38 protein-coding genes (1 of these 38 cut by a window edge) are annotated in these 56,708 nt (G+C 46.0%); 6 read left to right on the top strand and 32 right to left on the bottom strand.

The genetic code is table 11. The features are described 5' to 3' along the window. The 7 genes from BK120_RS22740 to BK120_RS22710 all read right to left on the bottom strand — a co-directional run. Positions 1-3,351 (bottom strand): beta strand repeat-containing protein (locus BK120_RS22740; RefSeq protein WP_076269786.1); only part of this gene is annotated, 3,351 nt, incomplete at its 3' end. Between the two features lie 372 nt (positions 3,352-3,723). Next, complete coding sequence (locus BK120_RS22735) at positions 3,724-6,843, bottom strand: ATP-binding protein (RefSeq protein WP_076269785.1); 3,120 nt, start codon at positions 6,841-6,843, stop codon at positions 3,724-3,726. A gap of 32 nt (positions 6,844-6,875) precedes the next feature. Continuing rightward, entirely contained in the window at positions 6,876-8,015 is a 1,140-nt protein-coding gene (locus BK120_RS22730; protein WP_076269784.1) for a response regulator, read from the bottom strand. Positions 8,016-8,082: 67 nt separating this feature from the next. After that, positions 8,083-11,946, bottom strand: coding sequence for a cadherin-like beta sandwich domain-containing protein (locus tag BK120_RS22725; RefSeq protein WP_076269783.1), 3,864 nt, complete (start codon positions 11,944-11,946; stop codon positions 8,083-8,085). 39 nt (positions 11,947-11,985) lie between these two features. Continuing rightward, on the bottom strand, positions 11,986-16,626 hold the full coding sequence (locus BK120_RS22720) for a Kelch repeat-containing protein (protein ID WP_076269782.1): 4,641 nt from the start codon (positions 16,624-16,626) through the stop codon (positions 11,986-11,988). A 238-nt stretch (positions 16,627-16,864) separates the two neighbouring features. Next, positions 16,865-17,683 (bottom strand): PPK2 family polyphosphate kinase, encoded by an 819-nt coding sequence (locus tag BK120_RS22715; protein ID WP_076269781.1) that lies wholly within the window; start codon positions 17,681-17,683, stop codon positions 16,865-16,867. Positions 17,684-17,705: 22 nt separating this feature from the next. Continuing rightward, entirely contained in the window at positions 17,706-18,392 is a 687-nt protein-coding gene (locus BK120_RS22710; RefSeq protein ID WP_076269780.1) for a M50 family metallopeptidase, read from the bottom strand. A gap of 118 nt (positions 18,393-18,510) precedes the next feature. Between BK120_RS22710 and BK120_RS22705 the strand changes: the two genes are divergently transcribed. Continuing rightward, positions 18,511-19,326, top strand: coding sequence for an alpha/beta fold hydrolase (locus BK120_RS22705; RefSeq protein WP_076269779.1), 816 nt, complete (start codon positions 18,511-18,513; stop codon positions 19,324-19,326). Between the two features lie 37 nt (positions 19,327-19,363). On the opposite strand, the gene BK120_RS22700 is transcribed toward BK120_RS22705, so the two are convergent. The 10 genes from BK120_RS22700 to BK120_RS22655 form a co-directional block, all read right to left on the bottom strand. Further along, positions 19,364-20,005, bottom strand: a complete 642-nt coding sequence (locus BK120_RS22700; protein WP_076269778.1) for a hypothetical protein — start codon at positions 20,003-20,005, stop codon at positions 19,364-19,366. 192 nt (positions 20,006-20,197) lie between these two features. After that, on the bottom strand, positions 20,198-20,728 hold the full coding sequence (locus BK120_RS22695; protein WP_076269777.1) for a type 1 glutamine amidotransferase domain-containing protein: 531 nt from the start codon (positions 20,726-20,728) through the stop codon (positions 20,198-20,200). 69 nt (positions 20,729-20,797) lie between these two features. After that, the gene (locus BK120_RS22690) at positions 20,798-21,661 is read right to left on the bottom strand and encodes an STM4011 family radical SAM protein (protein ID WP_076269776.1); all 864 of its coding nucleotides are present in this window, start codon (positions 21,659-21,661) and stop codon (positions 20,798-20,800) included. Continuing rightward, positions 21,658-22,956 (bottom strand): STM4012 family radical SAM protein, encoded by a 1,299-nt coding sequence (locus BK120_RS22685; RefSeq protein WP_083682339.1) that lies wholly within the window; start codon positions 22,954-22,956, stop codon positions 21,658-21,660. Before BK120_RS22685 ends, BK120_RS22690 begins: the two co-directional genes overlap by 4 nt. Positions 22,957-23,030: 74 nt before the next feature. Then, positions 23,031-23,816: an STM4013/SEN3800 family hydrolase gene (locus tag BK120_RS22680; RefSeq protein WP_076269774.1), complete on the bottom strand. Its 786-nt coding sequence runs from the start codon at positions 23,814-23,816 to the stop codon at positions 23,031-23,033. Between the two features lie 6 nt (positions 23,817-23,822). Then, the gene (locus BK120_RS22675) at positions 23,823-25,049 is read right to left on the bottom strand and encodes an STM4014 family protein (protein WP_076269773.1); all 1,227 of its coding nucleotides are present in this window, start codon (positions 25,047-25,049) and stop codon (positions 23,823-23,825) included. Beyond that, positions 25,049-25,888 (bottom strand): STM4015 family protein, encoded by an 840-nt coding sequence (locus tag BK120_RS22670; RefSeq protein ID WP_179089872.1) that lies wholly within the window; start codon positions 25,886-25,888, stop codon positions 25,049-25,051. Before BK120_RS22670 ends, BK120_RS22675 begins: the two co-directional genes overlap by 1 nt. 146 nt (positions 25,889-26,034) lie before the next feature. After that, on the bottom strand, positions 26,035-26,886 hold the full coding sequence (locus BK120_RS22665; RefSeq protein ID WP_076269771.1) for an SDR family oxidoreductase: 852 nt from the start codon (positions 26,884-26,886) through the stop codon (positions 26,035-26,037). A gap of 139 nt (positions 26,887-27,025) precedes the next feature. Continuing rightward, the gene (locus tag BK120_RS22660) at positions 27,026-28,795 is read right to left on the bottom strand and encodes an ABC transporter ATP-binding protein (protein WP_256710985.1); all 1,770 of its coding nucleotides are present in this window, start codon (positions 28,793-28,795) and stop codon (positions 27,026-27,028) included. Continuing rightward, positions 28,785-29,594: a MerR family transcriptional regulator gene (locus BK120_RS22655; RefSeq protein WP_076269770.1), complete on the bottom strand. Its 810-nt coding sequence runs from the start codon at positions 29,592-29,594 to the stop codon at positions 28,785-28,787. Before BK120_RS22655 ends, BK120_RS22660 begins: the two co-directional genes overlap by 11 nt. A gap of 348 nt (positions 29,595-29,942) precedes the next feature. Between BK120_RS22655 and BK120_RS22650 the strand changes: the two genes are divergently transcribed. Then, positions 29,943-30,239, top strand: coding sequence for a hypothetical protein (locus tag BK120_RS22650; protein ID WP_076269769.1), 297 nt, complete (start codon positions 29,943-29,945; stop codon positions 30,237-30,239). 186 nt (positions 30,240-30,425) lie between these two features. On the opposite strand, the gene BK120_RS22645 is transcribed toward BK120_RS22650, so the two are convergent. Continuing rightward, positions 30,426-32,618 (bottom strand): alpha-galactosidase, encoded by a 2,193-nt coding sequence (locus tag BK120_RS22645; protein ID WP_076269768.1) that lies wholly within the window; start codon positions 32,616-32,618, stop codon positions 30,426-30,428. Between the two features lie 36 nt (positions 32,619-32,654). After that, a complete protein-coding gene (locus tag BK120_RS22640) occupies positions 32,655-33,692 on the bottom strand; it encodes a LacI family DNA-binding transcriptional regulator (RefSeq protein WP_076269767.1) in 1,038 nt (345 codons plus the stop codon). 206 nt (positions 33,693-33,898) lie between these two features. Here BK120_RS22640 and BK120_RS22635 point away from each other — a divergent pair, with 206 nt between their 5' ends. Continuing rightward, positions 33,899-34,402: a GNAT family N-acetyltransferase gene (locus BK120_RS22635; protein WP_076269766.1), complete on the top strand. Its 504-nt coding sequence runs from the start codon at positions 33,899-33,901 to the stop codon at positions 34,400-34,402. 97 nt (positions 34,403-34,499) lie between these two features. Here the strand turns inward: BK120_RS22635 and BK120_RS22630 are convergent, their stop codons facing one another. The 13 genes from BK120_RS22630 to BK120_RS22570 form a co-directional block, all read right to left on the bottom strand. After that, complete coding sequence (locus BK120_RS22630; protein WP_076269765.1) at positions 34,500-35,369, bottom strand: ABC transporter permease subunit; 870 nt, start codon at positions 35,367-35,369, stop codon at positions 34,500-34,502. After that, the gene (locus BK120_RS22625) at positions 35,366-36,319 is read right to left on the bottom strand and encodes an ABC transporter ATP-binding protein (protein ID WP_076269764.1); all 954 of its coding nucleotides are present in this window, start codon (positions 36,317-36,319) and stop codon (positions 35,366-35,368) included. The genes BK120_RS22630 and BK120_RS22625 overlap by 4 nt, the downstream gene beginning before the upstream one ends. Beyond that, entirely contained in the window at positions 36,316-37,491 is a 1,176-nt protein-coding gene (locus BK120_RS22620; RefSeq protein ID WP_076269763.1) for a hypothetical protein, read from the bottom strand. Before BK120_RS22620 ends, BK120_RS22625 begins: the two co-directional genes overlap by 4 nt. A 65-nt stretch (positions 37,492-37,556) precedes the next feature. Then, positions 37,557-38,084, bottom strand: a complete 528-nt coding sequence (locus BK120_RS22615; RefSeq protein ID WP_076269762.1) for a sigma-70 family RNA polymerase sigma factor — start codon at positions 38,082-38,084, stop codon at positions 37,557-37,559. Positions 38,085-38,284: 200 nt separating this feature from the next. Beyond that, the gene (locus BK120_RS22610; RefSeq protein ID WP_076269761.1) at positions 38,285-40,774 is read right to left on the bottom strand and encodes an EAL domain-containing protein; all 2,490 of its coding nucleotides are present in this window, start codon (positions 40,772-40,774) and stop codon (positions 38,285-38,287) included. 307 nt (positions 40,775-41,081) lie between these two features. Beyond that, on the bottom strand, positions 41,082-41,612 hold the full coding sequence (locus BK120_RS22605) for a hypothetical protein (RefSeq protein WP_076269760.1): 531 nt from the start codon (positions 41,610-41,612) through the stop codon (positions 41,082-41,084). Positions 41,613-41,745: 133 nt separating this feature from the next. Continuing rightward, on the bottom strand, positions 41,746-42,861 hold the full coding sequence (locus BK120_RS22600) for a CobW family GTP-binding protein (protein ID WP_076269759.1): 1,116 nt from the start codon (positions 42,859-42,861) through the stop codon (positions 41,746-41,748). 552 nt (positions 42,862-43,413) lie between these two features. Continuing rightward, positions 43,414-46,851, bottom strand: coding sequence for an S-layer homology domain-containing protein (locus BK120_RS22595; protein WP_076269758.1), 3,438 nt, complete (start codon positions 46,849-46,851; stop codon positions 43,414-43,416). A 324-nt stretch (positions 46,852-47,175) separates the two neighbouring features. Next, positions 47,176-48,057: a carbohydrate ABC transporter permease gene (locus tag BK120_RS22590; RefSeq protein ID WP_083682329.1), complete on the bottom strand. Its 882-nt coding sequence runs from the start codon at positions 48,055-48,057 to the stop codon at positions 47,176-47,178. Positions 48,058-48,075: 18 nt separating this feature from the next. Beyond that, a complete protein-coding gene (locus tag BK120_RS22585; protein ID WP_076269757.1) occupies positions 48,076-48,948 on the bottom strand; it encodes a carbohydrate ABC transporter permease in 873 nt (290 codons plus the stop codon). A gap of 348 nt (positions 48,949-49,296) precedes the next feature. Next, on the bottom strand, positions 49,297-50,625 hold the full coding sequence (locus tag BK120_RS22580) for an extracellular solute-binding protein (protein ID WP_076269756.1): 1,329 nt from the start codon (positions 50,623-50,625) through the stop codon (positions 49,297-49,299). A 97-nt stretch (positions 50,626-50,722) separates the two neighbouring features. Continuing rightward, positions 50,723-52,261 carry a helix-turn-helix domain-containing protein gene (locus BK120_RS22575; protein WP_076269755.1) on the bottom strand — a complete coding sequence of 513 codons (1,539 nt, stop codon included), beginning with the start codon at positions 52,259-52,261 and terminating at the stop codon, positions 50,723-50,725. After that, positions 52,261-54,033 carry a cache domain-containing sensor histidine kinase gene (locus BK120_RS22570; RefSeq protein ID WP_076269754.1) on the bottom strand — a complete coding sequence of 591 codons (1,773 nt, stop codon included), beginning with the start codon at positions 54,031-54,033 and terminating at the stop codon, positions 52,261-52,263. The genes BK120_RS22575 and BK120_RS22570 overlap by 1 nt, the downstream gene beginning before the upstream one ends. Positions 54,034-54,189: 156 nt before the next feature. Here BK120_RS22570 and BK120_RS22565 point away from each other — a divergent pair, with 156 nt between their 5' ends. The 3 genes in view from BK120_RS22565 to BK120_RS22555 are tightly spaced (at most 22 nt apart) and all read left to right on the top strand, a layout consistent with a single transcriptional unit that may run on beyond the window. Then, positions 54,190-54,849 (top strand): helix-turn-helix transcriptional regulator, encoded by a 660-nt coding sequence (locus BK120_RS22565; protein WP_076269800.1) that lies wholly within the window; start codon positions 54,190-54,192, stop codon positions 54,847-54,849. Next, the gene (locus BK120_RS22560; protein WP_076269753.1) at positions 54,846-55,985 is read left to right on the top strand and encodes an alanine racemase; all 1,140 of its coding nucleotides are present in this window, start codon (positions 54,846-54,848) and stop codon (positions 55,983-55,985) included. Before BK120_RS22565 ends, BK120_RS22560 begins: the two co-directional genes overlap by 4 nt. 22 nt (positions 55,986-56,007) lie before the next feature. Continuing rightward, positions 56,008-56,708: the 5' portion of an N-acyl-D-amino-acid deacylase family protein gene (locus BK120_RS22555; protein ID WP_076269752.1), read on the top strand. Its footprint extends 904 nt past the window's final position; 701 of the gene's 1,605 nt are visible here — the first part of the coding sequence; the start codon lies at positions 56,008-56,010; its stop codon lies off the right edge, out of view.

Raw genomic sequence — 56,708 nt, 5'->3', positions numbered from 1 at the left:
TGCTGTTGTTGCATTGGTCGCAATCACGCCTGTTGTCGCTGTTGTCCATGTGTTTGCTCCTGTCGGCGATTGCTCAATTTTCAAGCTGGTCGCTCCCGTTGCTGCGCTCCATGTAAATGTCGCCGATGTTCCGGTCTTGCTCGTACTAGCAAAGTCTATCAACGCAACTGAATTAGTAGTCACATTCACTACATTCGAGTTGCCAGCATTTGCTCCGCCAGTTACAACAAGACGGAAGTCATATCCCGCTGCAGCCGACAAACCTGTTACCGTTGCTGTTGTTGCATTGGTCGCAATCACGCCTGTTGTCGCTGTTGTCCATGTATTTGTGCCAGTTGGCGATTGCTCAATCTTCAAGCCGGTTGCGCCCGTTGCTGCGCTCCATGTAAATGTCGCCGATGTTCCGGTCTTGCTCGTATTTGTAAAGTCTGCCAAAGGTACATTCATAGGAATTACTGTCAACGTTGCACTATTTGAGGTTGCCGCAGGCGTAGTACTACCCGAAGCGACTACGCGATATTGGTATCCGCTCATTCCCTCTGTTGCACTTTTTATAACTAAAGTTGCTGTTGTTGCTCCAGTGTAATCGGTATTATCACTAATATTTGTAAATCCCGCACCCATGTTCACCTGCCATTGATACGAACTCGCATTAGATGCAGCAACCGTGAAGGTAGCGTTGTCACCCTCATTGATTGTTGCATTGCTTGGATTGCTTGTAATCGAAGGAGCTGGCGTTGACACAGGATCACCAATTTGAACGTTATTAATTGAAATCCACATTTCTGAATCTTGAGGAATTATTCGAATTTCATCAATATTGTCAAATGAAAAGTTTAATCCATTTGAGTGATCGAACGTAAATATCCATGGATCAACACTAATCGTTAGATTGACCCAGTCTCCAACCTGAACACCATCATTAAAAGCACCAATTTTAACATCTTTATTGCCCGAATCGATTAAAGCAATCGATTCTAAAGAGAAGTTTTGAGACGAATTGCGACTCTTAATCGTCCATATACTTTGGGATTCATTATCTTCATAGCCAGCAGATAGTCCACTTGCACCAATTGTACCCGGATAAGGAGTTTCATAAGTTAGAACTAAATCTTTATTTGGGTTTACAGCAGCCTTTGCCGAAAAATCTAGCGAAAAGCCCGGTATATCATCTGATCCGCCCTGCCCATCTGACACAACGGTTGCGTTGCCAGCAATACCAGCATTCGATTTAAACATAATAGTCGAAGCAATCGATGGTGCTTTTATCGTTAACGTTGCACTAGTTGAGATTGCCGAAGGCGCTGTGCTGCCCGTAGCGATGACTCGATACTGGTATCCATTCATTCCCACTGTCGCACCCGTTATAGTTAACGTTGACGCAGTTGCTCCACTATACGTTGAACTATTAACAATATTTGAAAATCCAGCACCCGTATTTACCTGCCATTGATAAGAGTTCGTATTAGACGCAGCAACCGTGAAGGTAGCGTTCCCGCCTTCATTAATCGTTGCATTGCTAGGATTCCCAACAATTAAAGGTGGTGAAGGAACTACGGCAGCAGCCTCTATAGTCGTAAAATTATATCCAAGTGAAAGAAACCGACTGCCGTCATAAACCACATTTGTAAGAAAAGCTGCTACATTAGTTGCTTCTGAAGTCCAGCTTGCTCCATCCGGAGAAGATACAATTTTCCCTCCAATACCTGAAACCATAAACTGTCCAGCACCGTATGCGATCCCTGTTAAGAGACCAGTAGCTGTACTATCTTGACTAGTCCAGTTCGAGCTGGCGCCATCTGACGAGGTAAATATTTTGCCACTGGCTCCTACAGCAACAAATAGATTATTTGCATAAACAACGTTTCTAAAAATGAAGGATGAACCTGTTAAAGAGGAAGCAGTCCAATTCAATCCGTCTGTTGAATATGCCATTCTGGACCCTTGACCTACAGCAACATATGTTCCATTCCCATAAGCAACAGAGTAAAGAACAGTCGAGATGGCCGGACCTGCAGTAATTGCAGCTGGTGTCCACGCCGTTCCGTCACTAGATGTTAAAATCGTTCCGCTGTTTCCTACAGCAATAAACCAATTATTTACAAATTGGACTCCTTGTAAGTTGCTTGTCGTATTAGAGGCTGCCAAATTCCAATTGGTTGCATTACTTGATACATAGATCGTACCGCCCGAACCAACTGCTACATAAGTGCCGTTGCCGTATGCAATACTTGAAAATCCATTTGCAGTAGGCGTTATCCGGCTTGTCCAATTCACTCGATCAGTGGAAGTAAAAATGGTGCCGCCAATCGTAGCCGAATTGTTATAGCCTACAGCAACATAAAGACCATTGTTATAGACCGTATCTGTGATGTTTGGTGTTACCGTTGTCCATTCGATACCATCAAGCGAATACATGATAGAGCCGCTATTGCCTGCAGCGACAAATTTTCCATTGCCAAATGTAATAGCCTGCATCGTGTTTCCATAGTTTGTTGTCCGTTCAGTCCAGCTCACCCCATCCGTAGAAGTGAAGGCTGTATTCGCATTGCTATACAAAACATACAAGCCATTGCCATATGCACCTGCAAAAGCCTGCCAAGCTAAAGGAGTACTTGTCCAGGTAACGGCATCTGAAGATCTGTAGCTTGCAAGTATCGGACTGGAATCAAAAGCGTAAAAATGATTATTTAAAAATCCTATAAAGTTTATTGAACTATAATATGAACTGTTAAGCTGCTGTCCACCGCCCCATGTTGATGGATTTCCAGTGGCCGAATAATAAATTTTACCGTTTGCATCGCCCAAGACATACTTACTGTTTCCATAGGAGATATTGTACAAATCGTTGGAAATTCCAGATGCAATGGATGTCCACGACTGTCCATCACTTGATTTCAAAATAATGCCGGATGCTCCAACTGCCCAAAATGAACCATTTAAAAATTTCACAGAAAATAACTGATTCGACGTGTTGGATGCTGCTGCATTCCATGTAACAGCATCAGCAGAATATAAAATCGTACCTCCTGCACCAGCTGCAACATAGACGTTGTTTCCATAATCCACTTCATTTAAGTTTTGAGTGCTATTCGTACTTCTTGTTGTCCACTTTGCAGCATCCGAAGATGTAGCAATCAGACCGTTACTTCCTACTGCAACATAAACGCCATTGCCATAGCCCATTCCTAAAAACTGGTTGCTCGTATTATTGATAGGATTATTTAATGTATTCCAGCTCGATCCAGCTCCATATGTTGTTGATGAGAACCAAACGATTTGAGAAAAAACGACGAGAAAGCTAAGAATAACGAGTAAAGGAGCGCGAAAAAAACGAATACGCTTATACATAAATTCAACTCCAAATTAGATTTTTATAATATGTGCCTTTTGATATAGCTCCGACTCAACTAAAAAAATGTCTAACAATCTCCTTTCTAGAAAATGAACTGAAATTCCGACTCGTTTCTATGAAATGCTATCCAGTTGAAATGTCCTCCCAACCTTCCTTTCACCAAAAAATGTCAGTGTTATAACTAATTTGATATTCGACAATATAGAATAAAATCCTCTTTTTTTCGACATAAAATGTCGTTTTATTTCATACAAAATCAATCAATAATCTGATGTTTTCTCCAAGCATTTTTTTTCAAGAAAAAAAAGCACTTAGGTTCAAACTCTTACTCACCTAAGCGCCTCTCTCTTCATCGATTCAATCAAACCTTATGAAGTCTTGCTCATATCTATTTGTATCTGCGGAACCTCAAAGGTCACCGTCGTTCCTTCTCCTGCTTCGCTTGAAATACCAAGACCATTTCCGTACAAAGAGAGCAGTCTGCGATGAATATTGGTTAAGCCAACGCCTGACAACTGCCGTTGCCCAAGCAATAGCGTACTGAGATCACTTTGCTTGATGCCAACTCCATTATCCGAAACTGAAATAATTAGCTTCTCCTCTGCCTCATAAATACGTAATACGATCTTGCCCCCAGCAGCCTTTTGCATGACGCCATGCCTAACTGCATTTTCTACAATCGGCTGAATGCTGAGCGGCGGAATAAATCCTCGCAGCTGTTTATCCACCTCATAGACAACATTCAATCGTTTGCCAAACCGCGCTTGCTCTAATTTGACATAAGACTGAACAAGCTCAAGCTCCTTCTCCAAGCTGACGATCTGCTGACGATTCTGGAAATCGAAGCTGCTGCGTAAATATCGGCTTAAATTCAATAACAATTCTGTAGCCTTATCTGGGTCATCAGGACATATCGAAATAATCGTATTGAGTGCATTGTACAAAAAATGAGGTTTAATTTGTGCCTGCAGAAAAGCCAGTTCCGATCGAATAGCCGCTTGAACAGACTGTCTAAGCTCAAGCAAAGTTCGTACGCGAGCACGCAGTACAATACCGTCAACAGGTTTTGTTAAAAAATCATTGATTCCAGCACTAAAGCCCGTTTGAATATCGCCTGCCAATTTTCTTGCGGTCAGCATAAGTACAGGCAGTTCAGACAACGAGTATCGTTCCCTGATCCTACGGCAAAGCTCTAGCCCCGACATAGCTGGCATCATCCAGTCTGTTATCACGAGATCAATCCGTCGCTCGCTGGACAGTACCTCCAGCGCTTCAGCCCCGCTGTCAACCGCAATGACCGTATAATTTTCCATAGACAATACATTTATTAATACTTGCAGGTTTACGGGATCATCATCTACTACTAACACAGTGAATGAATGTGTATCTTCTATCACTTCATTCCCATTCATCGCTGCTTGAAATGTTTTATTGAGCGCTAATGCTGGTTGAATCGCTGCTCTGCCGCTTTTACCAGCAGCAACCTCAGAAATAGCAGACAGCGCAGCTGAAGGAAGTGTAAATGAAAACGTTGAACCTATACCTATCTGTGAATTTGCTTCGATATACCCGCCATTCAGTTCCACGAGTCTCTTCGTAATGTTCAACCCGATACCGGTGCCACTATAGCCCGATTGTAGATCTACAGTGGAAACGCTATTAAACGCCTTGAAAATATCGTCTAAACGATCTGCCGCGATGCCGATTCCAGTATCTGTAACGCTGATTTTCACCCATGAATCCACGACTTCCGCATAGATTCGAATTTCACCCTGATGTGTAAATTTCACCGCATTGCCAAGCAAATTAAATAAAATTTGACGCAGTCGCTCCTCATCAGTATCGAGCAGCGGCATCTGCTGCGGCCAATCCTGCGTCAGGCTTACCCCTTTTTTATCGGCTAAATGCCCAATGACCTCGACTACGGATTGGGCTGCTGCTGATAAATCAACAGCTTGCCGATTCAGTGTAAGCTGTCCATTTCGCAAGGTGGAAAAATCTAAAATATCATGAATCAGATAATTCAATCTTCTACCTGTCGATACAATCATAGAGAGCTGTCTAGCCTGATCGGTGTTTGGCGTCCCCGCTACACCCTCAAGCAAGGATTCTGCGATATTTACAATACCATGCAGCGGCGTTCGAAGCTCATGCGACGTATTCGCCATAAATTCATCCTTTAATTCGTCCAAGGTCAACAGCTTGCGAGAGAGCTCTTCCACCTCATTAAAGGTGTGAGAGAAACGTCGAGCTAGCATGATTACTTGAACAATGACCAAGATAAGCAGCTCAAACGAAATGAAAAAATGATTTTCCAATAGACCAAATACTTGCATGACACTGACGATTATAAATACCAAAATGGTTATCGCACTCAAAAGCAAAAAATAGGCGTCCCGCGATCGGCGCATAACACCTTTGACAAGGGTGTAAAGCACAACTCCAAAAGTAAATACTGAAAGGCCTATTCCCTTCAAAAACCACTGTGAATAAAGCATCGTCGGCAGCATGAATGCTGCAATAATGACGATAATCGTTGCAATATTGCTTGCCCGCCACACAAGCTTGTTAACAGCTCTTGGTACCGACACGTTCACATATTGCAATAAAAAATAATAACCGAATGCTGAAGAAATGTTCTGCAGCTTCATGATCCAATCGTAGCTAAGCTGAGGCATGACCAGTGCAATCAGCTTCTCGCCATGAGTACATACATAGAGCAGCAGAGCTAAGCAAAATAAAGCCAAATAAAGCAACGAGCGCTCTTTTCTGCGCATGTAGAACAAAAGAAGGAAAAACATAGAAAACAATGCAAACCCGCTGATGTTCATAAATTCACCAAACAACGCGATGTCGCGGCTCTTGCGAATATCAGCCTCATAGCCAAACCAAATTGGATAGATGATGCCGCCCGAAGCATAGTTGAAATTGGATACTTGTACGATAATTTCAACATAGGATCTATCTACGGATACAAATCCAACATAAGGGATATTCGATGCGATATCTTCTTTATCTGAGACACCAGGTACTCCGCTTGCTCCCACTTCCTGTCCATTTATAAATATCCGGTTAGCCATGCGGATATTTGTCGTTCGTATTCCGTAATGCGTTTCTGCTGTGTTGTTTAACTCCACTCTCAGCCTGTAAGTACCGAATCCCGCTCCCTGCGGGTTGCCGTCCTCCGCTATATAGCTGTTCCACTCCGCTGGCACAGGAAAGAGGCCTGTTAGTTCAGGCCCCTTATAAGGAGAAATAGCTGGATCTGCGAATTGCTCTGGCAGCAGCAGCTGTCCACGATAAAATTCCCATTGACCATTCAGCGCGACAAGTCCTTCTGATTCGAAATTCCATTCCTGTAAATCCAGCATGCCAGCGCTTGAATGAGGTGCACTCTTCTCAATGGATTGATTATAAAAAAACTCGTTTACCGGAAAAGCTACAACGATAAGGAAAAATACAACTATCGTCCACCATTGCTTTCTCATCCCATCGTTGCCTCCTTGCCTAAATTCACGTCTTACTGGGATAATTGATGATATAAATCCGTCGTTTGCCTCTCAGGAATGACTCCTAGCTCCTGCAATAATAATTGCGCATAGGTTTCGTAGCAGCGGTTAAGCAATTCCGTATCCCCTATCTGAGCATAACCTGCAAGAAGCAATCTGCAAATTTCATCTGAGTATGGGAAGCTGATCTGAGCAGTCGTCAGTCTCTGGATAGCCGACTGAGCACGGCCTTCCTCCAGTTCGTATCTTGCCATACTGCTAACCAGCCGAAAATAACGATGCTGCAAATTTATTCTTTTGGTCTCTGCCCACGCATAATTATGATCCTCCAAATAATCGCCTTTATAAAGAGAAATCGCATGCTCATACCGACTCCAATTATCCTGAAACTGATAAGGGAGCTCAGCTACTGTCTCCTCAAACTCAGCTACATCGGTACGAATGGCAGCATACGGGAGTCGGTAGCTCTCACCTTGATACTCTACCGTGAAAGAAACTCCCCACTCACGCAGAAGCCATCTAATGCGTGAAACGGAATGATGAAGATAGGTAACCGCCTTGTCCAGCTCATATTCTCGCCAAAGCGTTTCAATAAGCCGCTCTCTCGTAACCCAAGCCCCCTCCAAATGAAGGAAATAAGCAAAGAGCTCCTGCGCCTTTTTCGTTCGCCACTTCACCTTGCCGTTTAAAGCAGCCCCGCCTACAAGCTCAAGCCGTTTAAAGCATCGCACTGAAAGCTCATTTCGTTCTGCTAGAGCTTCGAAGCTTTGTGCTTGATTGTTCAAAAGCTTCGCATATTCCTCAATACGATCTATCGTTTTTCCAATTCTCGCAGAATCGACCGGCTTCAATAAATAATCCAGCGCATGCAGCTCAAATGCTTCAACAGCATACGCTGAATAGGCGGTTACATAAACGATTCGTATTGCAGGGTACAACTCCTGTATACGTTCAGCTGCTTCAAGGCCGTTCATCTCGGGCATGCCGATATCAAGAAACGCGATATCGGCATAACTGCGAGCAAGGTGGTCAAGTCCCTCCATAGCAGAGGTATACTTGCCCACAACTTGAACCCGGCCATCTGCCCTCAGCAATCGTTCCAGATGTATCAATGCCGGCTCCTCATCATCCACTAATATTACCTTAAGCATTGATCCATGCCCTCCTCCTTCCATTGTTATTTCTCAGTGAGCCTTCTGCTATCGGTATGACCTAGTATTATTTCGTTTTTACGACTCGAACTTGTCCATCTGGCAGCTTCTGCACATATCTAGAAGCCGCTTCAATATCTAACATAGCCCAGTGTTTTGGCGCGACATCCGGCCAGCTAGAGCTGACAGTTTCCTGCGGCACTGGACGGTTGAAGATTGCGTTGAGTACACGAACCGCTTCTCCGCGAAGCAGCAAGCCATTCGGACGGAAGGTATGATCCGGATATCCCTTCATAAACCCTGCCACTGCAACTGCAGCAACTTCATTTGATGCCCAGTGTCCTGTTAAGTCTGTAAAATCCACCTTGGCAGTACCGCTTAGGGACAGCTTGTTCCAACGAGCCGCGATAACCGCTATCTCTGAACGAGAGACTCCGTCGCCCGGTCTAAATTTGCCTTGCTCGTCACCATTCATAATACCATGATTTCTGAGCAGCGTAATCGCTTCTTTTGCCCAGTGGTCGGAGACGACATCGCTAAACTCAGGCAGCTCCGTTTCATTAGCATTAGGCGCCGTTTCTTCCAGCAGGCTGGCGTTTTTCTTAAGCTCTTTGGCAAGTATGACTGCAAGCTCCGCACGAGTAATCGTTTTACTTGGACGGAAGGTTCCATCCGGATACCCCGTTACATAAGGCTCATAAAGTTTGTCCTTCGTAAGCCGAACGACAGCAAAATTGCTGAATTTAGCAACATCAAATGCCATACCGTTCACGATTCCTTTTGCATCATATTGAAGTGTTCCTGGCTGGAGCACCTTTTCTCCATCGCTGTGCTCAATGTAAACCGCAAATTGCGCCTCAAGCTCCTTCGCAGCTGCACTGTCCTTTGCAATCTCAAGACCAGCTATCGGCAGTACGATGCGAGTAACACTATCCTTATAGTTCGTTTCAATTGCAGTAGGCTGGCCTAGCAGTTCAGCATCCCTGCCGCCCAACTGCTTCTTAAGCTTCTCTTCGCCAAGCAGCCTGTCATAAATTTGCTTTTGCTTCGCTTGTTCGCGAATCGGTACAAAACGGAGATAAAGCTCAATACCCGCTTCCTTGATATGACGAATCGTCTCTCGCGATAACGTCAATTCTGCTGTTGGCGTTGAGATGATAAGACTAATTCCGCTCTCGGCTAATGCGGCAACTGCTTTTGACGGAACATTCAGCTTAATCTCATCGCTCGGATTATTAAGTAGATTCGTAATAACGATGCGAGCCGCATTCTGCTTCTGCAATTTCATCTGTGAAACAATTTCCTCCGCCTTAGCAAGCGGAATATTAACCGTATCTATTTTGCTGCCATCTCTAGCAACCGTTCTAGTAATGGTTACATTTGCTATTGCAGCATTTGAATCCCCAGATGCGACAGTCGCTAATCGATCCGGCGTTGCATACGTTGGTTTCCGAACGATTTCAATCGAATATTGTCTTGAGCTGCTGCGGTCAGCAGACTCGATTCCAATCACAATTAGATTTGTACCCACCTTTAAACTTACAGTCTGATGCACGCCTTTTTCAACCGGCCTACCATTTATGGTCAAAATAGCATCAGAATTTGAGGTGTTTGCAAGCACAGTCACATTCGCGTCTTCGATCTCTGACTTCAGCTTATAGCTGAGCCTGCTTGCAGAGAATGTCGGCAGCAAGTCTATTCCAGAGATAGATAGCTCTGATAACGATGGCGCTGCTGCTGCTGAAGCTGATTGCTTGATAACAGCAAGCTTGTAAGTCGCAACAGTACCATCCTCTGCTGTTACATCCAGTTGAACAGGTTGAATTCCGCTGCGCAAAGGAACAACATGCGTTCCCCCGCTGCCGAGGTCAACTTCGCCATCTGCTATACGAATGACTGCACTCGGACTAGCTGCTTCTACAGCGATGCTTAGAGCCGCAGAATCGGAAGGCGCTATGATCTGGTAATCCATCTCATTTCCAGCAAAATCTCTCGTTAGCACTCCTCCGCTTACCGTTAGCTCCTTCAATTGCGCATTGCTGTCCTTCGCACGAATAACCTTAACATTATAGGTTTTATTCTCTTGTCCATTTGGCGCAATAACCTGAACGGCTACATGGGTCTCTCCCACCTGTACCGGCACAGAAATTCCAGCTTCACCAAGCTGCTCGCCATTTACACGGATCGTAGATCCTTGCTTATAGGCCTCAGCCGCAACATTTACCTCATTCGTATTATTTTCGACATACACGCTATAAGCGGTGTCCGCTCCATTAAATGCTGGTTCTGTCAGCAGCTCCTCTGTCCCTGCCCGCATCGTGAGGCTCTTCAGAACAGCGACTTCCGACGGCTTGCTTCTCAATTCAATCACGTATGTCTTTTCGCTTGTATCTGCTCCCGATACCTTCACCTGCGCTGTAGTTATGCCATTGCCAGTCGGAGCCTCAAGCTCTGCGTAGCCCTGTGCGTTCAACGGCACATTGTTCACTGTTACAACAGAATCTATTGCAGCAGCAACAGCATATAATCGGACCTTGCCTTCTTCTACAATCGACTCATATCTACCTGTCAGATCCGGATGGAATGGTTGTGATAGAACGCCCTTGTCCAGCTCTAACGCCGCTAGATCAGAAGGCTTCACCTTGGACTGCTCCTCGGTCTCTGTTCCCTGCACCACATCAAATCGATATTCGACTCGATTGCCGACTTCATCTTCTACTTCAACAATGACAGTATGAAGGCCAGCTTCATCCCACACAATCGGAGCAAAATAATTAAATTTCCCTTCTGCGTTCACTGGAACAGCTCGTCCATCAACGGTCAGCAAAGCGCCTATTTCCGTTTGACCAACCATAGGGATACGGCTGCCATATACGACCTGCCCATTGAGAGGCTCACGAACAAGATCCTCGTTCTGCTTGCCTGCCACATACAAGAATGGCTCCGTACGGTCTACGTACAATTTCCTATAATCAGAGCTGTAATCGCCGCGCTCGTTAATCGCTTCAATTTCAATCGTATAATCAAGCTGCTCTAGCGGCTCATTTGTTTCTTTGCCTAGAAGCAATTCATTCAGATTGAACGATACGACAGCACTGGCTTCGGTATCCTTGGACTGCAGCAATTCCCCGTTTACGTAAAGATTAACCTTTGCTGCTTGATCACTAGTCAGCTCTACACTAACCTCTTCCGCAGCTGTGTTAACCATAATCTCCTCTTGCTCATCATAGCTTTTGTATGTGCTGGTCTTCTGCTTAGCACCGAAAGTATTAAAAGCAACGTTTAGTTTTGCCCGTTTCGGATTAGGCAAGAACGCCTCTACATTAGCTGACACAGGACTAACGACCACTTTGCCATTTTGCTCGCCAACCGCCATCGCATTGATGGTGTAGCTGCTCTCCGGCTTGTATCCGGATATAATGACGTCCTGCCAATCTCCGGCCATAGGATCTGCTCCGAATGTATCCGTTACAGTTTTGCCTTCATCATCCTTATAGCTGACCGTCAACTGGTAATATTCTAGTCCCTCGGCCTTAATGGAAGGAAAACGCAGCGTAAGCTCGCCGTTTCCAGTGGAAGTAATCGCAAGCTGCTTCGGCTGAGGCAGCATGACTTCAGCAGTCAGCTGTACAGGCTCAGACGTTACCGCAAACAGCGGTGCAATTTCTTCACCTTCCGCCACCATAGACAACCAGTATTGACCCGGCATAAATTCATCCGGAATGTCAATCGTTTGAATGCCTGATGCAGGAAGATCCTTCAAAATAACCGGCCCGATTGCCTTATTGGATTGATCGGTTACCATTAAGCTTACTTTGGTTCCCTGCTTGGCATGGTCCACGTTCCATTTTACTTTGAAGCGATTCGTGCCTTCTGTCTCTGGAACTGCACTAAATTCGCTAATTTCAGTTACAGGATCGAGCTCATACATGCTTGCTTGAATAGGCAGGGAGGAGCGAATTTCCCATTTTCATGTTTGTTCAATATCAGCAGCGACATAAAGCATATCCGCATCTGCAACAAAAGGCAGATTCGATGTAAATGTCATATCGCCGTATTTATCGGCTTCCTCATCTTCCGCTGCAGCTGCTGCTTGCAGCACCGCATTGTAATTTTTGGCATTCTCGACCTCAAAAACAACCGGAATGGCTTTGTTATCCGGTGCAATAATTTGGGTATTGCGAGAACCACCCGTTAACATAAACATATATCGGCCTGGCTTATCGATTTGTAAACTCGTCGTGTACTCTGCTGTTCCATTTGAGAAAAACGGAATTAAGCTGTCGTATTGCTCATCACTGCGGAAGGCACGTATGGTCACGAATTGTTTGCCGCGAACGGTCCAAAGACCCGCTTCCTCTTCCTCCGCTTGCACCAAAATCGTCCATTTTTGTTTATCAGCCTCATAATATGCATTCCAGTTTGATTCGCTGCGATCCGCTTGCAACGGATATAGCGAGCCATCTGGGCGATACAGTACCGCAGACTCATCCGCCTGATCGATTTCAAGCAAGGTCTGACCGCTTTTTAGGTTGACTTCAGTACGAAGCTCACCGCTTGTTATCCAGTCTTTCAGCTCCCGAGTCGTGGTATGCTCTCCAAGAGCAAATACCTTAGCCGGCGTTTTCTGTCCTGCTTCAAGCAGCCATTCGCCCGGCTGAGCTACATCGATCAACAGGTAAAGCTTGCCGCTTAGTGGATCGACATAATGATTCCAGCCTGATTTAAGTGAATCTGATTCCAGACCATATTCACGGCCATCTGGCTTGTACAATTTCACAGCGCCTTTAGGCTGGTCAAGCTCTACCAGCTTCAAGCCGCGCTCCATCATATCTATTGCTGTAAGCTTCAATTCAGGCGCTGCCGCCCATCGTGCTGCCAGCTCAGTAAGACTGAGCGATTCATTTAGAAATGTAAGCTCGTACAATTCCACTTGCAAAGACTGCGATGCAGCCAGCTTCCAATCTTCATTCGCTGTTAGTTGCAAACGGATATACGTTTTATCCTCATCTTCACGATATACGGCAGAAATAGCACCATTACCAGCCTTTTCCGTCTCAGGGAACTTGAGCGATGCCACGCTTTCATCCGGACGAATGATTGAAAGATCTTCCTGCTTGCCATCCAGCACTAGCAGCGCTTTGAAGCTATGATCTGCCTGCAATGTGTATTGAATCTGATCCTGCTTCGTAAAGCTGGCTTGCGGTGAATTCTCACGCAATGCAGCCGTAAACTGTCCCAATAAAATACGTCCGCTTGCAGCCGTATCTACGCCTATCTCACCCTGCTGCAGCACATCCTTCTGAAGCTTCAGCATGTAACCTTTATCCTCTGTGAGCAAAGGATTCGTAAGAGGTGTAAAAGAAGTATCCGCGAATGCGCTTGTGAACAGCAAAGCACTGCTGTTTAGCAATGGCATCGAGCGAGCGCTCGGCGGCTTAACCATATTTCTTTTCATTCTCTCAATTTCTCTCTTCATATCCTTGCTCGCGCCAAGGCTGAAGTCGAAGCTGTTCGGAGCAAACATATATTTGGCAGAACCACCGAACCAGCCTGAACCAACCGATCCAAAAATCTCACGATTGTTTACGCCGACATCAATGCCGCCAAAGCTTTTGCCGCCGATAACCGACACCCAGTTCGGTATTTTTATGCGTGCACTAACAAAACCTGCATAACCGCTGTTTGCAAAATATTGCGCGAACAGCTGACCGACCACAACGTCTACCAGATTCAAGTTCGCATCCAATCGGAAGCCTGCACTGCTGTACTCTTTAAAGCCCGCTGCATTCCAAATCGTCAGAAAATCCAAATTCGCAACCGGAACCCAGTAAACAGCCAGCTCTCCGGATGCTTCAAAATGATAACGCGATAATCCTACGCTCAAATTGTTGCCGTTCACCATATTGTAGCCTTTGATCTCAGGCGCAATGACATCTGATGCACCGCCAAACGCTTTCAACGTAAACGGTACTTCGCTCTGGCTCGCTAGATTCGAAAACCCGCCGCCAAGACGAGTGAGCTGTGCCCCCGTCGAGCCAAGCTTGATTTTGCGGCGAACGCCAAAGCTAAGCGCATCAAGCTTCCCGCGTTTGAACTGAATATCCGCTTCAAATCCAACCTTCTGCTTGCGCAAATCGAAGGAGCCTCCCGCACCATAGAGCGGAATGCGTGTATCAAGCCGAAAGTTGAGCTCAGCACCCTCGAGCGGACCTGCCTCAAACTCGCCAGCAATACTGAATTTACCCGCAAAATCGAACCGTTCGCGCTTGAACTCTAACGCTTCAATTTCCGATTCGCCTTTAATTTTGGTCGTTCCTGCACTGAAATCTACTTTAATATCCCCGCCGAGCCTTACCCCGCCAGCTATAAAAGTAATTTTCTTCAATGTAATCGGCAAATTCAAGCTCAAATAATCAGATTGCATATCACCAGCAAGTTCGATAACGAACTCAGCTGAATTAAACTCAAAGGAGCCAAGGAACAACGTATACATAATGCCAGCTTTTTCAACATAAAGCCGTCCGACACCCGTTACATACGTATCTACACCCGTCTTATCAATCGTCAGGCTCGTTCCTTTAAATTTAATATATTCATTCAGCATGACCACTTGATTCATATTGTTTAGCTTATATATACCAAGCTCCGAGGGATTCTCCGTGAACGGCCCTCTAATCGCCATTTGACTAATATCTTCATTGTCCGAATCTGTGCTAGGAATGATAATTTCATTATAATCGCGCGGCTCATATACGCCGGTTGAAGTAATAAGCAAAGCGCTTGAGAGAACAAAATCATCGTAAAAATCGTGATTAAGCTCCAAATCATATTTGCCATCTGGCAATTCATCCGTCCAAGTCAGCTCAAGCTCCTGATTATTGCGAACGTTTGGCGTCAACGGATACAACTGCCCGCCTTGGCTTTTGAGTGAATAATGAATATTTGAAGCTGGCTTTCTCCACAAATTGGTGATGCCCTCTCCGACGACGACCAGCCTCTTCTTATCCTTCGTATGCAGCACCGATGGTGAAGCACGGTCATAACGCAGGTCTGGAACCACCATAGCCGGGTCCTCAAAAAACTTGAAAGTAGAAACTGCGCTGTATGCCGTCCCCACAACATTTGTCGCATACACGCGTGCTTCGTAGTCGACCTGCCACTTCAAGCCGTTAAGATCAATGGTGACCGCACCAGCCTCAGCCGACAAATGTGCCTTCTTCTGCCATGTGGTTTGACCCGCTTCACGGTATTCTATCCCAATTTCGCTGAGCGCTTTGCCTTTCACATTAGCAGAGAACCTTGCTAGATCATTCGCTTTGTTGTTCTTGTCCATCAATATCGTTGGTGAACCCGTTATGCTTACGATCGGCAAGGTAGGCAAAGGATTGCCGAATGTAAACGTCTCATTCGTTAGTCCTCCCCATTCATGGTTTCCGCCGAATACGACAAAGTTATAGCCATCATACGCCATGCTCATATAGCTGCCTGAGCCTGGACCGCCCTCTATGCCGCCGCCCGGCCCTTTGCTTTTGCCAGACCATACCGACCAAGCGCTCCCGTCCCAGCCGAAAGCAGCCTTCTTCCCTTGATCATCCTGCGGATTTGCGATAGGGCGTTTTTTGTTTGGCGTAACCGCACTAGTGCTCGGGTTAATCCAATCGAACTCACCACCATAGAAGACGACTCTCCGTCCATCGTAGGCCATCGCTTGCCCCCAGCGGCCCCAGTCCTGCGCTTCAACCTTTGGAGCGCTGTCATTCCATGTCGTTCCGTCCCATACCCATAGCGTATTCGAACTGATTTGATAGGCTGTACCGCGAATTTCATCACCAATATTACCGCCATAAAGCACGGCATACTGCCCGTCATAAGCCATCGAGCCCGAATAAGTGGCCGGAGGGCTTTGGGCAGGTGTCCGCTGTTCCCAGCTTGTTCCGTTAAAAATCCAAGTATCAGCTAATCTGTTTTTAGTAGCTCCAGACAGCGTATAACCGCCGAACAGCACCAAGTTTTGTCCATCATAAGCAAACTGAGCGCCAGCACGTGCCGACGGAGCTGGAATGAGCAATGGTTTCCACTGCAATACCTCACCATGCCACACCCAAATATCGTTCAAGACGCCTGAAGCACCCTCGCCTCCGAACATCACGACGCGCTCTAGGTTAGGATCATAGGTTATTGCCGCTCCTTTACGGGCAGTAAGGCCACTTGGCACACTCGAGTCAGCGAGCTTTTGCCATTGCTTGGTTTCGCCGTCCCACAGGAAGTTATCCTTCAGCAGCCCGGAAGTGCCTTCGCCACCGAACATAATGACCTTTCCGTTCTTTTCATCAAATGCCATAGCAGCCCCCATACGCGGGCTAGGCTTAATGTTCGATTCTATTTTCTCCCATCCATAATCGGAGAACTTATCAGCAGCTCCGGCAACAGCCAAAGACTCTAGATCGTAGGAGGAGCTTGTTACTGTAGGCTCTTCCACCTCTGTGTCAGCCGATTCCTGAGCGAATATTTGCTGCCCCGACCTGCTTGGATAAACAGGATAAATCGATGTAAGCAGCACCACTGCGAGCAGCATGCTGACTACTCTGACAAATGGTTTATGTGTCATAAAAAAAATCCCTCCTGAGTCTTCTATCATCGTTGATATAGCAATAAATACCATTATAGTAGTTGGCTCTGGACATCTTCTAAACATATTTCGACATGTTTCTCGCTCTCAATAACAAGATAAATAGGAACGCTTCCTTGTGGATCAAAAGGGAGCCTACATCTTATAAATACAAAAAAGGCAGCCCCGCACATGAAGCCATGTGTTGGACTGCCATTCTTTATCAATCATCTGCAAGCTATGCTTCTTCTTTCTTAAGCTCCTCCAAAAAGGGCTGGAGCTCAGGTCTTGCTGCCGGATCTTTCAAATCAAGGCTCCGCAGCGCATCCACCGCGATTCGAAGCACCGCATAATTGCGATACCAGCGATTATCGGAGGGGACGACATACCATGGCGCCGCTTTACTGCATTTTTCAAACAGCTCCTCGTAAATCTCGCTGTACTGCTTCCAAGACTTGCGTTCCTTTAAGTCGGACGGGTCGAACTTCCAATTTTTTTTCGGATCTTCAATTCGGCTTATTAGTTTCTCCAGTTGGAACTGCTTCGAGATGTGCAAAAAGATCTTGACCACTTTCACCCTGCTATCGGCTAAAAGAGCTTCAAAATGATTGATATGCTTAAACCGCTCCTTCGCTTCCTCGCTCTTTACCGTACCATGGATTCTCGTGATCAAAACTTCCTCATAGTACGAACGGTTAAATACAGCTATCTGGCCAAGGGCAGGCACGGCAACATGTGCTCTCCATAAGAAATCATGCCGCGCTTCCTCCTCTGTTGGCGTCTTAAAGCTATGAGCAGAAATGCCCTGCGGATGAAGTCCGGCAAATACTTTTTTAATTACACCATCCTTGCCGCTGCAATCCATGCCTTGAAACACAAACAGCACGGCATGCTCTTTGCTCGCGGCAAGTTTTTCTTGCAGCTGCTGCAGCTCAAGCTCAAGCTCCTTCACTGCCTGAACGACTTCTTCTTTATTTGAAAAGCGCCCCGTATCCTTCGGATCGATGTCCTTCAGATCCACCTTTTTCTTCTCGGGCAGTTTGTAGCTTTTGGACATTTGCTCACAGCCTCTCCAGTGTTTATTTACTTATTAGTATCCCACCAGCGCCTCTCCTAAACAAGCTGCTGGTCGCTGTTTTGGCACACCAGAGCGAGAAGAAGCAGAACAAAGCGGACCACACAAAGGCAGGTACACCGGTTACGTCGCTTAAACCAGCCGCATCCCCAGCTGATGCGGGCTCCGTAATCGCAAGATAGAGCAACACAAATGGACTAATAATAGATTCCACTAAACAAATAAAAGCGATTAACAAATAATAAAAGTCTCTGAGCCAGCGAGGAGCAACAAAATAAATAAGAGCCGTCAATGCTAGGAAACCCGCGCTCCAAGCCATGCCATAATCATTTCGAACAAAAAGCGCGAGCGCCACTCCCGCTGCTATCGCAACGATCGCGAGTCCAAAACGAGCTTTTCCTTTTGCATATAGAAAGAAAAGCAGCAGCGAGAACAAAGCTGAGCCCGTATAGCCAGCAAGCGCAATCGGGATTAGCATCCAGCTGTCCGTGTACGAGGTATACGTCACTCCGCTTTGGTCAGCGTACAAATAAATATGCAAGACGCTTCCCTTAAGCAGCAAAGCTGCAAGCGCATGGGCAAGCTCGTGGACTAATGTATTCACATTTTGAAAAAAAGCCGAGAACGGAATGAACCTAGTTAAAAAAGCAGTAACGATTATAATAGCCGTCATTCGCAACCAAGAAAACATGCTTTAGCCTCCAAGTCATATACCGCTATTCTAACTCTTCTTACGTATGAAAAAGATTTATTTTTCAAAAGATGCTAATACGGGTAAGTAAAAGTATAGACGCGAGAGGAGAGATATGATGGGACATTATATCGAGGTTGAGAAAAAAGTTAAACTTTATGTTGAGGATATAGGCTCCGGCAGCCCCGTTATCTTCTTGCATGGCTGGCCGCTGAACCACAAAATGTTTGAAGCTCAGTTCACTCTGCTATCCGAGCAAGGTTATCGCTGTATTGGAATTGATCAACGCGGCTTCGGCAAATCCAGTGCTCCCGCAGCTGGCTATAGCTACGATCGACTTGCAGATGACGTAAAGGCTGTTATTGATTATTTGAAACTGGATCAAGCCTATCTCGTTGGTTTCTCGGTAGGAGGAGCAATTGCCGTCCGCTATATGGCGCGCCATGGCGGTTACGGCATTCGTAAGCTCGCGCTTCTAGGCGCAGCAGCTCCCTCATTCACGCAGCGTGAAAATTACCCGCATGGCATGACAAAAGAGGAAGCAAATGATCAAATCGCTGCAATCAAACAAGACCGTCCGCAGCTGCTCCGTGATTTCGGCGAGAAATTTCTAGCCGATCAAGAGCCAAACGCCATCAGCCAGCCATTCAAAGATTGGCTGCAGCTGCTCGGCTTAGAGGCATCCGCATGGGGGTCAATCCATACGTTCGAGTCGCTGCGCGATGAGGACTTGCGGAATGATATGCTGCAAATCAAAGCTGCGACGACGATTTTCCAAGGCAATCTGGATCAAATATGTCCGCCAGAATTCGCCAAGCAGCTGCTTAACGGCATTGACGGCTCCACGCTCGTTACGTTCGAGCAAAGCGGCCATGGCATGCTGTTCGACGAACCAACTAGATTCAATGAGGAGCTGCTCGAATTTTTGAATTAAAAAGCAGAAAAGGAGCCGGAATAATCGGCTCCTTTTTCTACATGTTATGGAGCTCAGCTTGCTCTAGCTTATATTTATTCAATAAATGGTGAAAGCGCTGGAAATCGCTTGAAAGAACTTTTATTTTCCGTTTGATCCTCAGCTTCCGCTTATGATCCTTGTCTTCGAGCATAAACTGATCAATATTTTTATCCAGCTTCTCCCGAAGCGTAAGGATAATGCCGATTGCAATATGCGAGCGTTCCATCTCCTGTAAATCTGCAGCAAGCGCTTCGCCAAGATGCTCCATTGTTTGCTGTTGAATCGTTAATGATTTATCAATTATGACCTGCTCGGGTGTAAAGTCCTCACGAAACTCCTGACCGGGTACATCATCCCAAAACAGGTTCCATTCTTCTAACTGCCCAACCTCAAACAATAAATATTTATGAAAACCGCATAACCATGCAGTACAGCTTGTATTTCGCAATTGGCAGCCTACACCATCGAGCAAATGGCGGCAATCGCGGCAGCATGATCCGCTGTTAGCTATACAAACCTTGCAAATATGATCGGCTCCCCATTGCTGCAAAACGGTCATGCCGTTATCAATAAGGCTTGTCCTGCTCACTGTAGAAGGCCGTTGAATAAGGGGGCGGTTTGCTTGATCTGTATGTTCACCCTGCTTCATGTCTGGCATTCAAGCATGCTCTCCTTCCTTACTAAACGTATATATACTAAAAAGTATACCCTACTTGCAATGCGATGACCAAGTTCGCTCCAGCAAAATATGCAATGTGATACAAAAAAGGACTGTCCCAGATCCGCTTGGATCTAGTGAGACAGTCCAACCTGCTTGCGCTTTCGCTATAAAAACGAAAGCAATTTCAAACTACCAAGCGTTTACGCCAAGCTTTACAAGTGTCTCCCGAATGAAAGCAGGCTCGTCCTCTGGCGTTCGCGAAGTAACAAAGTTGCGATCAACGACAACTTCTTTATCGACAAAAGTCCCGCCGGCTGCTTCAATTTCTGCGGATAAAGCAGGATAGGCCGTTAAAGTGCGTCCCTTCAGCAGGCCAGCTGCCTCCAAAATTTGCGGACCGTGGCATATTGCCGCAATGGTTGTGCCTGCTTGATCTGCCTTTTGAACAAACGCCTGCACATCCGCATTGCCCATAAGATGAGACGGCGATTTTCCGCCTGGGATAATGATCGCATCGTAGTCATCTGCATTAGCTTCCTCAATGGCCAAATGCGAGGTGTACGTAATGGTCCCCTGTTTTCCTTTTAACTCGTCATTGCTCTTCAAGCTAATAATAACGGCATCATGTCCGTTCTTCGCCATTTCATCATAGGGATTTTTCATTTCGGAATCTTCGAAGTCGTCCGCTAGCAGAAATGCTACCTTTTTTAGTGGTGTCATATGGTGCACACTCCTCTCATGATTCAAGCCATGATTTACTTTACCCTATTTCGATAATTTTGAAGCAAGCTATCGCGCATAACCTGACGGTATGCGTTCTAGCAGACGATCACCGTAAACCTCGCCCAGCTTCAGTTCGGGCATATGAATATAGCCAATGTAGCACCCGCATTTCTTCATCGTGCAAGGACGCTCAGATGCTAGACCCTCAAGTCCGTCACGATAGAGATGGCCGATAACCTTGCGATCGCTATAGCAGCGTTTGACAATGCCAGCCCCTTGCACATAAAACACATGTGAGCCCGCGCCGCATGGTTTGCCTAAACTATCGTAATCGGGAACGTTCAGCTGGAAATGCGGGTCAATTTCGGTTAAATAAACAATCTCATTCTCTGAATAATAATTTTTCTGATCCTTGAAGGCGTTGACCCACAGGTATACATCCTCTGGCAGCAGCTGCCGCAGCTGCTTAATCGCGCCGAAAGCCGAGCGTATCCCAACAGACCCGACACTAAAAGGAATTCCCTGCTCATACAGCCTCATGCACTGGCTTAGGAAAGAAGCATGGCTCGTTTGTCCAGGATGATAGGTAACCCAAAAGGCTGCCTTGCTCCGGTCGATGTCGTTCGTCCAATCAAGCTTGACGGATAAATTGGTCTGGACAGCTACCTTCTCGATATGCGGCATATGGGACAGCTCGATCATCGCCTCACGATACCACCGATGTACGAGCGCTTCGCCATAAGGATTGAAAAAAATCGAGAGCTGATGTCCGGAGCTGCCTTGCTCCCGAACCCAGTCCATAAAGGCATGAAGCTGCTGCTTATCCTTCGCAAGCGTCGCTTTGCTGTCCTTTGTTTTGCTGAATGGGCAATAAGGACAGTCATAATTGCATGATGACAACGCGCCGCGGTAATAGAGCACCGCCTTCATCGGATGACGTATCCGTTCATAAGCTCTCTTACTTCGCCCGAAATAAACTCGTCGCCAATCGCATCCGAATAAGCCATGCCTTGAGTCGTCAGGCGAAGAGTATCCTCCTGAAGCTCCGCCAGCTCCAAACGGATCAGTGTCTGCAAATCAGGATGATCGGATAGCGCATTACTCTTGAATCGCTCCTCGTACGTGTGTAAGATTAGCCCTTCGCGGTGCAGTAAAGCTTTCAATATAAACCTGCGCTTCTGCTCCGCTTCATTCAGAATAAAGCCGTAATCGGCCGTATCATAACGCTCTGCAGCAACATATTGTTCAATAATGCTGCGCGTTGCCGCTGCGCTCACGCCATAACGCGATGCATAATGTACATCGCGGGTGTAAGAGCGTGCCCCGCAGCCAAGCCCTGCCATGCCTTCCTCCTGACAGCTGAAGGGCAGCACGGTTTTATGATCAAACGATGTATCTCTAGCGAAACGCCTCATCGAAAACTGCTTATAGCCTGCCGCTTCCAGACGCTGCCGCGCAATATGGTACAGTTCCAGTCGAATATCCTCTCCTGCGCTGCGCATCTGCTCCGGCTTTATAATGGTGTTCTCACGCGTATAAAGCGGGTATATAAATATTTCGCCAGGCGCATAGCTGATCGCCTTCTCCAGTGAATAAATCCATGTTTCCGCGGTTTGCTTAGGCAACCCGTAAATAAGATCAACATTCACGAGCGGAAACGAATAGGACATCAACGTTTCCAGCGCCTCTTCCGCAAGCCGCGGCTTCTGCGGACGATAGATAGCTGCTGCTTCCTCTTCAACGAAGCTTTGAACACCCATGCTGATTCGATCAACATAGCGATCCTTAAGAACGCGCATGCGGTCAGCCGTTACCGTTTCCGGCGACGTCTCGACCGATACCGATGCCTTCATCGGATCAAGGCCCATTGTATTCTCTGCTATATCGAATAGACGGTTCAACTGGGGAGCCGCAAGCAAGGTTGGCGTCCCGCCGCCAATCGCAAATCGCGAAAATGTTTTGCCTTTAAACCAAGGCGCCCACTGCTCCGCCTGCCGCTGCATGGCATCTATATACTGCTCATGTACGTCTAAACGACGATCAGGCAGCGTGAACAAATTGCAAAAGCCGCAGCGGGCACCGCAAAAAGGAATATGCATATACAAAAAATAATAATCGGTTTGATCCCGCTCCCACATCTCCTTAAGTGACTGCGCGGGATGCAAATCACGGTAAGCTGTCTTATGGGGATAGGAATACAAATAGGAACGGTAAGGAGCCGCCATCCAGCGCTGCTCCTGCTCCTTAAGCTCCGGAAAAGATGGTAGCGAAGATGATTTTTGCAAGCTGCTTCTCCTCCTTATTCCAAAATAAATTCGCGATACGGCACATTCCAGACAACCTCGTGGGCGAGCCGATGCCCTTCATAGCCGTCCTCGCCGTAGGCTGTCCCATGATCGGAAAACGCAAGACATAAAGTTTTCCCTCTGCGCCGCATAGCTTCAAACAATGGGGCAAGCTGACTATCAACATAACGAAGCGCGGCACGCTGTGTTTCCACGGAATCCCGTTTGGCGCCATCTACAAAATAATGATTAGGTCCATGCATGGCTGATATATTCATGAACAGAAACAGCTTCTCGGCGGGATCCGATCTCTCCAGCAGCTTAAGCGCGTGATTCACTTGATGCTCCGTCGAACGCGGATTCGTTACACCGAATGTCATCCGCCAATAGCTTTCTTGAAAATAACTAGGCAGAACCTTGGCTAGCTTATTCTTTTTCGTAAAAAAAATGACGCCACCGATGCAGATTGTTCGGTAGCCCGCCTCCTGCAAGCCGGATACAAGATCCGGAGCGTCAAATAACCATGTATGAGGGTGCGTCTTAAGCCCCGTATTTTTTGTATGAAACAATCTAATATGAGAAGCTTTGTCCGTATTTGCAGGAGTAGGCAAAAAACCGCCAAAAAAAGCATGATGGGCAGCATAAGTAAAGCTGCCCGGCGAATGCCTCTTCTCCCAGCCTCCACTTCCGCAAAGGTTCGGGCAATTCTTTTCCTCAAGCTTCGCAGCGTCATAACGCAGCGTATCAAGCGTAATCATGAGTATATCGTGAGAACCTACAATTTGGTTCATGTCTAACATTCGTATCTATTCCCCTCTAAGCAGCTGCTGCATTTGCCATTCATAGGTGTTCATCCCCTCATACTCGGCGCCGTACAGCAAATCACCAAAAGGATTGATGTCTATCGGATAGGTCATGCCGCTTCCTCTTTGAACTAGCACATCAACGCCTGCCGAAGAGCAGCCGGGAAATGCTCGGAGCGCGGATTCAGCTGTCCGCTGCACCGCTGCCTTTACTTCTGCAGATAGCAGCTGCTCGACATCCATCCTCCGTTCGTTGCGCAGATGAAGATTCGTAATTGGAGTGCTGCTTAAACGGAGTACCGTATGACAAGCCTTACCATCCACAACAAGCTGCCGTACATCAAACGACTTGCTCTCGAAGCTTTCCTTCTCAATCCATCGTTCAATATGTGCGCCTTCCCGGCATACCCAATCGACCATTCGCCGAATGTCTGAGCGTTCCCTGTAACGCCGCAGCTTGCCTTCGTTGAAATAGCAAATACCGCGGGCCCGTTCTTCTATGCCGATGGTCGTGATAGCCAGTTCATCGCCTGTACGAGGATTGATCTGATAGGCAATAACACCAGAAGCGCCCGATCCGCAGGCAAGCTTAATAAACAGACGCCTCATGCCGCTTGCAGCAATCGCCGCTTGCAGTTCATCGTAATTTTTTATGCTTCCTGTAGGAGCAGGAAGAGCCGGCATGATGAGTCCATGACGTGTGAGCAGCTGCCAACAGCTTCTTTTGTCGAACATATTAGCTACGCTTCCCGGCGAGTTTACCCAGCTTGCGGAAACGCCTGATGCTTTAACCTCTGTATGCATCGCAGCAAGAAATCGGCAGTACCCGCGGTACCACTGTGCTGGGTAATAGATTCGTCCATGCTCCAGCGGCAGCTGCTGCGCTTCCTCCGCGGATATCGAAATATTGTGCGGCAGAGAGCCCGCTGACCAGAATAAGTCATCGCCGCTTCGGTCAGCCGCACCCCATGCGATCAACTGTCGTTCAACAGCTTGATCCTCACCTGGCGCATCTAGCCGAATAATGACCTTATCGGCTTCTGCATAATCTCGCAAAATATCTTGAATAAACACTGTTCGCTTGAGCAGTTGCTCATAGGAGAGCACAACAGCAGGAGCGAGCCCCTGCTTCTTTCTTGCTGCCTGCAAGCCGAATGTTCGTTTGTTAGACGGATTTCCGATGAGCAAATAAGGAGCTTCGGCAACGCCGTCGTTTATAAAATGATCCATTATTCAGTAAGGAACGGATAACGCCAATCATCTTCATCCGTTTCCTGCTGGTCCGTCACATCTACTGACAGGCCTGCTTGCTTCCAGCGAAGCAGCAGCTCATCCGACATATAGTGGTAGCTCAGGTTAAGGTGCTTCAGCTTCTTCACACGCTCGCTTGCAAGCAGTGCCTTGCCGCCTTCATCGGATAACGTGCCGTAAGAAAGATCAAGTATTTCCAACTGGTCCAAAATCGGCGCATCCGCGATCGCAATTGCGATTTCGTCCTGAATTTCACTATCCTTCAAGCCTAAGTATGTAAGCTTTGGAAACAGATCACCTTGCAGCAGCGGCATGACATCCTCTATTCCGCCGTCAAAACCGTAATCATCTACGCCCAGATAAAGCTCAAGCTTCTTCAGCTCAGGCAGCTTTGCACTCGTTATTTCCTCTAGCACAGACTTCGGAAGCCCTCCGCAAATAATAACGAGCTCTTGCAGCTTCTCGTGTACAAGCGGCTGCAAGCTTAACTCTTGGCTGCCCTTGATCGACAATGACTGCAAATTCGGGAATGCCGCAAGCAGCGGTGAAAGGTTCGTCTGATTAATCCAGGAAACCTCACATTCCTCAAAACCCATATCTCCAATAAATAATTTCGTTAAATTAGGAAAAGAATCTTTGTGGCTGATCAATGATTCCAAGAAGCTGTCCGGAGAATTCTCATACGCCTGACCCCAATCGCCAATCGTTAGTATAGACAGCTTCTCGCCATCTGCGCTAGATGCCAATTTCTCAATCAGTTCAGACATCCTTACGCCTTCTTCATACTCGTCATAACCTACCGATAAGCGAATTTCAATCAAGATGATCCCTCCAATAGTTTCCATGTGAAGTTAGAGTACCATGGACTTTTTCGATGCGTCAATGGTCTCAGGGTCTTATCTGTCTTGGCTACATAAAAATAAAGCCGAGCAGCGCAGAAAACAACGCTCTCAGCTATTTGAATTTAGTGCAGTGCTTTGCGAAGTACAAATTCGATGAGTCGCCAAGGGAACAGCTTTTTCATAACAAAAATCATCTTCGCATCATTTCCGCACACATAACGAAGCTTCGGACGGCGGGATTGGCAAATTTTCACGATCGTGTTCGCAACCTGAATCGGATTAGGCGCATTTTTCTCCGACTTTTTATTGAATTGATTAAAGCGCTCAATCATTTTGCTGTAAGGGGAGTTTTGTTCCGCACGAAACACATGCTTTGCTGCAATGCCCGTATCGTAAGTACCGGGTTCTACGAGTACGACCGGGATAGAAAATGGCAGCAGCTCTAGCCGCAGCGCTTCACTAAAGCCCTCTAATGCAAATTTCGAGGCCGAATACGCACCCGTGTTGGAAAAACCAAGAATGCCTGCTCCGCTGCTGACATTAATAATTTTGCCTTGGCTGCGAACTCGCATATGTGGCAGAACCGCTTTCGTAACAGCAACGGTACCAAAGAAATTCGTATCAAATTGAGCACGCCAATCCACCATCGGTATTTCCTCAACGACGCCCATTACGGCATACCCCGCATTATTTACGAGCACATCGATTCTGCCCCAGCGCTCCATTACCTGCTCAATGACTTCCACTATGGTGTCAGAATCGGTAATATCAAGCCTCATTATTGCAATATGATCTGGTACGCCGTTCTCTTTTGCTTTTGCAAGCACGTCTTCCTTCTTCCCGATGTCCCTCATTGTTGCGATTACAAAGTAGCCCTCTTGCGCTAAGCGAATCGACGTCAAAAGCCCAAATCCACTGGATGCTCCCGTAATCAATGCAATAGGTCGATTGGTTACTTCTGCTACATTAGCCATCCTTAAGCCACCTCAATTCCTAGGAATGGTATACAATAACCTGTTGTATTGAGTATAGCTTATCTGGACAAAAATGACTTGGATACCCGTTGGAATCGCATTAACGCTACAGCATGCTTTATTGTCGCGACTAACCTAACTACTCAACACTAAACTGCTGCTGTACGAGCTTAGCATATAATTCATGGTTCTCCAGCAGCTCCGCATGGGTGCCCTGACCCGAAATTCCACCTTTCTCAAGCACAATGATTTGGTCGGCTCCACGAATCGTTGAAAGTCGATGGGCAATGACTAATGTCGTTCTTGCCGTCATAAGGCCCTGAAGCGCTTCTTGTACTTGCATTTCCGAATCGCTGTCGAGGTGAGCCGTCGCTTCATCCAGCAGCAGTATATCAGGATTTCGCAAAATAGCCCGGGCAATCGCCAGCCGTTGACGCTGGCCTCCCGAAAGCTTAACGCCTCTTTCTCCAACCTCCGTCTCATAACCTTCAGGAAGCGAATCGATAAAAGTTGTTAAATTCGCTTGACCGACAGCTTCCCTGATTTTCGCCTCGCTCACATCCTCCAGCCCATAAGTCAGATTGTGACGAATCGAGCCTTGCATCATCGGGCTATCTTGTGAAACATAAGCAATCCGCTTACGCCAATCTTCCAGCGCCATGGAAGCGATCGGTTCCCCGCCATACGTTATGACGCCCTCGGTTGGATTATAGAACCTCTCCAGCAGCGAGAACAGCGTTGTCTTGCCTGTGCCGCTCGGGCCTACAAACGCCGTTACTTGTCCCTGCTTCACTTGAAACGAGAGCGAATGAAGCAGCGGCCGATCCTCCGAATATCCGAAGCTTACCTGTTCAAATTTAATATAGGAATGAAGATCTTTCTCGTGAAGGACTGCTGCCGCAATCTCATGGCTGGACTGTTCCTCCTTCTCATTTAGCAGCTCCAAAATACGTTCTGAAGCACCCATCGCCTTCTGGAATTGCGTGAAGAACGAAGCCATCTGCGTAAACGGCATAACAATTTGGAACATATACAAAATGACAGCAACCAGCTCTCCGCCCGTTAAAGTGCCCTGTGCGACCCTTACACCGCCATAACCGATTAATATAACAAGAATGAGCAGCATCACCGTCATCATTAAAGGGGTTACGATTGACATGATTCGAGCTTCCTGCAAGCCAAATGTAAACAAATGCGAGATTCGCTTGTCGCCTTGACGATTTTCTACCGGCTCAGCAAGCGATGCCTTCACAAGCCGAATGTCGGAGAGCACACGGCCAAGATCGCCTTGAAATAATGCAGTTTCATCCTGCATGGATTTGGATACTGTGAACATTTTGGTGCCTAGCGGCCATAGAACAAGAAGTGCTACTGGAACGGCAATCAGCATAAGCAGCGTGAGCTTCCAATCAATCAGCAGCAGGAGAATTACGCCGCCTATAATAGATACAATTCCTCCAAAAAACGATATTACATGCCCGATGATAAAATCTTTGATCACATTTGTATCATTCGTAACACGGCTCATCGTCTCGCCGGAATTGTTGCGATCAAAAAACGGTACTGGCAGCTTTATCACTCGGTTCCATACTTCACGTCGCAAGCCTGCAATAACATACTGACCTACATAGGACATCGTATAGACCGAGAAACCAGACATAATGGTCTGAACGAGAAACACTGCTCCAAGCACAACAAACGTCATCGTTTGGATGGTCGATTGCGATAACTCCTCGACTAAATTTTTCGTCAATAAAGGGATGAGCAGCGAGAGCAGCGTCTCTCCTAGTCCCAATACAACGGCAGCGATAATTAATAACTTAGCGGGTCTATGCTTCGCGATCAGCTTGAAAAATTGTGAAACGCCAATGGTTGCCTTCGGCATATCTGCTTGAGCACTATTTTTCATCGGTTATCCCTGCTTTCAACTTTTTCAATGCCTCTAGATGATCGAAAGTAACGGCTAAGAAGGCTTCTTCATCCTTCGTAAACAAATTTGGGAATAAAAAAGGATCAAAGGAATGAGCTGGATCGTTCAGCACCTCTAATTGCGCAAGCTCCTCTTCACTAAACCTCTCTAAGACAGGTGACAGCAGTTCCTCTAAGAGCGCAACAAGACTCAGACCGCAAGCAAGCACCTCTTCGTCCAGAGGCTGTTTTCCTTGCTTATAAAGTTCCTTTAGCTCCATGGCGAACACCGTTATTTTACTTTCAAATGCCGATCTGATTTCCGAGTCTATCCCTTCCATAAATATCGCATCTACTAAAGAAGGCGGCATTTGCGTTGACAGCCATTCCTTCTGCTGCTGTTCATGCTGAATATGTTGAATAAACACGAGCAAGGAATCGCTGTCGACCTTGCCCGCTCCCTCCAAAATTTTCTGCATCCGTCCAATGGTGTCTATTACACGCTCCAAATGCGCCTGCTTTTTCTTAAGCATCTCATATTGGGAAGCTAATGAGTGCTGCAAGTCCTCCTCCGGCCGCTGCAAATAAGCAGAAATGTCCTCTAAAGAGAAATCCAAATATTTTAACGTTAAAATCTTTTGCAGTTGAATTAAATCCTGATCCGTATAAAAGCGATGCCCATGCGCGTTTCGGCTGGACGGCTTAAGCAGTCCCTGTCGATCGTAATAACGGAGCGTTCGCTCAGTAACTTTTGTCAGCTTCGCGAATGCGCCAATCGCATAAGAAGAACTATTATTCATCTGTTCATCCCCCCTCTTGAACAGAGTATAACCCTTGACGTAACGTCAAGGGCAAGAGGCTTACAGGATGGAATTTATAATTTTATGGAAATATTGTCTACTTTATGTCTTCTTAAAAGGAGTTTATCCTCTCCTTTCCGCCCGTAAAAATACAAATTGATAATCGATAATATCATTTATTTTCTATCAATTAATCTATTATTTTGTCGCTATAATTGAATACAAGCCCTAAATTTTATAAATAAAAAACAATTTTCTTCAATTCAAGGGTTGTAAATTATGGGAATTTATATATAATCAATTTGTGACCAAATTGTTACAGCACTATGAACTCAGAGGAGAGAAAGAATGGATAACTATCAGCAACCCCCCGTAAATCCCGGTGTACCAGGATACGGGCATCAACAAAATCAGGAAATGTCGCCTGTCATTACAATTAAAGAGTGGATGCTCACTACACTCATTTTAATCATTCCGATCGTTAATGTTATTATGATGTTTGTATGGGCGTTTGGTGAAGGCAACCCAACGAAGAAAAACTATTTTAAAGCATCATTAATTTGGGCGGCAATCATTCTCGTTATTTACATCATCATTTTCGTTATTTTTATTGCAGCAGCAGCTTCAACTTCTATGAGCGGCTAGTACAATAGTACATAATAGAAGTGAAAATTCGAGCAGCAGTCTGCTCGTTTTGAACAAGGAATAAATAGCGGTACAGGGACGACCCCTGCATCGCTATTTTTTTTCACACCTAAGCTAAAACAAAACAGGGATTACCTCAAAAGTAATGAAATCCACTTTTGAGATAACCCCTTTAGTTTAGATCGTTTATTCCACGGCGAGGAAGCGGTATACCTTGCTTGCATAATCGCCATAAAATTGCGGAGTTGCAAGCCCAGCATAAAGCAGCTGATCGCCGCCATATACCGTTTCTTCACCAAGCAGCTTGTAATCGCGGTTCGGATCAAGGCCTTTGAGGCAGAAGCGATTAAGCTTCAGATTTGGCTCTTGCAGAACAGTAACGAACACTACAAATGCTTCTTTTTTATCCTTGGAGACGAACATCCATGCCGTTTCATTGCCTTCGAACGGGCTAAGCAGACGATAGAAATCTCCGAATTGCACAAGATGCCTTACATCCTTATAAAGAGCAACCTGTTCCTTAACGGTCGTCTTCTCTTCCTCCGTAAATTGAGTAAGATCAAGCTCATAACCAAAGTTTCCAGATAGCGCAACATTTCCTCTAGTTTCTAGGGATGTTATACGGTTCACTTGATGGTTAGGCACGGCTGATACGTGAGCGCCCATCGCGCTAACCGGATAAACGATGCTTGTTCCGTATTGAATTTTCAAGCGAGATACCGCATCCGAATTGTCGCTTGTCCATGTTTGCGGCATGTAATAAAGCATGCCCGCATCGAAGCGGCCGCCGCCGCCAGAGCAGCTCTCGAACAATACATCAGGGAAAGCAGACGTAATTTGCTCAAGCACGGAATAGAGACCCAGCATATAGCGATGAGCGGTCTCGCGTTGACGCTCTGCAGGCAGAAGTGCTGAACCGATCTCTGTCATATTGCGATTCATATCCCATTTTACGTACGTAATCGGCGCACTTGAAAGAATATCCGATATCGACTTAACGATATATTGTTGAACGTCCGCGCGTGACAAATCTAAAATGAGTTGATTTCTCGCTTGTGTCCGTCTGCGGCCGTCGATATGCAAGCACCAATCAGGATGAGCTTTGTACAGCTCGCTCTCAGGCGAAATCATTTCCGGCTCGAACCAAAGGCCGAATTGCATATCTAGACGCTTCACGCGGCTAACCAAATCCTCTAAGCCGTTTGGCAGCTTTTTCGGGTCAACAAACCAATCCCCTAGCGAAGTTGTGTCGTTGTCGCGTTTGCCGAACCAACCATCATCCAGTACGAACAGCTCGATGCCAAGCTCCTTGCCGGCACGCGCAATATCTTCGATTTTATCCGCATTAAAGTTAAAATACGTCGCTTCCCAGTTGTTGACGAGTATCGGACGTGTTTGATCACGGAACGTGCCGCGAATTAAGCGAGCACGGTACAAATCATGGAAGCTGCGTGACATGCCGCCGAGGCCATGCTCAGAGTGTACCATTACCGCCTCTGGCGTTTGGAACTCCTCGCCCGGCTCCAATCGCCAATTAAAGTCGAATGGGTTAATGCCAATGAATAGCCTTGCTGCATGGAATTGATCCACCTCGACGCCAGCCGTAAAATTACCGCTGTACACAAGGTTTACACCGTATACATCGCCGTGATCCTCGGTAGAACCCTCAGCGAGCAAAGCGACAAACGGATTTTGCATATGGCTGCTTGAACCTCTGCGGCTCTCGATCGATTGCAAACCCGGCTCAAGCTTGCGCTTATGAATATGGCGCTCACGAATCCAAGCACCAGAGAGCTGAAGCATCTCAAAGTTGTCATGCGCAAAGTCCAAGCTCATGCTGAACGCGCGCTGTAAATCCAAAGTAGCTGTACCGTTGTTGACAATTCTAGCGGAACGAGTAATCGCATCGTAGTTTTCAAATACGGTATAAGACAAAATGACGGACAAGCCTGTCAGATCATCTTTCAGCGTGATTTCAAGCGTTTGTGCTTCGGAGTCGTTCTCAATATACGTTGCGGGCAATCCAGCAAGCGCCGGTTTTCCATCCACAATGCGGTGCGAATCAAAGCGCAGATCCGTTACTGTTGTTCCATTTGGAAGCTTGACCTGGAATGCAGGCATGCGGAAATCAGAGTTGCCGTATGCAGGATACTCATGCGGAAGCGTATCCAGTGACAGTTCCAATTGGTCCAGCTCTGTGCTAGGCGTGAATGAAGCCCGCTCCTTAAGCTCAAATAAACGCTCCAGCTGCACGCCGCGAATTTTTTTGCCCCAATAGACATGTGCAGGATAACCTGATTTCGTAATATGGATAACATAGCTTGTATCCTTCGCTTGCAAGTGGAATACCGAGAGCTGTTGATCATATTGAATAGACAAAATAATAACCTCCTAAAAGTTTATATAAATGAATACTTACGATTTCACAGAACTGCCGCAGCTTTCCCGCACAATGAGCGTCGTATTGACGGTCATATGAACAGCTGCCTCGCGGCCTTCGATCCGCTCAAGCAGCAGTTGTACCGCCGTTCTGCCCATATGCTCAGTATGCGCGCGAACCGTCGTTAGCGGCGGATTCAAAAATGCAGAGATTTCAATGTCATCAAAACCTACAATCGCCATATGCTCAGGCACTCGAAGACCATGCTCATGCAGCGCGCGCAAAGCACCTACAGCCATCGGATCACTTCCAATAAAACAAGCGGTTGGCCTCGAGCTTTGCTGAAGCATCTGATTCATCGCCTCATATCCGCTGTTTGAAGACCAATATGCCTTAATGACGAAGTTTTCATCATAAAGACCGAGCTCACGCATCTCCTTCTCGAAAAAAACACGGCGAAGCTCATCCGTCTCTGTACTTTCAAATTGACGATTCAGACGGTGGATATAATCATTCCCGCCGATGTAGCCTATTTTTTGGTGTCCTAGTTCTCTAAGATGTTTGATTACTGCTCGGGTTGCTTGCTCAAAATGTAGCTTTACGGTGTCATACTCATACAGCTCGCCTGAATGGTTCACAAATACAAGCCGATTTCCGTTGCTATACAACTGATTAACATCCTCATCATGGATGGAGCCCACAACAATCACACCATCCAGCTCGTTGAACGACTGCATCTCCACTCGACTATTGCCGCGAAGCACCTTCACAATATTGATTCCAAGCTCCTCGCAGCGCGTTTCAATGCCTTTGCGAATGGAGGAGAAATAAGGATCATCATGCTCATCTTCCAGTGTCGACCACATAAGCAAACCGATTTGCTGACGCGAGAGCTGCTCTTCCTTCTTCATTCTTCGCAGCCTGGACGGCTTATATTGCAGCTGCTCGGCAATGCTGAATATTCGTGTACGCGTTTCCTCACTTACTGCCAAGGTGACATCATTGTTCAAAACCCTGGATACGGTAGCAGCTGAAACACCTGCCTCCTGCGCAATATCTTTTATCGTTGCCATGCCACACTCCGAATTTAGTTAATAAATTTACTGAATAACAACTATAGTTTAGCAGACGCTCGCAAAGTCCACAAGCACCCTATTGCATTTTTATTTAAATCACTTTTCATACCTAACGAAGAAGAAGCATTATCGGTGAATTTATGAATAACTACTGTTATAATTTAGTGGAATTATTTAATTCTCATCGTAGGAGGGGTAAATATATGGTTGTGATTGAAACGAATCGATTATATTTGAGATGCTACAAAGAGGATGATTTTGAAGGTTTACATGCTATTTTTTCTGACCCCGAAACGATGGCTAATTATCCAGCACCATTTACTATCCAAGAAACTCAAAATTGGATAAAAAGAAATGAAGCACGATACAAAAACGATGGATTTGGTTTATGGGGAGTCTGCTTAAAGGCAACGGATGAACTAATCGGTGATTGTGGCCTTGTTAAACAAACGATCGATGGAACAATTGAGGTAGAAATCGGCTACCATATAAATAAAAAATATTGGTCCAAAGGATTCGCCTCTGAAGCAGCCATGGCTTGCAAGCAATTTGGTTTTCATCACTTAGGCTTGCAAAAATTGATCAGTATTATAGACCCCAATAATTTAGCGTCCATTCGTGTTGCCGAGAAAATTGGATTTTCCAAAGAAAGAGAAGCTTTTATTTTCAACAAAAATCATGCTATTTATGCAGGCTTCCCCACTTAATCTAAACTGATGTTTTTCACTTTAATGGCATCCAATCTTCCATAAAGACATAAACAAAAAGCAGTCGACTGCCTCCTCCAAAAAGGGGCAGCCCCGCTTAAAAATCTTTTCGCTTCATAATTAGTATACCTATGCCGAGCAGCGCAGCCGTGTAAATACCGCAATAAATTAAAAAGGAATTTGATGCCGCTCCGTTAATAGAGAAAATACTTAGCTCTGCGTTAATGTTATATAAGCCTCTAAGCTCAGAGATTGAAAATAATTCGTTAAGCATGCGCTGCTGCAACGTATCCGCCGGCATAGCCAGCTTAATTAAGCCTGTGATGGTCTCAAGTGTTTGCATCCCTTTCATTTGAATCCTACCTGTGCTCATAAACCGGCCAATCGTACTGCCAAGCCAGCCCATACCGAAGAGCATCGTCATCCAAATGCCATTTCCCAAAGGACTTAAATAACAGGAGCCAAGCATCGTTAAGGATACTAATAGCGGAATAACAGACATAAAAAACAAAAGTGATTTGAAGTACACCATCATGCTGAATAAGACGCCAGTTTCTGCCCAGCTGATAAGAATAATTGAGCTGAATAACAGGAATGCATATAACGCAACGTAACTGACAAAGCCGAGCCATCTGCCCAAAAACCACTTCCAGCGCGCAATGGGCCTTGCGAGTACGGATTGAAGAACGCCTTGCTCTGCTTCCCCTGTCACAGCCGCCACGGAGCTGAATATAGATAGGAAAGCAACGGCAAAAGCGCCAAAGAAGAAACCTAATGTCATAATCATTGCACTGCGGGCAAAATTTTCGAATAAGTTCATAGAAGTCGCAACATTCACCTCGCCACCGGCGATAGCATCAGCAATAAACCAGTAAGCAATCCAGAAGAGAACCGTCATGATGACCGTCATAAGCGTTACTCTTTTACGAACGAGCTCCTTCCAAGTTAGGCCCCAAACCGCGATCATCTGCGCTCCCCCCTATGCTCAAGGCCTGTTACGGCCTGCATAAACCATTCATCGAGCCGTGATTGCAATTTCCCAACCTCATACAGCGTCAAACCCAGCTCAATAAGAATATAATTGACCAACCCTATTTGCTCGTCATTTTCCAGTTCAATCTCCAGCCAAACAGATGTTTCATCATGCTCAGCGTTCGACACAACCACATTCGCTCCTAGCAATTGCTGGATACGTTCAGCTGCTAAAGGGGTATAACCGCTGACTCGCAATCGCCAGCTCGACTGCGAGCTCAGCACATCGGATACCTTTCCCTCCGCCAGCACTTTACCGTTATTCAGTAGAGCGACTTTATCGCATAACTGTTCCACATCCTCAAGCAAATGCGAATTAAGAAAGATCGTTTTCCCTTGGCTTCTCAGCCTAGCAAGCAAATCTCGCACCTCATGTCTGCCAACAGGATCAAGCGCTGAAGCCGGCTCATCAAGAAAAACGATATCCGGATTTGTGAGTAAAGCGCATGCGAGTCCAAGCCGCTGCTGCATCCCCTTCGAATACCCTTTGAGCCTGTCGCTTCCCCGGCTGCCAATGCCCACATCGTCGAGAAGCTGATGAATGCGTCGTTTGGCCATAGAGCGGTCGAGCTCACACAACTTTGCATGAAAAGCCAAAACCTCTTCGCCCGTCAACCAATCCGGATAACGAAACAACTCAGGCAAATAGCCAAATCTCCGTCTAGCCTCGATTGATCCTGAAGGCTGTCCGAAGATTTGAGCTTTACCTGAGGTTGGTTTAATAAGGCCTGTGAGCATTTTCACTATCGTGCTTTTTCCCGCTCCATTAGGACCGAGGAAGCCAAAGGCTTCCCCTTCTCTAATCGTCAGTGTAACATCGTGGCAGCCTCGTCCTTCACCGTAATCCTTGCATAATCCGATGGTTTCAATAGCAACAGCACTCATGGATGAATCAGCTCCGCAATAAGCGACTGTACTTTTTGTTTGTCCTCAAAATCGTTAAAGTGTGCGCTTGCTACAACGCCATCTTTAAGCCACATCGCATTTGCGTAACTATGGTCAGCGGATTGATTCAAATATACATCAACCCCTTCAATAACGATTTTCTCCGGCTTTTCATTTGTAATGAGCGGAAATGGAATTTCTCCGTTTTCCATGTTTGATGCTTGCACAAGCGATTTGCGCAAATGATCAGGAAGCGCTGGGAAGCGAATGATAGCCTCATAGGCATCCTTTGCATCCACTGAAGGATCCATTTTGATGCTAGGCTGCTTGATATATTCAACCCATAGGCTTTGCTTAGAAGTACTTCCTTCCTTAGGTTCATACGTGATCGTTACGCCTTGGCCTGCGTTGAATTCAATTGCTTTGCCGTCTACTGATTTCGGCAGCAGCTTATCCGCGCCCAGCTTACGCATTGCACTATTGATTTCATCCACATTTAGGCGGAAGGCTATCGTCTGAGCTGACATCGATGATATGGCACCTAACTGAATCTCTGGAACCGTCAATGTTGGAACAGCAAAGCCCAGCTCCTTAGTAGCTTGTTCTACGGTCATCTTTGACCAGCTTCCGACAGTCGTCTGCTCGAAGGTACCGAAACGGTTAACGGTTTCACGCGTTTCGCCATCCTTCATGAAGCTGTTCATGAGCGACTCCAAATCATTTTGCTGCACAATCATTACGTTATCCATTCGGAACGTATTAAGCCATGCCGCCAATGCTTCATTTGTTGAGGGGGTCGCAATAACCACCGTAATGACAGCTGCTGCGCATGCCGCTATTGTTTTGCCAACATTCCTTTTGAACCAGCGGCCTACAGCTCCACTTTTATTCGGTTTATTAGCAGCTGGACTGGATGAAGCACGAGCTCGTCCTAGCGGAACCGCATTTGCTTGCATTTGTTCTGGATACGTTTGAGCGGTAGCAGCTTTTGTATGCGCAGCGCTAGCTGCAGCTGTTGTCTCCTTATTGAACTCAGCAGCGTGCTTGCCTTGTTCTTCCCATTGCTCCCAAAGCGGCGATTGCTCTGAGGCTTGAAGCTGTTTCTCTAGACGCGCCCATGCAGCCGACATTTGCTCTGCTTCTTTTTTGTTTATTTCATCATTTTTTGTCATCTTGAACTCCTCCTAAAAGGTTTTGACCTTTCATGCTAGGTGCAGCAGGCGCTGGCCATCGCACATCATTCATGAGACAATGCTCCTTCTGCCTTATGCGCATGGCGCTTCAGCCTAGCCCCGGCTCTGCGCAGCATCGTCCCGACCTGCGGCTGCCGCAACTGGAGCTGCTCTGCGATTTCCGCATAGCTGTATCCTTCATATCGGAGCAGAAGCATTTTTTTGTCCCGTTCGGGCAGCGTATCTAACCAGCCTCTAACCCGTTCCTGCTCGTCCTTATCAATCAACTGCTGTTCATTCGACTGAACCGCTTGCGGCTGTGCGAGTATGCTTTGTTCCTGTTTTTGTGTTAGAGCACGCTCTCGTGCTTTTTTATCCATATAATCATAAGCCAGCCTCGTTAATACGCGATGAAGCCAGCCTCCTATTGCTTCAGGCTGATCCGGTGGATTCCGGTAAAGCCTTAGAAATGTTTCCTGGGCAAGATCCTCCGCAGCTGCTTCATCGCGAATAAGTGCGACAAGCTTTCGTCTAACCGAAGGATAATGTGTATTAAACTGTTGACGAAACAAATCCGGCGCCGAATGTTCCATTCCGTTTACCTCCTTACGTTTTTTGCTCAAGCTATAAAGAAGACGATGCCTTCGATCATTTTGTAACACCTATCGCTCAACAATATTTTACCAAACAATTGTCATATTTATCGATAAGCCCAAGACGTAACGGTTATACGAAAATAAAACTGGTCTATTAAAAAAACCGCCTCCACGTTTGACGGGAGACGGAATGTCCATCAGGCTTCCTTATTATGTTCCATATACAGCTGTACAAATCTCGGTGCCGCAACAGGAGGACTATAAATGTATCCTTGAGCAGCATCGCAGTGGTGGTCGTTAATAATCCGCAGCTCTTCCTCTGTCTCTACTCCCTCGGTCACAACCTTTAAATTTAAATTGTGAGCGATGACGACGACTGATTTAAAAATCATTTGTTTCTTATAATCGTTTACGATGCCGCTTATAAAGGATTTGTCGATCTTTAACGTGTGCAGCGGAATATTTTGCAAATAGCTGAGCGACGAATACCCCGTTCCAAAATCATCAAGCGACAGCTTGACGCCGAGCTGCTGAAGCTCATGCAGTATGTTAAGCGTGTGAGCCGCATTATCCATAAAAATCGACTCTGTAATTTCCAGCTCAATTTGATGAGGCCGTATCCCTGCATCCGATATGATTCTTTCAATCGTATGGACGATTTGTTTCTGCTGGAATTGGATCATCGACATATTTACACTGATTGAGATCTGCTGCAGCCCCATGCGCTCCCATTCTTTAATTTGCTGGCAGGCAGTAAACAGCACCCATTCACCGAGCGAAATAATAAAACCGGTTTTCTCCGCAATCGGGATAAAATCAAGCGGTGACACCATGCCAAGCTCCGGGTGATTCCATCTAATTAATGCTTCCGCCCCATAAATAGAGCCAGTAGCTAAATCAACCTTGGGCTGGTAATAAAGCATAAATTGGCCCAGCTCCAGCGCTTTGGACATGCTGCTTTCAAGAATAAGCTCCTTCTTCGTTACATCATTAATCGTAGGAGAATATAGTTTGCATGTATTTCGCTCTTTCTTCGCCACATACATCGCAATATCCGCTTCCTTCACCAGCTGGTCTGCAGTCGCAGGCGTCCATTCATGATGAATGCTCATTCCAATGCTTGCTGTAATATAAAACATCCGATCCTCAAGCCCAATCGGCTGGGAAATAGCTGATAAAATTTCTTCTGCTTTATGCATCGCTGCATGGAGAAAAGTAACTTGCTCTAGCAGCACGATATACTCGTCCCCCCCGAAGCGGAATACTCTCCCCGAGCTGCCGACGGTAATCATAATTCGATGCGCCATTTTCTGGAGCAATTGGTCACTCATCGTATGATCGAGCATATCGTTTATCATTTTGAACCGATCAAGGTCTATGAAAAGCAAAGCGATATGGCCTTGTTGCTTGTCTTGCTCCGCTAATTTCCCTTCCATATGGCGATGATAAGCATAGCGATTAGGAAGTCCCGTCATTAGATCATGTGTCGATTGGTATTCAATTAATTTCTCCGCTTCCTTGCGCTGGATAAGCATATGATTAAAATGATTAGCCATGTATTCAAACTCGTCATTCGTATGAATGGTTAACTGCTGTTCCTCGCCTCCAATTGCGACAGCCGAGGTGGCTTGTACAACTTTATAAATATTAACTAGAATGATTTTCCTTACAAGCGACACCATGGCAATCGCCATCAAAAATAAAGCAATACTAGTGATGAGTATCGATTCCCAAAGGCTTTTATAGTAATTGGATAACATGTTCTTTTTGGGGATGATTGTTTCAATATGCCATAATACATTGTGAACAAGAATCGGATGAAGCAGACGCAGCACGGTCTCTTTGTCCTGAGAGTCTCGTGTATAGGCAATTCTTGAATCCGTCCCTTTCATCGCTTCAAGCTCAGCCTTATTAGACCATAACCGATACGGTGTGTTCACAAGCTCAGGGTACTTGCCGTTAGCCAAATATTGATTATCCGTCGTAATAATCGTGGAGTATCCCCCTAGCGGCCGAAAAGCTTCGATCTGTTTCTGCATCGATTCAAGTGAAATATCTGCTCCTACTATACCTAAAAACTCATTTTGCTCATTTAATAGAGGCAGCACAAGCGATATCATCATTACTGATTTACCATCAACATCATAGGAATATGGCTCTATAAGTGAAAAAGATTTCGTAAGTTTAGGCGTTTGATAGAAGCTCCCTTTCTCCTTATCCTCGTAATCTGCAATGGCCAGCAGTTGGATGGACTGATCCTCGCGAACGACATAAGGAATGAAGCGCCCTGTAGCATCGTCATAGCTGTTTTTATTTTTGTAAAATGCATCTTTTCCGTCATAGGCATTAGGCTCCCACAACGTATAAACGCCTAATAGATCAGGATGCTTGATAAGCATTTGCTTAAGTAGCTCGACTATGTATTCACGATTTTGCATCTGGTTTTTGCCCATTTGAGTCATGGTTACTTCAAGCGTTTCCAGCATCATCATCGTTTGATCCATCGTTTTAGTGAAAGGATTAATGTAGGCCATCGATTCCGTCTGCGCAAGAAGCTCGCTTTCACGCAGGTTGGAATGATAAAGCTTGATGAGGTGAGCGGTTACCAATAGACCAAATGAAAGAATAACGAGCAGGCCTATGGAAAATATTAATTTTTGAGCGATGCTTAGCCTAATCTTTCTCATCCGATCTATCAGCCCCTTGTTGTCGGAGAAAGCAAAAAACGACGTAATATGTCAAATTATGATACGGTTCTAGTATACTTGACATTTTGACCCAAACACAATGATAAAAATAGGATAATAACACTATATAATTCGACAAAAAACCACTTTATTTCTTTATTTTTCGAAACGACAAGGGTCGATAGCATCTATTCTTATTTGTATGATATCTAGTAAGAAAGTCCAGCACTTTTAATTTAAATCCATTATATCCACACGAAGAAAAGCCCCCTCTGTCTATGACAGAGGAGGCGGTGGAATAGCTCACTTACACTTGATTTTGTTTGTTCTTCTCTTTAACATCATTATCCTCGCTGCTGCGGTCATGATCCTCTAAACGATGGGGACGTTTGCCTTTTCCGCCATGCAGCTTATATAGCTCTTCCCGCAGCTGCTCCGACGTCTTGCCTTCTGTTTTAATGCCATGTTCCTTCGCAATCTCACGCAAATGCTCCAACCGCTTCGCTTGATGCTCTGCTTTAAAAGCTTCCCATTTATCTTTATTGGCAAGCTTCGCAGCCTCTACTTCCTTCTTCAGCTGCTCCACTGACTTGCCATCGGCTTGAATACCAAAATAGGTCGCTATTTCCTTCAGCTTCTCCAACCGGTAAGCCTCAAAATCTTTGCGAGTCATTTTCCCTTTGTAATGCTTATGCTCTTTGTCTATATCAGACTCTTTAGGGTGAAGAACCACTAGTGAAGCATCAGGCAAAGCCGTTACCGACTTCGCTGCCCATACGGGAGCGACTGAAAACAGTACAAGCAGCGCCACCATAGGAATAAACCATTTTCTAATCATTTGTTGCCACACCTTTCTATTACATTCGTGATGCAGAGACGATGGTCATGCCTCGTCAGCATTATTTTGCCCAAGCAATCACAGGAATAGACATGATAATGGCAATTTTCGACATATCCCTACAGCAAGTTGATTACCCCTGCGTCTCTATGTTCAGGTGCTGCTCAAGTAGCTCCAGCTCATTTTGCAGCCATTCTTTGGAAAAATGCTCTCCGATAAATACCGCAACATCGTTTACATGTCCTTGCGGCTCGATTCTCATAAAATCAGATTCCTTATACGCATATTGGAACAGAAACCGGCTAGGCGCATCCGTGAACGTCACAATCCCTTTTGCACGGTAAATGTTAGCTGGAAGCTTTTGCAGCAGGGATTCAAAGGCTTCACTGCTCACAGGGCCGCGCCAATAATGCGTCACAACCATAACATGGTCATGCGAATGATGATGGCTGCTGTGGTTGTGGCTGCTAAGGTCATCATCATGGGAGTGAACGGCATCGCCGTGGTCATGGGTACAGCCAGCTACTGAGCATGCTTGGCTGTCATGGCTATGACTATGTGCGGCTGATGCGCGCTCTTGTATGTCTAACGCTTCATCACTAGCATGCACAGGTTCATGGCGATCCGTATTTTCAGCTGTTTCAAGCCAGCTCCAATCGTCAATTGCGCAGCGCACGGTTGCTATAATCTGAGCATGGGCATTTAATTCCCGCAGCTGCTGCTGCGCTTCAACTAGCTGATCCGGCTCCAGCTTGTCCGCCTTATTCAACAGCAAAATCGTAGCACATTTTATTTGCTCCAGCATCAGCTTGAACGTGCGACCCTTCCCGTCGCGGCTCCGCGAGAGCAGCTCAGGGCCATCAACAATCGTGATAACACTGCGTAGATCGATTTCCTTATACATCGCTGCCTCGGTTATCCCATCCAACGTCTCCATCGGATTGGCAGCACCAGTCGATTCAATGAAGATGACATCAGGCTTATGCTCGTCAATGAGCATGCTGATCTCCATCCCCAAATCGCCCCGCATCGTGCAGCAGATACAGCCGCTTAGCATCTCAGCCATCGGCACTTCATCCCCTACAAGCTGACCATCAAGGTTAATATCGCCTAGCTCGTTCATAATAACCGCCGGCTTCATTCCCTGCGCGGTGTAATAATCCAACAATCTTCTCAGCAGCGTCGTCTTCCCGCTCCCAAGAAAGCCAGACAGCAAATGAACCGGTATGTGTTTCTCTCTATTAGTCATTGTAAGTTCTCCTGTATGTAACAAATTTTAAACACATTTGAATATTTCTATTATATCGTAATTGTTACGTTCATTCATCTTTTCATAAGCAGGGCTCCAATTTAGAAATAAAGAGGTATCCTAAAATCCTAAAATCAATAAGCACATATATGCGCTTACAGACCACAAACCTTGCCGTTTCGCACGCTTTAAGAACATATGGGTGCTTATTGCATCATTTCCCGCCTCGATCCTACGCCTCAGCAGCTCAATAAGCGCATATATGTGCTTACAGACTACAAACCTAGCCTTTATTCTCGCTATAAGAACTTATGCGTGCTTATTGCTTCACTTCCCGCCTCTACCCTACGCCAAAATTCGCTTGCCCGTCTTTTGCTAAAGAGAGCATCAACAGGCAAAAAATAGAAAAATGGCGTCACAGAAATAAATCTCTGTGACGCCATCTTTTCAATATTGTTATCGAACTATCTCTACAGCGAATTTATCTATTTTGAGACTAACTCTACATTGAAATACTTTTTGAATTTCTACTATTAAATTCACTTATGCCGCTTAATTAGTAGGTACCATTTTCAAAAGACGGACGATCAACACAACTGCTTCTTCTCTAGTAGCATTGGCTTTAGGCTCGAATTTATGTCCATTCTTACCGTTAATAATCCCAGCGTTAGCTAGCGCGTTGATTTGATCTTCTGCCCAATTCGCAGTGATATCCTGGAATTTCGCTTCTGTACTCAAAAGAGAAATATCCAGCAGTCTTGCTAATAGTGCTGCAATTTCAGCTCTTGTAATTTCACGATTGGGTTCGAAGCTGCCATCTGCATATCCTGTCATAATGCCGTTTTCCATTAAGGCCCTAATTGCTTTCTCCGCAAAGTGACCCTTAGCATCCGTCAGCTCTTGCTTTCCGTTAGATGTGAATCCAAGTGCATTTACAAGCATTTGAGCAAACTCACCGCGTGTTACTTTCGCTTCACCACGGAATTTATCGCCTGCATACCCCTTTACAATCCCTGCCCGTGCAGCGAAATCAATGTCAGCAAAGCTCCAAGAAGTTGATTTTACATCTTTAAAGGCTGTTGGAGCTGCTGCTTCAGCCTTTGCTTTCATTTCAGCTACAAATGCTTTATCCACTTTGTCGTTGTAAACAGGTTTATTGACAACAGGCGTTGGTGTTGGTGCTATCGGTGTCGGTGTTGGTACTGTCGGTACACTTGGTCCTGTTGGCGCTGTTGGCGTCGGTGTTGGTACTACTGGCGCTGCATTCACAGTTACAATATAAGTGGTCTTCGTTGTTGAATCCTGCGCTGTAACGACGACCTTGTTGCCTGTTTCTAAAGTTTCTGCCTCATTCTCGCCGTCCGCCTCATAAACTTCAAATGTCGCATACGCTGCTGGCGTGATCGCTGCCTTAAATGCGGCTAACGTTGTTCCATATGGAATGTTCGTTATTGTTTCATCTTCAGTTCCACCTGTGCTTACGGTTCCTATTGTCGAAGTCAATGTGGACACCTTGCTTTTTTGCTTAATATCCGCTAATCCAACCGTCAGCACTTGTATAGCAGATGCAGGATTTTCTGGTGTTGCTGCTGTACGAACGGAGATTGTGTCTCCTGCTTGTACATTAATGTTATCTACAGAAATCTGACCCGTTGCAATGGCTATAAAATTAGTTGCCGTCACAAAATCAATATCATTTCCGCTATTGTATTTGTACTCCATCTTATCAGTAACCCTATTCAAACGCGTTGTTCCAACGTTTGTTCCTGGCGACAAATTCCCTGCTGGCGGCGCTGCTTGCATCGTAACGATGTATGTGGTCTTCGTCGTTGTATCCTGCGCTGTAACAATGACCTTGTTGCCCGTTGCCAATGTGTCAGCTTCTTTTATTCCGTCCGCCTCATAGACAACATACGTGGCATGCTCTGCTGGAGTGATCGCATCAATAAACTCATCTAATGTTGTGCCGTATGGAATATTCGTTATCGTTTCATCTGCTGTTCCGTCAGTGCTCACATCTCCCAGTGTCGAGGTCAACGTGGACTCCGTGCTATTTGGCTTAATGTCCGCTGAACTAACCGTCAACACTTGTACAACAGATGCAAGGTTTTCTGATGTTGCTGCTGTACGAACGGAGATCGTGTCTCCCGCTTGTACGCTTAAGTTATCAACAGTAGTTGTTCCCGTTGCAACTGCAACGTAATTCCCGCTATTGCGTTTGTACTCCATCTTATCTGTTACGCCATTCAAACGTGTCGTTGCTGCGTTTGTTCCTGGTGATAAACTCCCTGTTGGTGCTCCTTCTTGCACTGTTACGGTGTACGTAGTCTTCGTTGTTCTATCCTGCGCTGTAACGATGACTTTGTTGCCTGTCTCTAATGAGTTAGCTTGGTCTATTCCATTTGCCTCATAGACCTCAAACGTCGCAGCGGCTGCTGGTATAATTGCTTCCTTAAATTCGGCTAACGTTGTTCCATATGGAATGTTCGTTATCTTTTCATTTGCTGTTGTGCCAGTACTTACTGTTCCTATTTTCGAGGTCAGCGTGGACACTGTGCTTCTTGGCTTAATGTCCGCAAGTCCTACCGTCAATATTTGTGCAGAAGATGCCGGTTCATCAGATGTGGCTTTTGTGCGGAGCGATAGCACATCTCCTACTTGTACACTTAGGTTGTCAATAAAAGCAGTGCCAGCTGCAATCGCCGTATAAAGCCCATTATTTAGTTTGAGCTCCATTTCATCGGTAACACCATCCAAACGCGTAGTGTCAACATTTGTTCCTGGTGATAATTTTCCCGTTGTTGGTGCTTCTGCTGCCCCTAATATCGTGTAGCTCTGAATCATAACTTCATTATAGGTCATACCTTTAACTGCAATGGCCTTAATCGTCATATCATCTGTCACCACGATAGGCGAGCTGTATCGTGTACTGCTCAGCGTCGGCACATCGCCGTTCGTCGTATAATAAATAGATGCTCCTATTGTCCCACTGCTAAGCTCCACTTCTGTCTTCCATTCAACAGCTCCTTCTTCTACATCCGCTGTAGGAGTTTCTGCTAAGAAAACTTGCAGTTGAGGATAGTTCCCCTCTTTTATAAACCACTCTGAGTCAAAGTCCCAATTCGTAAATGTGGATTCTGTTTTCATCTCAGCAGTTGACCGAGGCGCTCCTTTTCCTGAATTATCATATTGTTTTGAAACCTCTTTATCATAAAAGCTATCCACGTCTACGCTAGCGTCTGCACCTCCATAAGTACCCCCCACTAGCCCGCCACTAAAATTGACAGTTGCGACGAAACCTGTAGCAAAACTATTTGTAATTGAACCTCTATACTCAAGGCCTACTAATCCACCTATTTGAGAAGAACCTGAAACATTGGTTATCGTATAGCTATTTATGATCTTTGCTTCTTCTTTATACCCTACTAGACCGCCTGTATAATTCGTCCCTTTAACATCGCCTGTAACATAACTGTTCGACACTTCTGATGTAGAGCCCCTTAAACCGCCGACTAAACCACCAGTAAACATTCCACCTATGATATCCACATTTTCTAACCCTATATTTTTTATAAAAGATCCTGCTGCTACTTGTCCGAAGAGACCGACATAATTTTCGTTTCTATTCGTTCTCAGTCCCTTAATCACATAACCATCACCATCGAAGGTGCCGAAAAAGTTACCGAAGGGCTTCCAAAACTGTCCATCATTGTACCCTCCTTCACCTTCAGAAAGATAATCCGTTAAATCGATATTGCTGCCGAGCTTGAAATTTACCGAATAATAATTTCGCACGCTATCTAACTGCTCAGGTGTCGTAACGATATAAGGATCCTCAACAGATCCAGTTCCGCCGCTAAAGCCTGGCGCCGCAAATACCTGTGATGCATTCGTCAAAGGCCCAAATAATGAAATAATTAATGCGAAACACATAACTCGTATTAGAATACTTTTTACCTTTTTCCCAACTAGTATTGATCCTTGTGCCATACGAATAGTTCACTCCCAAATCATGAATAAGTTATAGTTGCATACGGGCTTTAGCATAAATGCTAGACTTTTAAAAAAACACCAACTAAAGTTAGTTTTGCGCAAATAAAGTCGAAAAATCCAGTATCCACGCGCATTTTGGCGTCGATCCGTAGTCTGTTTATCCCATATAAGCAATAAACTCAAACGAATGGCGCCGTACTTTTTTGAAGCTCCATTAGGTATTCACGATCATCTGCCTCTGCTAAATCTAATGATAAAATCAGAAAAAAACGGCATCCTCCCCAGCGGGATGATACCGTTTTTTTGTTTATTATCCTCTAACTAACCTTTAACTGCTCCAGCTGTCATCCCTTTCATGACCTGCTCCTGAAATGCCAGATAAGCAATGATCGTTGGAATAACAGCAAGTGCCATCGCTGCCATCGTAAGCTTATAGTCTGTGGAGTAACCTGTTGCAAATATGGATAGACTGAGCGGCAGCGTCTTTAAGCCAGGGTCACTAATAAAGACGAGAGCGAAGGAGAAATCATTCCAATATCTCAAGAAGGCTAGGATTCCAACTGTCGCTAGAGCCGGAAGGGACAATGGAAGCATCATGCGCAGGAAAATTCCCCAATAGCCAGACCCGTCAATCATCGCAGCCTCTTCAATTTCTTTCGGAAAGGTATTCATATAAGCCACACAGACAAAGATCGCAATCGGCATCTCGAACGCTGTATAAGGCAAAATCAATGCCGCATAAGTATTCAAAATATCGATCTTGTTCATTAATATGAACAGCGGAACGAGTGTGCTGTGAATAGGGATGAGCATGCCGAGCATAAAAATGCCCATTACGAGCAGCTTGCCTCTAAACTGAAAGCGTGAGATCACATACGCGCTTAATGCACCCATTACAAGCGTAATGACAAGCGCAGTTAAAGTAACAATGGCCGAGTTCATGAACGCAGTGCCCATATCTGCAACTTCCCAAGCACGAGTGAAGTTGCTCCAATTCCAAATGTCCGGCAGACCGAATGGACGCGAGTAAAATTCTTCATTTGTTTTAAAGGCGCTAATAAACAGCCAAATGAGCGGATAAAGCGTGACTAAGGCGTATACGGTAAGACCAATGGATTGCAAGCTTCCTCTCAGCTTGCGCAGCCCTGTTCCTAAACTTGCGGAGGAGGCTGAGTGTGAAGCGCTAATTGATGGCGTAGTCATACTGTGAGTCCCCCTCCATTATTTTTTTGATTTCATTAGATATTGGCTTCCCGCTACGAGAACCAAGCTGATGATGATGATCATGGTGGATACTGCGCTGCCATAACCGAAGCGATAGATCGAAAATGTATTATTGTACATGTACGATGCGAGCAGCTCCGTCGAATTCGCCGGTCCGCCGCCTGTCATGACATAAATAAGATCGAATGCTTTAAGGCTGCCGGATATACAGAGCACCACCGCTACTTTAATCGTATCCCAAATCATCGGAAGCTTGATCGAGAACAGCTTGCGAGAGCCTTTTGCGCCGTCAATCTGCGCTGCATCATCAATTTCACTCGGAATATTTTGCAAAGCGGCAATAAACATAATGAGATAGGGACCGACATTCAACCAAATGATTGGAACCATGATGGCATACATCGATATCGATGGGTCAGACAACCACTGCTGTTTCCAACTGCTTAATCCCAAAGTATCGAGCAAAAAGTTCAGTACACCAATTTGCGGATGATAAATATATCCCCAAATGATACCGACTACAACGGAAGAGAGCACCATTGGCATAAAGATGGAAGCTCGGATAAACTTTTGGAACCAGCCGTTTTTGAGCAGTACTAAGGACAAAACCAGTGCAATCGGCACCTGACCGAAAACAGACGCAGCAACAATGAGCAGATTGTTTTTGAACGAATGCCAGAACAACCGGTCTTGAATAACCTCTTTATAGTTATCCAGTCCGATAAACCGCATCTCCCCAATGCCTTTCCAATCAAAAAAGCCATAATAAGATGACCATAGTATCGGTACGATAACGAAAAAGATGAAAAGCGCAAGCGCCGGAAGAAGTCCGATAGCGATAAAGCCTCTGATGCGTAAAGATGATGACATAATCGTCCCTCCTAAAGGTTTGCGCAGCAAACCTACTTCGTAAGCGTAAGCCAAGGTTTGCGCAGCAAACCTACTTCGTAAGCATAAGCCAAGGTTTGCGCAGCAAACCTACTTCGTAAGCGTAAGCCAAGGTTTGCGCAGCAAACCTACTTCGTAAGCATGAGCCAAGGTTTGCGCAGCAAACCTGCTTCGTAATGCTAGTAAGAGAACGGGGATTTCCTGACAGCTTCGGCATGCAATCCTTTCAGCAGCTTCCAGTTGTGCTTGCTGTAAAGGACTTCAGCTTGCAGATCTTCATGCGATCAGGAAATTCCCTGTACCCAATAACCTAACTACCGAGCAGCTATGTTACTTTCCTAGCGCTTTCGCTTGCGCCTCTTGGATTTTTTTCGCGATGTCTTCCGGTTTGCCGCCCATCAACAGCTCCTGTAGTCCATTATTCACGGCCTCAGCTCCTGCAGAAGTCAGCTTGCCATCATACACCGGCGTCATCTTCACACTGTTCACAAGCTCATACACTTCACTAAAGATTGGAGAAACTTTGCTCTTATCCAGCTCTACTTTGTAGCTGACAAGCTGATTGCTCTCAAGCGTACGCTTTTGCGCTTCTGGTCCCGACATCGCATAAATAAGTTCAAATGCTGCATCCTTTTTCGGACCAATCGCATCCTTGCCTAGACCCATGCCGACACCTACGACACCAGATAGAGAATTAGGATCGCCTTTTCCACCAGGAATGGATGGAAGAACCGTTGCACCCATTGCTTTAAGTGCATCTTCTGAAGCGTTGGAGGCTAGATTCGACAATGCCCAGCCGCCGTCAATCATCATCGCAGCTTTGCCTTGCGCGAACATTTGCTCCATTTGCGTGTTGTCGATTGCGTTAAATCCGTCTTGGAATGCACCTGCCGTACCTAGCTGCTGCATGTAAGTTAATGCCTGTACAAATTCAGGATCCGTAAATGCCGCACCATCCTGGCTTGCTGCTTTCAAGAACCATTCCGTACCTGTTACGCGGTCAGCCAATGAGCTGAAAATACTGGATTGTGCGAGCCAAGCCGCTTTATTTCCTAGAGCGATTGGTGTAATATTTTTGCCTTTCAGTACGTTAATTGCATTCAACAGCTCATCCCATGTTTTTGGAACAGTAAGGCCGTTTTCTTCAAGAATCGTTTTGTTGTAGTATAGAATCGATGTTGGCGACAAGCCCATTGGAGCGCTATAGATGTTGCCATCTACTGTGAAAGCGTCGAAGGAATTAGGCATGAAACCTTCTTTCCATTCTTTGTGGCTGTCAATCAGCTCATTTACCGGCTGAATAAGTTTGCCTGCTGAAAATTCCTGTGTCATAGAGCCATTGGATAAAATAAATACATCCGGCATTTCATCTGCCGCAGCGACCGTTTTTAGACGAGTCTTATAGCCGTCTGGCGGGATCGCTTGAATATCGAGCGTAATGTTCGGATGATCGGTCTGGAACTGCTGAATTATCGAACGCATCGTTTGCGCTCTAAGATCGTCACCGGTAAAGTTATGCCATAGGCTTAGCTTCACTTTCTCAGCTGCCGGCTCACTGCCGTCCTCATTTTTTTTGCCGTTATTGTTTGTTCCGCCGCACGCTGCCAAGATAGAAATCATTAGAGTGACCATAATTGCAATTGTTAGTGTCTTCTTCATGTCATGTTTCCTCCTTGATATTTGTCTTACCTCCGAGTATAGGGAATCATAGGCGACATGGGCAGGGGACAGAACTCAGGAGTAGGGTAGATAAACTTCAGCTTCTCGTCCGGTATTCCGAAGGTGTAAAACCCGTAAACCGTTTAAACAATTGGCTAAAATATTTCATATCCGTATAGCCTACGCGGCTTGCAACCTCACTCACCTTTATCGGTGATTCATCCAAAAGCCGCTTGGCGCGCTCCACTCTCATGCGAGTTACAAATTCAATGTAGGTATGGCCCGTCTCACGCTTGAATACCTCGCTGAAGTGGTTTGGATTCAAATGAACATGCTTGGCAACCTGCTGCAATGTGAGCTCTTTGTCCAAATGATCATGAATATAGGCAATCGAACGCTTAATGTAAGGTATGCCTTCCTGCCCGATCGTCTCACGATACAGCATCATCAATTGGTGAAGCTGCTCATACAGCAATCCAACTCCGTTATCAGTGATTGGCGAGGGGGAAATGCTGTTAACAAACTTCTCTTTGGAGAGGGCAGCAGATTCTCCAAAAGAGGCAATGACTCGCTCGACCCAGCGGTGAGCAGAAATTTGGACGGATTGAAGAAACTTCTGCAAGGAATCCGGCGTCGTATCTCCATCTTTAAGCTGGAGTTCGATGAGCTCTTGAACCCATTGGTAAAGCTGCGTGTCCGATCCATTCTGGAATAACGCAGTGAGCTGTCCTTCTTCCTCTTGCGAGCAGACGGTACGTCCGCCTCGGCGTCCCTTTATATCCTCGTATGCAAGCAGTCCTTCTTGGCCAATAATTCCTTTGAACAAAAAGGCATAAGAAGCCTCCGTGTACGAATCCTGAAGCTTATGCCAATCTGAAACAACCGTGCCTGTTGCCCCGAACAATTTGCATTTCAGTTTCCTTGTTACCCGCTCCATCAATCTAGCGAGCTGTGATTGATCTACTCGCATGCTTTCATGCCTAAGAAGAATGACGAGACTATCTTTACGCAAAAGAGCTTCTCCATCTATCAGCTCACTTATCATATTGTGCACGGCAAAAAGCAATAAATAGCCGTGTCCCGCTTCATTTCCCCAGCCTTCCGCCGAGACAATTACCGTTTGATAAAAATATGATTCGTTCAATCGCAGCTTCGGCAGAAGCTTCGCCGCTTTCTCTGCGGAATGATTGTCAATTTCCGTATCCGCAATCAGCCTCTCAAGCAATCTATCGCGAAGCTGGTCTTTCTTTAGTGCCTCCCACTTTTGCAGAATTCGCATCTTCGCTCCATTTACCGCTCGGATGATTTCATCCGGACGACTCGTTTTGAGCAAATAATCTCCTGCTCCTTCTCGAATCGCCTGCTGGGCATAGGAAAATTGATCATAGCCTGTCAAAATAATAACCTCGCTATCAGGCAGCAGTCTCCTGACATCCCCCGCAAGCTCTAGTCCGCTGCGTCCCGTCATTTGAATATCCGTCAATACAATTTCCGGCTGCTCCAATTCCAGACGAGCAAGCGCCTCCTCGGCGGATGCTGCCGGCTGCAGCAGCTCATAGCCAAGTTCTGCCCATTTTATAACGGTGCTCAGACCTGTTCGAATAATGACCTCATCATCTACGATTAACAGCTTCATTAGGCTTTGCCTCCTTCGTGTAACATCGGAATCGAGAAGGACACGCGTGTCCCTATTCCGTCCAAGCTTTCAATGCGCAAGCCTGCTTCTGCCCCGTAATGCAGCTGCAGCCGCTTATGGACGTTGCGAAGTCCATAGCTGCCGCGTTCTAGGCGATCACGTTCTTTTTTGCGATCATCCGGTCCATGGAGCTCCTTATATATAGCAGCCAGCTTAACCGAGTCGATGCCAACACCTGTATCTTCTACAGCAAAGGACATAAACAATCCCTGCATATGTGCGGTTACTTTGATCAATCCAGCTTCAGCTTTCTTCTGAATCCCATGAATAAGTGCATTCTCAATTAAAGGCTGCAGCAGAAGCTTCAGCATCGTTAAGTCCATTAGTTCCTGATCGACCTGAACGATAAGCTCAAACTTGTCCGGGAAGCGGATCGACTGAATATTGGCATAATGGCCGGCATGCGCCACCTCCTGCTCAACCGAGCAAAACTCCTCGCCATTGTTTAAGCTGAATCGCATAAAATCACTTAAGCTGCCTACCATATCGGCCGTCTTCTCATCTTGATTCATGAGCGCCATCCAGTGGATAGAGGATAGAGTATTGTACAAGAAATGAGGATTGATTTGCGCTTGCAGCGCATGCATATCCGCTTCTTTTTTTGATGATTCCTCCAGCTTTACCTGCTCCGTCAAGCCTTCAATTCGCTCGCTTAGCTTATTGTAGCTTCGCACAAGCTGTCCAACCTCATCCATCGTTTCCACAGGATACGTTTGCATCGGCTCTTCCGGGTTCGAGTGCTTTAGAAACTGCGTCAGCATAATAAGCGGATTGGTCACTCGTTGAACGAAATAAAGAACGAGCACAGCCACGAGCAGCACCGAAAAAATAATGACGATCGCCATCAGCTGCAGGACATAATTATTTTGAGCTTTGTATTCTGTGAAGGGCATGACGCCCGTCAGCCGCCAGCCTACATCAGCAACCGTGTCATAGAGTATGGTCTGTTTACTTTCACCATGGCCGTAGTTGAGCGTTCCTGCATTTCCTCTTATCGTCAAGCCTGGCAGCAGAGCTTCCATTGTCATCATTGACCTGCTTTGATCACTGCCGGACAAGATTTGTCCCTTCTCATTGGACAAAACAACATAGCCCCCCGCTGAAATGCCCGCCTGATTCATCAGCTTGGAAACAGCTTCCTCGTTAAGGCTTATGACTAACGTTCCAATTTGTTTGAAGCTGTTCAGACTGCGAATCGGCCTGACGAGTGAGATCACCTGCTTCACCCCAGCTGCTGTATCCGTCTCGTAGCGGCTCGTCCACCATTTTGTACTAGATTGATAATGCTCAATATCTTCTCCAGTCAGCTCGGATAATTCCGTCTCAAAAATCGTTGTATTTGAAACGGGATGCGACTGGCTTTGCGGATAAATCGTGATGTCCGAAATATACGATTTGGAGAACACCAGATTAGATAGAAACTCAATCATTTGCGTTTGTTTAACCGCATTTTCTCCTGAACTGCTCAAATATTGCTGTACATCCTTTTGCCCAATCAAAAATAAGGACATATTCTCGATATCTTGAACGATAAATTCGAGATTCGTACCCGTCTGACGCAATAGGCTCTTGCCCGATTGCTTTGCCTTCTCTTCCGTAGCTGTCGCTGCCATGTTGTAGGCAAATAAGCCCAGCGCGAGCAGCGGAATGAGAACCGATAGCAGCAGCAAAAAGGATAACTTACGCTTTAATGAGCTACTAATCCAGCGCATCTCTCATCCCCACTCTCCTTTTCTCGTATCAATAAAAAGTTTAAAAACATCCTATCACACTTTTTTTTAGGTTAACAGATTTTTTGTTTGATTTTTCGAGTAAGTCGTAGTACCATGTGGGCAATGAGGCTTTAAGAAAGTGGAGAGTGAATGCAAGTGGAATCAATATCTCAAGAATTACTATTTTTGACGGAGATGGCCAAAGGTATAACCGCGCAGTTTGGAGACAATTGCGAGGTCGTTGTGCATGACTGGTCAAAGCCCGTAGACAGCACCATTGTTGTCATCGAGAACGGCCACGTCACCGGAAGAAATGTAGGAGATCCCGGCACGAATCTTGGACTGGAAATTATGAGAGGCACCTCCGAGGGTGATAACCGCCATAATTATGTTACCCAGACGAAGGATGGACGTATTCTCCGTTCGACCTCCATGTATGTAAAAAATAACGCCGGCACCATCATTGGAGCGCTCTGCATCAACTTCGACATTACCGATCTGATGGTTGCCGAGAAAACGCTTCAATCGCTGACAGCGAGCGGACTACAGCCGGTTCGAGAATCGTTTGTCAGCAATGTAAACGACCTGCTTGATACGCTCATACAGGAAGCGCAGGTCACGATTGGCAAGCCGCCAGCTGCCATGACCAAAGAAGATAAAATTAAAATCATTCAATTGCTTGATCAAAAGGGTGCTTTTCTCATTAAAAAGTCAGGCGAGAAGGTTTGCAGCTATTTGAGCATTTCAAAATTTACGTTATACAGCTATTTGGAGGAATCCAAAGGCGTAGATAGCGATGAAGGAGCAAGCGAATGAGCGAAATATTGAATATAAGCAAAGATGAGGAAACTCTGCTTAAGCTAGAAACACCATGCGTTGTCATCGACAGTGATGCTGTCGACAACAACATTGCTGCAATGGCAGAAGCTATCGCAAAACGCGGCGTAAAGCTACGTCCCCATGCCAAAACACATAAGCTACCGGAAATGGCATCAAGGCAGCTGGCAGCGGGTGCCATCGGCATCACCGTAGCCAAAATTTCCGAAGCAGAGATCATGGCGAGCGGCGGCATTCGTGATATTTTTGTCGCTTATCCGTTAGTGGCCAAATCCAAGCTTGAACGTGCAGCTTGGCTCAGTTTATCCGGCATCCGTTTAATTATCGGAGTCGATAGCTTAGAAGGTGCGAAGCGCATTTCTGAGACAGCCGTGCGTGAAGGCGCAGTGCTGGAAGTACGCCTAGAGCTGGAAACGGGACTTCGCCGTACAGGAATTGCGATCGACAAAGCCGTGGAGCTTGCAAAGCAAATCAATGATCTTGAAGGGATAAAGCTTAGCGGAATTTTCACCTATCGAGGGGCTATGGTCGGCGGAGCATCGACGCTCGATTTGCAAGCAGCCGGTTATGAAGAGGGGCGATTGATGGTTGAGGCTGCTGCAGCTCTACGGAGCGCAGGCATCTCCATTGAGGATGTAAGTGTAGGCTCTTCGCCTACTGCGCTGTTCGCCGCTGAAGTTGACGGCATCACTGAAGTTCGTCCCGGTACTTACATTTATCAAGACCGGATGCAGGCAGCTTTCGGAACATGTGCGCTTGAAGATTGTGCCGGCGTTGTGCTGGCTACCATTGTCAGCAGGCCCTATGAAGATTTAATCATCATAGACGGCGGCAGCAAAACATTCGCAACGGACGTACAACCGGGCAATTCACCTTTATTCCTTAAGGGCTTCGGTCATATCATCGGAGATTCTGAAGCGATTTTGGAGCGAATGAATGAGGAGCACGGCATGATTCGTGTACAGCCGGATTCCACCTATCAGATTGGCGACTTGGTGCGTATCATCCCCAATCATATTTGCAGCACCGTTAATTTGCACAGCTTTGTCTACATTAAGGATTCCACTGGGCAGCTTCACAAAACGACTGTAGCCGCTCGCGGAATGCTCGAATAACGAGAAGGAGGAGGCTTATAACATGCTCGATCTTATTTTGAAAAACGGCAAAATTGTCGATGGCAGCGGCAATCCTTGGTACGGCGGCGATGTTGGGGTCAAAGATGGCATCATTGTTTCTATCGGCCAAATTGATCAAGAGGCAAACCAAATTATTGATGTGGGACGCAAAGTGATTTCTCCTGGCTTCATCGATGGGCATTGCCACTCGGATCTGATGATTATTGATCATCCTTACAGTGAAATTAAGCTGCAGCAAGGGGTAACAACTGAGGTTGTCGGCAACTGCGGCCTCGCCCCTGCTCCATTTATTCGGAGTAAAGGCGCACTGCTGCAGTCGTATGTGCAGCCCGTACTCGGGAGTACAAGCTGGGAGTGGCCGTGGGAAACGGTTGGTCAATATATGGATTTTGTCAGCAAATCCAATCCATCGGAGCACATCGCCACCTATGTGGCACACGGTGCACTGCGTATCGCTGTTATGGGCTTCGAGAACCGTCCTGCGACGAAGGACGAAATCGAGCGGATGAAGACACTTCTTGAAGAAGGGCTGCGGGCAGGCGCAATCGGATTATCAATTGGTTTGTTGTATGCACCTGGCAGCTATACTTCACGCGAAGAGCTGGTTGAGCTTTGCAGCGTTTTGCCTAAATACAACGGTCTGCTCTCCACACATATTCGCGGTGAGGGCAATAACTTGCTGCCGTCCGTTGCAGAGGTCAT

This window comes from Paenibacillus sp. FSL A5-0031, assembly GCF_001956295.1.
In the GTDB taxonomy this organism is placed as follows: Bacteria; Bacillota; Bacilli; order Paenibacillales; family Paenibacillaceae; genus Pristimantibacillus.
This window is presented reverse-complemented; position numbering and strand designations above follow the sequence as displayed.

What these genes read in the sequence shown, in the direction of transcription:
- BK120_RS22695 (WP_076269777.1), bottom strand. Translation starts at nt 20,728, where the DNA reads ATGACACCACTAAAAAAGGTAGCATTTCTGCTAGCGGACGACTTCGAA.
- BK120_RS22735 (WP_076269785.1), bottom strand. Translation starts at nt 6,843, where the DNA reads ATGAGAAAGCAATGGTGGACGATAGTTGTATTTTTCCTTATCGTTGTA.
- BK120_RS22685 (WP_083682339.1), bottom strand. Translation starts at nt 22,956, where the DNA reads ATGGCGGCTCCTTACCGTTCCTATTTGTATTCCTATCCCCATAAGACA.
- BK120_RS22635 (WP_076269766.1), top strand. Translation starts at nt 33,899, where the DNA reads ATGGTTGTGATTGAAACGAATCGATTATATTTGAGATGCTACAAAGAG.
- BK120_RS22595 (WP_076269758.1), bottom strand. Translation starts at nt 46,851, where the DNA reads ATGGCACAAGGATCAATACTAGTTGGGAAAAAGGTAAAAAGTATTCTA.
- BK120_RS22705 (WP_076269779.1), top strand. Translation starts at nt 18,511, where the DNA reads ATGGGACATTATATCGAGGTTGAGAAAAAAGTTAAACTTTATGTTGAG.
- BK120_RS22665 (WP_076269771.1), bottom strand. Translation starts at nt 26,886, where the DNA reads ATGGCTAATGTAGCAGAAGTAACCAATCGACCTATTGCATTGATTACG.
- BK120_RS22680 (WP_076269774.1), bottom strand. Translation starts at nt 23,816, where the DNA reads ATGTTAGACATGAACCAAATTGTAGGTTCTCACGATATACTCATGATT.
- BK120_RS22630 (WP_076269765.1), bottom strand. Translation starts at nt 35,369, where the DNA reads ATGATCGCGGTTTGGGGCCTAACTTGGAAGGAGCTCGTTCGTAAAAGA.
- BK120_RS22615 (WP_076269762.1), bottom strand. Translation starts at nt 38,084, where the DNA reads ATGGAACATTCGGCGCCGGATTTGTTTCGTCAACAGTTTAATACACAT.
- BK120_RS22570 (WP_076269754.1), bottom strand. Translation starts at nt 54,033, where the DNA reads ATGCGCTGGATTAGTAGCTCATTAAAGCGTAAGTTATCCTTTTTGCTG.
- BK120_RS22675 (WP_076269773.1), bottom strand. Translation starts at nt 25,049, where the DNA reads ATGGATCATTTTATAAACGACGGCGTTGCCGAAGCTCCTTATTTGCTC.
- BK120_RS22560 (WP_076269753.1), top strand. Translation starts at nt 54,846, where the DNA reads ATGAGCGAAATATTGAATATAAGCAAAGATGAGGAAACTCTGCTTAAG.
- BK120_RS22605 (WP_076269760.1), bottom strand. Translation starts at nt 41,612, where the DNA reads ATGATTAGAAAATGGTTTATTCCTATGGTGGCGCTGCTTGTACTGTTT.
- BK120_RS22640 (WP_076269767.1), bottom strand. Translation starts at nt 33,692, where the DNA reads ATGGCAACGATAAAAGATATTGCGCAGGAGGCAGGTGTTTCAGCTGCT.
- BK120_RS22580 (WP_076269756.1), bottom strand. Translation starts at nt 50,625, where the DNA reads ATGAAGAAGACACTAACAATTGCAATTATGGTCACTCTAATGATTTCT.
- BK120_RS22600 (WP_076269759.1), bottom strand. Translation starts at nt 42,861, where the DNA reads ATGACTAATAGAGAGAAACACATACCGGTTCATTTGCTGTCTGGCTTT.
- BK120_RS22650 (WP_076269769.1), top strand. Translation starts at nt 29,943, where the DNA reads ATGGATAACTATCAGCAACCCCCCGTAAATCCCGGTGTACCAGGATAC.
- BK120_RS22720 (WP_076269782.1), bottom strand. Translation starts at nt 16,626, where the DNA reads ATGACACATAAACCATTTGTCAGAGTAGTCAGCATGCTGCTCGCAGTG.
- BK120_RS22590 (WP_083682329.1), bottom strand. Translation starts at nt 48,057, where the DNA reads ATGACTACGCCATCAATTAGCGCTTCACACTCAGCCTCCTCCGCAAGT.
- BK120_RS22610 (WP_076269761.1), bottom strand. Translation starts at nt 40,774, where the DNA reads ATGAGAAAGATTAGGCTAAGCATCGCTCAAAAATTAATATTTTCCATA.
- BK120_RS22725 (WP_076269783.1), bottom strand. Translation starts at nt 11,946, where the DNA reads ATGTATGAGCTCGATCCTGTAACTGAAATTAGCGAATTTAGTGCAGTT.
- BK120_RS22625 (WP_076269764.1), bottom strand. Translation starts at nt 36,319, where the DNA reads ATGAGTGCTGTTGCTATTGAAACCATCGGATTATGCAAGGATTACGGT.
- BK120_RS22700 (WP_076269778.1), bottom strand. Translation starts at nt 20,005, where the DNA reads ATGCCAGACATGAAGCAGGGTGAACATACAGATCAAGCAAACCGCCCC.
- BK120_RS22575 (WP_076269755.1), bottom strand. Translation starts at nt 52,261, where the DNA reads ATGAAGCTGTTAATCGTAGATGATGAGGTCATTATTCGAACAGGTCTG.
- BK120_RS22715 (WP_076269781.1), bottom strand. Translation starts at nt 17,683, where the DNA reads ATGTCCAAAAGCTACAAACTGCCCGAGAAGAAAAAGGTGGATCTGAAG.
- BK120_RS22710 (WP_076269780.1), bottom strand. Translation starts at nt 18,392, where the DNA reads ATGTTTTCTTGGTTGCGAATGACGGCTATTATAATCGTTACTGCTTTT.
- BK120_RS22730 (WP_076269784.1), bottom strand. Translation starts at nt 8,015, where the DNA reads ATGCTTAAGGTAATATTAGTGGATGATGAGGAGCCGGCATTGATACAT.
- BK120_RS22655 (WP_076269770.1), bottom strand. Translation starts at nt 29,594, where the DNA reads ATGAATAATAGTTCTTCTTATGCGATTGGCGCATTCGCGAAGCTGACA.
- BK120_RS22690 (WP_076269776.1), bottom strand. Translation starts at nt 21,661, where the DNA reads ATGAAGGCGGTGCTCTATTACCGCGGCGCGTTGTCATCATGCAATTAT.
- BK120_RS22620 (WP_076269763.1), bottom strand. Translation starts at nt 37,491, where the DNA reads ATGACAAAAAATGATGAAATAAACAAAAAAGAAGCAGAGCAAATGTCG.
- BK120_RS22585 (WP_076269757.1), bottom strand. Translation starts at nt 48,948, where the DNA reads ATGTCATCATCTTTACGCATCAGAGGCTTTATCGCTATCGGACTTCTT.
- BK120_RS22660 (WP_256710985.1), bottom strand. Translation starts at nt 28,795, where the DNA reads ATGAAAAATAGTGCTCAAGCAGATATGCCGAAGGCAACCATTGGCGTT.